This window comes from Nitrobacter sp. MLSD-S21 (genome assembly GCF_058809865.1).
The window spans coordinates 1-57,671 of sequence record NZ_JBXASZ010000012.1 but is presented as its reverse complement, the minus strand read 5'-3'; the positions used below and the strand labels follow the sequence as shown (position 1 = coordinate 57,671).

Here is a 57,671-nt window from a genome sequence, read left to right as displayed (position 1 = left end):
GGCGGTTGCGTCACGTGCGAAGCTAACAGCAGCCGCTTGCGAGTCGGGAGGTGGGGTCGCGGCGTGGACCACACACAACGTACAGCAGACGCCGTGTGTCTGCTGAGGGTCGGTCTCACGGTTTTGCGGAGAACTCGTATCCGAACCATGCGAACATATCGCACCCGCTAGCGGGGCGGCGGAGACTGTGCTGAATGCCAGGCACGCGGCAATGGGTGCAAATATCTGCACCAGCATCGCAAACATGACGATCGGAAGAAATCGCCCCAGCCGCCGACGCATAATCCCCAGCCTTTCGCTGCCAGGAACTATCATGCCTAGATTTAACTGTCGAGAAGCTTCCAGATTGCTTGCTGCCCGCGCCTGGCGCTAGTTCAGTGACTACTCTCGGGCAGGTCGAGCTGGTGGCGCGCCCTGCTTTCTCGCCCGAGATCGGTTCCTATTTGGCTACACATCGCATTATCAATCCCATCAAGCTGACAGCTCAGTCGACCTTAAATTGCAGAGCATGACAACGTGGTTGCGCCTTCTTTACCGCTGAAAAACCCCTGACTCCTGCTCGCGAATTAATCTACGACCAATCGTCCGGGGCGTCTTCCTACACTGACGTCCCGAAGACGACCTACAGCACGTTGCTGGGGATCAGGGCCATTAAAGAGACGCAGGCCAGCTGCACCAGCGCTATCGATTTCATCCCCAATGACATAACACAAAGCGTTGCAAACCTTCGGATGGGGTCCCGAAATGGATCAAGCTCGACAGCTTTTCAACGGGTTCGCCAGTTCCGGCATCCGGCGTTACTTCATTGGCCGTGCGACGCATCGACGATATTCTGGTGACGGATCGGCGCCGCTCAACGACGATTTTGCTAGTCAGCTTTTTGACGCCCTTAATCACGTCCGCGCGCTCCGATGGAGGCAGTTGGGCAAGGCCGACAAACCCAGACGGATCAGCTAAAATGTGCGCAGCCGGAATGGTAACGGACGCGCAGAATAGCATGCAGAACGAAGGCGGGAGGTCGCCATCGTGGTCGTGATCCGCTGGGCTGTGAACGTGGCCCTCGGCGACGTAACCATGATGGACGTGCACATGACCTGCGGTGGCCGTGGTAGTGCATGGACAGGATAACGGCCGGTTCAGGCAGCACGCGAGACAGCCGAAGCCTGAGAAACTGACATCAATATGGTCTGAAGCAAAAGCGCAGCCACCGCCAGGAACACCATCGTTCTGGCTATACCGAAGATGCGAGGATTTGGCCGACCAATGGAAATTTTCGGATACCGGCATCGATGGTCTGCGGTAAATAAAAAGCAACGTAGCGGCTACTGCCGCGCAACTGATGGTACTTGCTACGCGACGAGGCGTCCTTGATCTTTGCCCAATGCGGATTGCTCGCACCAGACCTATGATGGCTTGCTCCTATGTCTTGCTTCGGGCCTTCGTGGCGCGGGCATATCCCTTCCCCTTTTAGACCTGAAGTACAATCTCCTCGGCTCTCAGAGTCTCATCCTCGATCTGAATCGTCGTGTGATCGATCTGGTAGTCGTTCTTCATGATTCCGCGGACCGCTCTAAGCGCCTCCCGTCCGGTGGATAGGTCGGCGACAACGAGATGACAGCTCATGGCATCGAAGCCGGACGTGAGGGTCCAGACGTGCAGATCGTGAACGGCAACAGTCCCAGGTATCATCAGCAACTTCGCCTCGATCGAACTGACGTCGACGTTGAGAGGGGTGCCTTCCATCAAAATATGGGTAACCTGGCTGAGGAGGGACCACGTCCGAGGCACGATGAACAACCCTATGCCCGCCCCGATGATTGGATCGGCAAGCACCCACCCCTTCCACATCATGAGGAGCGCTGCGATGGTGACTCCGACCGAGCCAAGCATGTCGCTCAGCACTTCGAAATAGGCTCCCTTGACGTTGAGGCTTTCGGACGATCCGCTGGAGAGCAGCCGCATGCTGATAAGGTTGACAGCGAGTCCTATCGCCGCGACGAGGAGCATTGGTCCGCTCATTACTTCGGGCGGTGATAGGAAGCGCTGATAGGCTTCGTAGAGGATGTAGACCGTGAGCAGCAGCAGAACGACCGCGTTTGCAAGTGCCGACAAGACCTCAATCCGAAGGTAGCCAAACGTTCGTTGCGGCGTCGCTGCCCGGGCAGCAAAGCGAATTGCGAGGAGCGCCAGTGCTAGGCCGCCGACGTCAGTAAGCATGTGCGCGGCGTCTGCGAGCAGCGCCAGACTTCCCGTGACGAGCCCGCCGATCACCTCCGCTACCATGTAGGTTGCTGTCATCGCGAGCGCCCAGGAGAGCTTCTTTGCGTGCTTGGCACCGGCTGTACCGACTACCTCTACTTGCATGTGTCAGCCTCCTGTCCCGATCTTTGCCTGCGTCCTTCCCCCAGAGTCTCGAGCAACCTGCGAAGGTTTCGTTGGAGTTCGTCGAGCAAAGAAAAAAATGACGTCGTCCACGGAGTCATGTCCGTTTCCGTAAGGTCGATCGATGAGTCGGATAAGGCAGAGAAGGTAGGCGGCCATGTACGTAATGAAGCCAAACAGCAGCACGGAACTTGAACGCGCAGTAGAGGGCCGCAACCTTTGTCGCGCTGAGAACCAACACGGCCCCGCCGACGATGAAGAAAAGTCGGAACTTCTTCCGGAGATAGCTCCGCGCCACCGAAATGAAAGTGTGAGACAATCGAAGACGTCACTGCTCGATGTCCTTCCGAGGTAGATAAAGGGGCACGAATGCGCGTCCGTTCCAAACCAGTTTTGTGTGCCGGCCCCCAGTGATTTCTAGCCCGACGGTGTCACCAATGTTGATCAGCTTTACATCGCTGACGTAAGCACTGAAGACCCGACGAGATCGACCGTCCGATTCCAAATATATTTCGTGAAGACAGCCGTTGAACCTGCACACCGCTTCGCGCCGCCCACAAGCGAAATCTTCGAAGTGCAAGGACCTAAAGAGCAACTCACCAGCAGCGATGGTCGTAGAGAAATAGTGCGCCGCCGTGGCTTGTTTGCCGCATGACCGCTCCAGGCGTTTGAGGCTTCGCCGTATGTCGCTGGGAAGCCGATCGATATGTTCGGCAGCGTAAGGGGGCTCCTTCGCAATGCCGGAACGGCCTTTGGCTTCATTCTCCATAACCGCGAAGACCAACACGCTCCCCGATAACACCGACATCCAGCCTATCCGCCGCATCTTGGCCTCCGTCGTTCAGCCGGGCTCGTTCTGAACTCGACGCCCAATCGCTTTTCCCTGATCCAGACGACGCGACAATCGCGCTTCAATGCATCCGCCGGCACGACGAGCGTGAACGCGCGAGGAACGCCGAGCGGGCTTTCGACTTCGAGCAGCGCGCCCTCGCCGTTGATATTGCGGACCGAGCAGTCAATGGCTGAGCCCCAGAACTGTATCGATCCCCTCTTGAGGATCCGCCGCCTCTTATCTTCGCGTCGTTCCATCTCGAACTCTCCGGCTTCGCTGTAATGGCCGTCACTTCTTGTCTTGTTCGATGGACAACCGCTTCATCTTCCCTAGTCTCCAAGTCCATGACGGGCCGGGATCGAGAGCAGCCGCAGCGCGTTAAGGGTGACCAGGACGGTCGCGCCCGTATCTGCGAGGATCGCGGGCCAAAGTCCGGTGACTCCTGTGATAGTGGTAACCAAAAGCATTGCCTTCAGTCCCAGCGCGATAGAGATGTTCTGCCAGATCACACGCATGGTCCGCTTGGACAGATCGATCATCGCCGGGACATCCGCGACGCGACCATGCAGGACCGCAGCATCAGCGGTCTCGAGCGCCACATCGGCGCCGCCGCCCATCGCGATCCCAATGTCTGCGGCGGCAAGGGCCGGGGCATCGTTGATCCCATCGCCCACTTTCAGGACAACCTCGCCGTGACTCCTATATTCGTTAACGATGCGCTGCTTGTCCTGAGGCATCAATTGCGCATGGTGCTCGATACCGAGATCTCGCGCGAGCGCAGCAGCGGTCCGAGGATTGTCGCCAGTGAGCATGACGGTCCGGATCCCGCTGTCGGCGAGGTGCCGCAGTGCCACGACAGCATCGCTCCTTAATTCGTCCCGCATTGCGATGCAGCCAGCGACCTGCCCGTCAACGACTAGTACGGATACGGTTTTGCCTCGCTCGTTCAGCGCTTCGATGAGATTTTTCTGGTCAGCGGTGAGCGGGACGATCCGCTCCGCTGCGCGTGGCGACCCGAGGAACACCGTGCGTCCCGCAACAAAGGCACGGACGCCCTCGCCCGCCAAATTCACGAAGTCTTCGACCTGCTGCTTCTGGGCCCCGTTGTCCGCCGCAGCGTTTAGAACGGCCACGGCGAGCGGATGGTTCGAACCGCTTTCCAGCGAGGCGGCCAGGCTCAATATCTCGTTTTCTCCGAGACCAAATCCCACGACGTCCGTGACTTGCGGCTTTCCGGCGGTGAGCGTTCCCGTCTTGTCGAAGCAGGCGACTGTGGCGTCGCGCAATCGCTCCAGAACAGCTCCGCCTTTCAGGAGCAATCCGCGTCGGGCACCGGAGGCGAGGCTTGCAGCGATCGCCGCTGGCGTCGAGATCACCAACGCGCAAGGACAGCCAATCAGCAGGATTGCCAATCCCTTGTAGATCCAGTCGTACCATATCGCACCATTCCAGACGAGCGGTGGCAGAATTGCGACGATAGTGGCGATCACCACGACGCCCGGCGTGTAGTAACGCGAGAAGCGATCGATGAACCGCTCCATGGGCGCTTTGGATTCTTGGGCTTCCTCGACCAGCTTTGCGACGCGGGCAATGGTATTGTTCCGCGCCGCCGCTGTGACCTTGATCCGGAGCAGTCCTTCGCCGTTCACCGTTCCCGCAAACACGGCTTCACCGGCCTTTTTGCGCACCGGTGTGCTCTCCCCCGTGACTGGCGCCTCGTCGATGGCGCTGTCGCCGCCGACGATGACACCGTCGGCGGGAATTCGATCGCCCGGACGTACCTGAATCAGAGCGTCGACGCCCAGTGTCTCGGCATCTACATCACAGACTCGTCCGTCGGTTTGCTCGAGCCGCGCGGTCTTCGGAACAAGCTTGGTCAAATCCTTGATACCAGCCCGAGCCCGGCCGGCCGCGACGCCTTCGAGGAGTTCACCGATCAGGAAGAGAAGGACGACTGTCGCAGCTTCTTCCGTCGCGCCGATGACAGCTGCTCCCACCGCCGCGATGGTCATGAGCATTTCGATCGAAAACGGCGTGCCGGCCGACGCCGCCGTGATCGCACGCTTCGCGATTGGGACCAATCCGACCAGCATCGCGAGCAGGAAAGCCGAGGTCTCGATGCTCGGTATGGCCCTCCCCAATGCGAATGCAACTGCAAGCGCGGATGCGGAAGCGATCGTTAGGCGCCCCCTGCTCGTTTGCCACCAATACTTGTCAAGCGGACTGTGGTCGCGGGCATACTCTCCTTCAAAAGCCGCCGGATCCCGCTCGTCCTCGTGTACGCTTCGAACGTGAGTGTCGTCTAACTCCTTGGATTCCGTGATCGCATATCCGAGCGCCGCGATCTGACGGCACACGACGTCCCGCTGTGCGATGCCATCATGCTCAACCGCCACGCTCCCGCCAGCGACGGACACTTGGACAGCGGTCACTCCGGGCAGGCGCGAGACGGCATTTTCGATCTTCGTCGCGCAACTGGCGCAATCCATCCCGGCGACACGGAGACGCATCTTCTGGCTCGCGGCGGTCATGTAAAACTTCCCTCCCCTTCGTCCGCTTTGGCGACCAAGGCCGATCCGCTCCGGAACAGCATGTAGAGGGCCGGAAGGACCAACAGGGTCAGGACAGTCGAGGAGATGATTCCTCCGATAACGACGGTGGCGAGGGGCCTTTGCACCTCTGCGCCGGCGCCGGTTGCGACAGCCATCGGAACGAAGCCGAGCGAGGCGACGAGTGCGGTCATCAACACAGGCCGCAGGCGCGTCAGCGCTCCCTCGCGGACCGCCTCCAGCGTCGATTTCCCCTCGCGCCTTAGGCGCTCAATGAACTCCACAATAACCAGGCCGTTGAGGACGGCGACGCCCGACAAGGCGATGAAACCAACACCAGCGCTAATCGAGAGCGGGATGCCCCGGAGCAGTAAAGCCGCGATGCCCCCGGTCAGCGCCAAAGGCACCCCGCTGAACACCAGCAGCGCATCGCCGATGGATCCCAGGCTCATGAATAGCAGAAGGAACACCAGCAATAAGGCCACCGGGACTACGATGGTAAGGCGTTTAGTCGCCGAGACCAGCTGCTCAAACTGACCGCCCCAGCCGATCCAATAGCCCGAGGGCAGCTTCACCTTTTGGGCGACAGCCTCTTGGGCTTCCGCGACGAATGATCCAAGGTCGCGCTCGCGGACGTTTGCCGTTACGACGATTCTCCGCTTGCCGTTCTCTCGGCTGATCTGATTCGGCCCGGGCGCTGCATCAACGGCGGCCACGGACGAGAGCGGGATGTACCGCATCGACGCCGCCGGCGACTTCAGGGCTGTCCTGGTGACGCCAGTGGATGCCTGCTCGTTCGGAGGCGGCAGCGGAATCGGGATTGCTCGGATCGCTTCGAGATTGCCGCGCAGATACTCCGGGAGACGCACAACAATGTCGAACCGACGATCGCCTTCGAACAGCTTGCCGACGCCCTTTCCGCCGATCGCGATTTCAACAATGTTCTGGATGTCTCCGACGCTGAGGCCATACCGGGACAACGCCTGTCGATCGAGCTTTACGGTCAAGATAGGCAGACCGGCGACCTGCTCCGTTTTTACGTCGGTGGCTCCACGTATGTTCTGGATCGCCGCCTGGACCTGCTTGGCCAAGCCCTGCAGAATGTCGAGGTCGTCTCCAAAGATCTTGATGCCAACATCGCTGCGTACGCCAGAGATCAACTCGTTGACGCGAAGTTGAATTGGCTGCGAAATTTCGTAAGTGCTGCCGGGAATGTCATTCGCCGCCTTCTCAATCTCCTCGACGACCTCCGTCTTCGGCTTCTCGGGATCAGGCCACTCTGCGCGCGGCTTAAGCATGATGTAGCCGTCGGACATCGATGGCGCCATGGCGTCGGTGGCGACCTCTGCGGTCCCCGTCCGGGTAAAGAAGTCCTTCACTTCGGGCAACTGCTTGATGCGCTTCTCAAGAGCGGCCTGGAGATCGAGCGACTGTGTCAAGCTGGTCCCGGGAATCCGGACCGCGGCCAGAGCCACGTCGCCCTCGTCCAAACTCGGGATGAACTCGCCACCCATGCGCGTTGCCGCAAATCCCATCAGCAAAACAAATGCGACGGCAATAGTCGCGACCGATTTTCTGAGCGAGATGGCACGGGCCAGCAGCGGCGTGTAAATGCGCTTGGCTCCACGCATGAAAATGTTCTCCTTCTCCGATACCTTTCCGGTAACGAAGATGGCGACGGCCGCTGGAACGAAGGTTATTGAGAAGATTGCCGCCGCAGCGAGCGCCATAAGCACCGTCAGCGCCATCGGCGTGAACATCTTCCCTTCGACGCCGGTCAGGGTCAGAATCGGTAAATAGACCACGGCGATGATGATTGTGCCGAACAGGCTCGGCTTGATGACCCCGCTGGCGCCTGTCTGGATTGTACGCAGGCGCTCGCTGAGCGTGAGCAGCCGTCCCATTTCGTGCTGACGTTCCGCGAGCAAACGAAGGCAATTTTCGACGATGATGACCGCTCCGTCGATGATGATGCCGAAGTCAATGGCACCGAGACTCATGAGGTTGGCGCTGACCCTTGTTTCCACCATACCCGTCACGGTCATTGCCATAGAGAGCGGGATGACGCAGGCCGTGATGAGCGCCGCGCGGATGTTGCCAAGGATGAGGAACAGGACAACGATCACCAGGATCGCGCCTTCGATGAGGTTTTTCTCGACCGTCTTGACCGTAGCCTCGACGAGATTGCTTCTGTCGTAGACTGTGCGAGCGACCACGCCGTCAGGAAGTGACTTGGCGATATCTTTGAGCTTGGCTGAAACCCGCTGTGCAACCGCCCGGCTGTTCTCGCCGATCAGCAGCATGGCGGTGCCGAGCACCGTCTCCTTACCATTCAACGTGGCGGCGCCCGTGCGTAGGTCTTTCCCCTCAATGACTTGCGCCACATCCTTGACTCGCACCGGAACGCCGCTGCGCGAACCGATTACGATGTCCTGAATCTCGGCAATGTTAGCAACCTGACCCGGCGTGCGGACGAGATACTGCTCGCCGTTCCTCTCGATGTAGCCGGCACCGACGTTGGCATTGTTCGCCGCAACCGCGGTCATTAGATCCCGAAATCCGAGCCCGTACGCCATCAACTTGCCGGGATCCGGCAGCACGTGGAATTGCCGCTCGAAGCCGCCAATGGTGTTGACCTCGATTACACCCGGAACATTGCGAAGCTGCGGCTTGATGATCCAGTCCTGGATGGTTCGCAGATCGCTTGGCGAATAGCCGTTACCTTGCGCTCCGCTCGCACCATCCTTTGCTTCAACCGTATAGATGTAGATCTCGCCGAGACCCGTGGAGATCGGACCCATGGCGACCTCGACGCCGGCCGGAAGTTGGTCCTTGACCTGCTGGATTCGTTCGTTGACGAGCTGCCGCGCGAAGTAGATATCCGTCCCATCCAGGAAGACGACGGTGACTTGACTCAAGCCGTATCGCGAAAGCGACCGCGTATATTCGAGCTTAGGAAGTCCGCCCATCGCGGTCTCGACGGGGAACGTGATGCGCTGTTCGGTCTCGAGCGGCGAGTAGCCAGGTGCCTGCACGTTGATCTGCACCTGTACGTTGGTGATATCCGGCACAGCGTCGATCGGCAACCGCGTGAAATTCCAACCGCCGAAGGCTGTCAGGCCGAGCACGAAAAGCAGAACGAGCCAGCGCTGTTGGATCGAGAAGGCGAGAATCCGATCAATCATGCTCGGCCTCTCCTTTGCCCATCTCTGCCTTCACGACGAACGAGTTCTTGGCGACGTACTTCTCTCCGGCGGAGATGCCCGCGCGTATTTCAACAGAATTCTGGTCGGAGTCGCCGAGTTCAACCGGACGCGCCTCGAGCTTGTCGTCGTCCTCGCGAACGAACACGACAGTCTTGTTTTCCAGCGTCTGGATCGCACCGGTGTTCACGGCGACCGGCACTTTCCGCTGAGCGAGAACCAGACGCGCAGTCACAAACAGCCCGGGTCTTAGCCGACCGTTCGGGTTCGCGAGCACAACACGCGCCAGCGCGGTTTGCGTATCGCTCGCGCCGACCGGTGCGACGTAGGAGATCGTGCCCTTGATCTCGCCGGCGCCATCATCAGGATCAATCAGCACCTGGTCGCCAATTTTTACGCGGCTCAGATCTTGCCGGTAGATCGACAGGTCGACCCAGATCGTGGATAGGTCAGCGACGACGAAGCTGGGCTTTTGTTCAGATGCGTACTCGCCCAGCGAAATTTGCCGGTCGATGACCGTTCCCCCGATAGGCGCCTTCAGCTCGTAGACCGTGAGGCTCTGGTTACTCTCAATCGACGCAAGCTGATCGTCTTTGGCAATCGTATCGCCGATACGCTTGCGAATAGCGCGGACGATCCCGGGAAAGCGAGGCGTTACCTGGACAACGGCCTCCTGGTTGGCCCGCAGAACACCATTGAAGGACAGGGTCTCCGTCAACGTGGCCGGACCGGATTCGGCAAACTCCGCGCCAGCCGCCGCAAGCTTCACATCGCTGATCCGGATGCGATCGGCGCCGTGCTCGTCGTGTTCGACGTGCTCGTTGCCGGAATTCCCCTCCTTGGGGTCTCTTTCGCTCTGCTGCGTCGATCCTGGCGTCATGATTGGCGCCAGGATGTGGTAGCCGAGAGCGCCCAGCGCTAATGCAACAATGGCGATAAGGACCGTAACCGGGGGTTTCATCGCGCACGCTCCTGCGCTAGGGAGAACGGATTGCCGACAAGCCCCTCGATGGTGGCCACGGCGACGTGGAAGTTCTGCAGCGCCTCCTGCTCGCGTAGGCGCGCCTGCATTAGCATCGACTGCGCATCCAACACCTCAAGCAGTGTAAAGCGTCCCTGCCCGTAGCCGTCGGAGATGGCTTCGGCGGCTTGACGCGCCTTCGGGATCGAAGTCTCACGCAACACTGCGAGTTCGCGCAGCGACCCCTGTAGTGAGTCGTAGGCACGGCCTACCATGACGATCAGCGCATTGCGGTTGGCTTTTCGCTCCGCCTCGGTCTTTTCGAGGTTTTCTTGCGCGGACAGGATGTTGCCCTGGTTCTGGTCGAACACCGGGATCGGAATCGACATGGTGAGCTGCAATGCATCGTCGCCAGTGTTATTGTAGTGTCGCCATCCGGCAGACAGACTCACGTCAGGATAAGGTTTCAATCGTGCCATTAAGAGTTGGGCGTTGCGTTGCGCGAATACCCCGGTCCATCTGACAAGCTGAGGATTACCATCAATCGCTGCGACAACGCTCTGGAACGTCGGCGGTCGGCCCGTGACATCGAGCCGCCCGGTGACAGATTCGAATTTAGCTGATGTTTCGCCCATCAGAGCCGCGAGCTCCCGGCGCGCGGTCGCCAAAGATGCCTTCGTCCGCTCCCGATCTGCCTTCACAAGTGACGACGCAACGTCTGCACGGCCGGTCTCAGCGACTGACGACGCGCCGGCTTCGACACGGCGCTTTAGCAGGGGAGTCATCTTGTCGATGGCGGCGACCTGCTCATCGAGAATTTGGATTCGACGCTGCAAACCCAGCACGTTGAGGAACGCGACAGCCGTACCGGACAACACTTCAAGGCGGACCGCCTTGCGCTGGATCGCAGCGACCTCGATGCCCGCCTCGCCGGCAGCGATGCGCGCTTGCCGCTTGCCAAATAGCTGAAAGACCTGGCTGATCTGCAGTGTCGTTTCGGCGGACCTTGTCCCCTGATAAATGCCCGAACCAAAGGAATTGTCCTGTTGGTAGGACACTTGCGGATTGATGAAGACGCCAGCCTGTATGCGCTGGCCCGTCGCTATTCCGACGTCCCGCTCGGCAGCGGTGAGACGCGGATTGGCGGCAAGCGCGCGCTGCAGCGCAGTTCTCAAAATAAGCGGCTGCGAATGCGATACCGCCGTCAGCCATGGACTGACCAGCAGTGCCACCGCGCACGCAAGGCGCGCTGCGGTCTTTGAAAACATGACGAATTACCTGACGACGATGGCATGGGGAGGCGTAGCACCCCCGGGCGACAGCGTTCAGATCAGGATCTTCGGTGGCGGCAGATCAATGCCGGGCGAAAGTCCTCGACGCAGGACAACGTGAGCGACAATTACTTCACGCGCCGGCTCGATAGTGCGTGCTACCAGAACCGGAGCCGGCATAGACACCGAAAAGCAGCCATGACAGTGATGACTTATGATGCCGTGTTCAGACGTACCGCGGCTCGTGTCGGAAAGTGAGATGACCGTTCTTCCCGGAGAACTCGTGACGTCGAAATCGCAAACTCCGTGAAGCACCCCCGCCAGCAGATAGATTCCTAGAATCAAAAGAGCCAGCACCCTGCGAGGAACGCGCAGCAATGACAGATTAGAATGGCATGCAGACGAGTACAAAATGGGTTCTCGATTCGAGCGGAGGGCAATACGTAGCACGCGCTAGGCACGGCGTCGACCTGCAACAGTGTAACATCCAGGTGTTCCAGTGGCGCTCAAGGAGCGCGGCAACTCGCACCTGTGGCGCAAGTGTTTCTTAAATTCCAGCGAACTAGTGCGACTGAGGGCGATATATACTAATCAGTAGGTTCCGGGTATTCCGCTTTGTGATGTGAAAGGAACTTTCTAAGTATTGTCGGCGGCTTCTGTCATGGCGGCCGGGCAATCGAGCTTCTTGCGACGATCACAGAAACATTGTCTCGCGCCCCCGCGCTAAAGGTCTTGCTGGCGAGATCGCGCGCCGTCGAATCGAGGGCCACACTCAGCACATGCCCAATCTCCTCGTCGTCCACCATGTCGGTGAGTCCGTCGCTGCATAGCAGCAACACCTCGTTGGACTTGAGTGGCGTGTCGACTTTGATGCGCGGTTCGATGGTCATCGGAAACGAGGAGCCGCCGAGCGCCTGGGTGATGGCATGCGATCGGCGTTGGCCCGGTCGATTGATTCCGTCGTCGGCAACATCGTAGTGACCCAGCTGGATCAGCCGGCCGTCGCTGAACAGGTAACTGCGACTGTCGCCAACGTTGCAGGTGAGCAACGCTGTTGGGGTGAGGAACGCCCCGACCAATGTGGTCCCCATGCCGAGCGCCGCTTCCTGGCGTTCCATCAGCTTGTACAGATGCTGATGGCACCTTCGACCGCTTCCGCACACGTTTCCAGATCTGAAATCCGGTCAACGGTGCAACCAGATAGTCGAGCACCGCACGACTGGCCGTCGCGCCTTGCGCGGGGCCGCCCATGCCGTCCGCGACCATCAGGAGGCAGCCATCGCGAGATGCTGTCATGACGAGGGGCGAGTCATGTCACCGGTCAGGACGCGAGTGCCGATGGCAATGGCGTCCCCGTTCGCCGGACGCACGCGACCGCGGTGGGTGAAGGCGGCTATGGTCCAGCCGGTCATGTGCAGACCTCTCATGCTTTCGGAAGGAAGAGACCTCCGTACAGGAGTAGCGCAGGCGGTTGCGATACGGCGCCGTAAGCGCAGCGCTTGAAATATGTTGATGTAGCGCTGCCCAACAGCTTGGCCTTTAGGTCAGCGCATTCCACTTGAGAGATCGCGCCTCTGGCAAGTAGGCCATGAAGGCGCTCCAGCTTGTGAGCGACGGAAGTTTTTGGCAGCAGTGGAGGCTCGACGACCTGAACCCTTTTCACATCGTTGACGAAGAGATTGAGACCGGATTCGCCGCTACTGCTCTAGATCCGACCGGTGAGCCGCGCGCCCCGCCCAGACGAGCGCGCTTCCGAGTAGATGATTGTGCCGCCGAAAGCTGGATTGATGACGAGGATGATCCAGCGTCTCGGCGACTGCGGCGGAAAGCCACGATGGTCGGGATCGATGCTGAGCGAGATCAAAGGGCGAGATCGTCCGAAGGTTGAGAACCCGACTGCATGTCACATGACCCGCCCAATGATCGAGACGATGAATGATGCAATCCAGACAAACACGTAGGTCGGCGTCTGGCGCAGGCGTTGTGCGCGCATGAACAGATAGGCCGGCGCCAACAGAAGCGCGAAGAACGTCATCCATCCGGAGCTGTAGCCGGCGCGCTTGAGTTGCGCCGCGCCGGTCAAGCACAGCGCCGCATTCACCAGAAGCGGAACGAGCCAGGCGAGCGGCGACAGGAAAGCCAGATACGGCGGATCGTAGACGGGAGTGCCGTCCAGGAACTGAATGATACGAGTGAGTTGATAATGCAGGATGGCGACATCCATGAATAGATTTGCGATCGGCGCGAAGGCAAGTGGCCAGACGAAGCCATTGTTCAGATGGCTTGGGGCGACGGGCGGCGGGGTATCCTTGAGCTGCGTGCCGACCGACCTCTGTCGTGCGCAACAGCCGAGAAAGGCCCTTTGCGCTGCCCGCCTTGGGTATAGAACCAACCCTCACCGTCTGTCGTGCTGTCGTCGGTCAAAATATCTCCGTTATGATCCGGTCTACGTCGAGAGCGGTTGGCGGCCTTAATCCTCCGACCGGCCGACGACGCGGCACTCTTAGAACTCGAACCGTCAGGATGGTCGCGGTCGACACGGGGATCGCGTCGAGAGCGTCGAACCTCCTAGATTCAAATGAGGCCCCGAGAAATTGCGGGCTTTTGCGAAGAAATCTCAGACGTGACCTTATTGCCGCAGGTTCTGCTTCGCGGGCGGCCGAATTGCTCCGCCGGCTGAGGATGGATCACCGGCCGCGTAGACGGCGAGTTTCGGATCGGCGGTCTTGAGAGCCTTCAAGAAGACTTGCAACTGGTCTTTCTTCTGGTCGGCATCGAATCCGAAGACAATCAGGCGTGGATTGGGATCGATCGTGAGGACGGCGTTGCCGGCGGCAACTTCCTGCACCATTGGATCGAGCGGGAGCGGCACACGGGCACCTGCGTCCAGACGCACGTGACGGCGCATCGCATCTAACCGCATGATGGCGCGACACGCCGCTTGGTAGCGGGCGATCAGCGCCGGGGTGTGGTCGATCGGTAGCGGCGGAGCTGGTCGACCACAGCGGGTGATCCGCTGCGCGCCCTAAGTGCCGTATTGGTAAAATGCTTGGCCTCGGATCATGCAGACCTCGTCCGTTGAGCTTGTCTGGGATCCGGGGAGCAGTGCCGGTTGCTCCGCGCGAGTGTCGATCTCGATGAAGAGGATGCGCTGACGGTCGTCACCGTGGCCTGTCCGCGTGCCCCTAGCTGCGCCGGCATTTCAGTCGCGTCCGATGAACCCGCGAAAGGCGATGAAGGCCAATCCCTTCATGTTGCCCAAGGCGGTGTGTCGGGCGGCAGAGGCAGGTCGAAAACGTCGGCTGCGCTCCGCCGTGCTGACGGGTGAAGCGGCTCGCCTGTATCGATGCTTGTCGTTCGCCATGAATCAGTACGGCGTGATAATGAACGGTCATATGACCGTGGCCTGGGAGGTCCTCGGCATTCGCGATCATGTGCGGGCGGCGGTGCGTCCGATGCCGGCCCAGGTTGCGAAGTCATTGACCGACATCGTGCCCCGAGGCTTTTCGAGTTGTTGAGGCATCTGTCCCTCCATAGTAAATCCGCAAGTTCTCGACTTCCGGGCCGATATGGATTCGAGGCGGACGGGAGCGGACGGCTGCGCACAGTCTTGATGCGCGGAAGGGCGAGAGTTCCGAGTGGGAAAGTTTCAGGGCTTGGATGGTGGATTGCCAGCGCAGAACGCATTCCATGCCTCGGCAAGCTGCTGGCGCTTGTCGAACAGGTCGCCGCGGCGATAAGCGGCCTCAAACTTGTTGTTGATGGTGTGGGCAAGCGCCATTTCGACCACTTCGTTCGGGAAGTCCGTTCGTTCCGCCGCCCAGTCGCGGAAAGTCGAGCGAAAACCGTGAGCGGTGATGTCATTACGTACAAGACGCCGCAACAACATTAGGAAAGCCATCGAACTGAGCGGGCGTTCCTGCATGCCTCCCGCATGCCCATGGTTTCATTAGTGCGGGTAGCGTGAGGATGCAGAACTCGAACGCACGCGCAACGACCGTCTCTTCTCCCGCAGAAGCTGGATGAAGCCGGGCGTCTCGTCGGCAGAGCGGCATGATGGACGATGGTCGTAACTTTTGAACGCTTCGGCAGAGATGATCGAGGTGCCCCTTCCAACGCGCCCGATTATCGCCCGTGCGATATTTCATGACGCGAGCCCAGTCGAGGATGCGTTCGATCCGTCCGCGAACGCAAGATGCAGTCTCGGTCTTGTCCTTCCAGATCGGTCGCAGCACCTTCAGAACCAGCGCATCGTCAATTGTGGCAACCGGCTTGTCCTTGAAGACAGGCTAGACAGAGATCTGAAGCGTTGCCTTCCATTGGTCGGCGTGTTTGCCAGCTTCCAGCCGGCCTTGTGGCTGGTGATGTAGTCTCGGCGCACTTCTCGAAAGTAATGGCCTCAGCCGCACCGATGGTCTTGGCTTGCTGCTCCTTGAGGCGCTCCTCCAACGGATCAAAACTTTTGAGGCGCATGACCCGGTAGACCTCCGCCTTCTCGCGCGCTTCGGCTAGCGAGACGTGTGAAACCGACCAAGGCCCATGTCCCGCAGTCTGCCGCGAATGCGATACCGGAATATCCAACTCTTGGAATTGCCGGAGCGGACATTCAGGTAGAGGCCAAGCCCGTCGGCGTACATTCCCGGTTTGAGATTCTGTCTGATCTTGAGTGCCGTCAGCACTCGTATGCGAGCCATCGCAAACTTCCGCGTCGTGTCCGAGCCCATATAGAGGGAGGGTTCAGTCGGCGGGCGGCAATGTTGACGGGATTGGAAAGTCGCTAGGGGCGCTTCCCACCGCCAGTGGCACGCGGACGATTGTAGGCGGACCGCTCAGATCAAAAGCCCGCGAAGCAGGGGCACAAGGCGGCGCACTGAAGTTTCGCCTGTTAGTATAAGGAAGATGTGGATACACCTCGATATGGTCCGGATCGGCGTTTTCCCTAGAAAATACTTTGCTTAAAGACGGCTTGTAGAATCGCGATCTGTGTATATGTTCTCTATTTGTTCTATTCCGAACGACCTCTGTGGACCACGGTGGCATGGCCAAGCCTTACGACCTCGAAATGTCTCGGCTCGCTGACACATTCGCCTGGGCCGAGCAGTCTGACGTCGACCGCCTAGCCAAGGCGGTTGCCGCCGCCAGCACGCGTCCGCTGGTTGCCGTCGGCTCGGGCGGCTCACTGACGGCAGCCGTAGCGTTGGCCGCACTACATCAAAGCATCAGTCGCCACCTCGGCACGGTGGTCACCCCGTTGGAGGTTGCCAACGCTGTAATTGAGAGCGATTGCAGCTATTGGCTGCTGAGCGCCGGCGGCAGCAATGTGGACATAAACCGCGCCGCGAAGGTTCTGATCTCTCGCGAGCCGCGCCAGATCACGGTCTTGTGCGGCCGGGAAGACAGTCCGCTCGCAGAACTCTGCGGTGAGCATCCCTTTGTCGATCTGATTGTTTGCCCGCCACCCGCCGGTAAAGACGGGTTTCTGGCGACGAACTCCTTGCTGGGCTTTATCACGCTTTTGACGCGCAGCTATCTCGACAAGAAGACCTGGACCGGTGTGGCAAATGCTGTGCGCCCCACCTTGCCGATAGATTCAAAAATTGTTTCCCGGTGGCAGAAGGCAACCGCGCCGCTGTGGGAACGGCCGACCCTACTGGTTCTGCACGGGCTTTCAACGCGCACAGGCGCTACCGACATTGAATCCAAATTCGTCGAAGCCGCCCTCGGCAACGTGCAGCTCGCCGACTATCGTAATTTCGCGCATGGCCGCCACCATTGGCTTGCTAAGCGCGCCGCGGAAAGTGCCGTATTGGCGCTAGTGGGCGAGGACGATATGGCGTTAGCTGACCGCACGCTGTCGCTATTACCCAAGACCGTCCCGATAGCGCGATTGGATTTTGCCGGTGACGCCCCGAGCGCTCAGCTTCTGTCGTTGGTGGCAGCGCTGCGCTTGACGGAGTGGGTTGGCCGAGCCCGGAGCATTGATCCGGGGGGGCCAGGTGTGCCGACCTTTGGCCGCAAGCTCTATCACTTGCCATTGCCGCGTTCTAGGCCCGCCGAACTGGCGTTGACGCTTTCTCCGCGTCTGACCATGGCGATCAGGCGGAAATCCGGCCGGGACGTAGAGCGCATGCCCGAAGCTGAATTGCGCCAATGGGTCGCGGCGGCGAAAGATTTTCGCAGGCGTCTCACCACGTCGACCTTTCAGGCAATTGTGTTCGATTATGATGGCACGCTGGTCGATACCCGGGATCGCTTCCTTCCTGTAACCGACGGTATCGCAGAGGGTCTAAACGGGTTGCTCACGAGCGGCGTCACATTGGGCGTCGCGACCGGGCGCGGCAAGTCCGTGCGTATGGAACTTCGCAGGAGTTTAGCTAAAAAGCATTGGCCGAATGTGTTGGTCGGATATTACAACGGCGCGGAGATCGCTCCCCTCGACATGGATGATTGTCCCGACGGTCGCGACGGCTGCGCGGAGGTGCTGCATGCTCTTGCCGGACGACTGGCTGCCGATCCCGAGTTGCGTGTGTCGGCACGACAGACCAATCGGCAAATGCAGATCACGCTTGAACCAGAGTTTCCCTTGCCGGACAGCCGGCTCTGGGACTTGGCTCAGCAGGTACTTCTGCGCGGAAATTATCCGGGCGTGACCGTGACACGGTCCAGCCATTCCGTTGATATTCTTGCGCCTGGTGTTTCCAAGCTTACTGTTTTGGAGCGGCTGCGCGAGCGGCTTGGCAAGGACGTGGCGGTTCTGACGATCGGTGATCGCGGCAAGTGGCCTGGCAACGATTTCACGCTCTTGGCGACGCCGTTTGCTCTTAGTGTGGACGAGACCAGTGTCGATCTCGACAGCGGGTGGAATCTGGGCGCTCCCGGCCAGCGCGGTATCTCGGTCACCTGCGAATATCTCGCTAGTCTCAGGCTCGGTGTTAAGGGTGCACGCTTCGCCAAGGGGGCACTTCAATGAAGGAAGATCTGGCCCTCAAAGTGTTGAGTCAGATCATGAACTGGGACGATGAACGCGCACGTAAAGAATTTGCTTGGCTCCGACTAGTGGCGCGTCTGAAATATGACGGTTACCGTGATTTTCAGGCGGGTATGCGGTTTCTGGAAAGCCTTTCGGTCTGGTTGCAGCAGTTCAAGCCGGAAGAGCGAGAAACCGCTTTTGGCTTCGTGCGCCATACCTTGACCTATGTCGGACCGGCGGAGTTGCAGCGCTTGGTCGAGCAGTTTTACCCGCGAACGGTGCGCGACCGGCTGAATCGGATGATCGCTGCGGAGCGCCAGATCCCGTGGTACCGGTTATTGGTGGACGGAGACGGACGCAAGGCCTATGAGCGGTTGCGGCGCCAGACCCTGTTCATGGGGCTGAGCGATGGTGCCCGTATCGACGGGGTCCGCCACAGCAATGCGGGACTTTTGAGCAATGAACAGTTGGTCATCGCAGCCCAGGTCGATCCGGATAAATGGAAAGACCTCCTGGTCTCGCTCCGCGAGGACCTGAAAGACGATACGGCCCGGTTCAAATTGATCTATCTTATTGATGACTTTGCGGGCACCGGCACGTCCTTCTTCCGCTACAACGACAAAAGGAAGAAATGGACCGGAAAGCTGGTTCGATTCCGAGATTCGCTAGCGAACGCCTTAGGTGAGGTCTCGGACCTGATGGCTGACGACTGGCAGTTGTGTATCCACCACTACCTTGCGTCGACCGCGGCGAAGCAGGCCATTACGGACCGCTTAAAACAGGTGAAAGCGGAACTGGATGCTCCGTGGTGGGCAAAGTCGATAGATAGCACGTTTGGAGCCGTCTTCCCATCTGACTTTCCCCTTATGACGGGCCGCGACGATGGGTTCATCGCGCTAACGCAGCAGTATTACGATCCCATAATTCGTTCCAAGCATACTGACGTTGGCGGTGTGATGCATCTCGGCTTGGGCTATGGCGGTTGCGCTTTGCCCCTGGTCCTAGAACACAACACGCCGAACAATGCTGTGGCATTACTCTGGGCTGAAACTGCTGGCGGTCCGCGAGAGGGATCGGACGTGTCTGCACCGGCTATGCGGCCACTGTTCCGCCGCCGTCAGCGGCACTCATAGGTCAATCATGGCTAATCCATTTGAAAAGCGTGCCACCGAGTATCTCAGAGAAGACGAAGCATTCCTTGCTGTTGTCACACCAGAGCCGCTGGCGACCTTTTTTCAGAAGCCCGCAAAAGAGGACCGACTCTACGATCGGCTGGCGATGATAATCGGTACGCCGGGAAGCGGAAAGACCACGCTGGCTCGACTATTTCAGTATCCGACACTACGCACTCTCCTGCGCAATCGCGCCCTCAATACTTATAAGCCATTGGTCGATACGTTGACAACCTGTGGTGCTATTGCGAACGGCCATCCGGCGGTGATGGGAAGCCGCGTCTCTCTGGAAACCGAGTACAGGGAGTTCTGGGAGTTTCCCTATCCGGAGGACTTGCGGATCGGGCTCATGCTGGCTTTGCTGCAGGCTCGCACAATGTTGGTCTGGCTGCGCAGCTTGGAGAATGCCGGTGTTGCACTCCACGCAGTCAAGATCACTGCGCGGGCCGACGCAGAAGCGGCCCTGACTGCTATCGGTGGTGCAACCGGCACGGCTCTGCTGGAAAGGGCGCGCCAGGTGGAGAGTGCTATCTACGATATTTCCGCTGCCTTGGTCGCGCCGAGCGTCGAGGAAATAGACAGTGCCGCGGCGGCGGCGTATCGGCCCTTCGATGTCATCGAGACCTTTGAGATTCAGGATAGCGAAGATCTTTTGTCGTTGCGGCCGCTTGTTATTTTCGACGACGCCCACATCCTGCATCCTAGCCAGTTGAATGCACTTCAGCGCTGGCTGACCCGCAGGGAAATGCGTGTGGCTCGGTGGGTCCTCACGCGTCTGGATGCGCTAACAACCACCGATGTCCTCTCCGATCAGGAAGGGGATGAACCGGGTCTGAAGCGGACGCGCGAGATCACCGATATTTGGATGCAGAGCCATGACGACCGATGGGCCCAGCGGTTGGCGTTCCGGAAGATGGCGAGGGACATGGCCGACCGTTACTTATCGCAAATGGAAGTCTTCAACCGGCGGCGCCTGAAGTCGCTGGGTGACTTGCTGTCCACACAGGTTGAGCCGATTAGCCCTAGCAAGGGCGACGACCTTGCCGAGTATGTCGACAACCTGCAACGCAAATACAAGATAGCGGCCGAGCGACGAGCAGTGATGGAGAAGGAGGTTGAAGACTACCTGCCCAATGCCGAGGACGCGGGTGACGATCTGCGGTTGGCGATGCTGGCGATCTTCTTCGAGCGCTATTGGAATCGCATTCCCCAGCGCGGGCTTTTTGAAGAAGGCGAGGAGGACAGCGATCCCAACCGTCCAATCACGGCGGATGCCGGGATCGCGGATGGAGCCAGAATCCATCTCTTACATGACTACCAGCGCCCCTATTTTTACGGCATCGACATGCTATGTGACGCGAGCTCGGAGAATGCCGAGCAATTCCTGCAGTTGGCGTCGCGATTAGTTGCGCAGTCAGAAACTCAGTTGATCCGTACAAATCCTGCCACGCTCACCGCCACAGTGCAAAATAAGCTGCTGCGAGAGCGGGCCGGTGAGATTATAAAAGAGTGGGATTTCCCTCAGCATCAGTTGGTGCGCCGCCTTGCGGAAGGCATTGCCAGGGAATGCCTTACGAAAAGCATGGAGGGGAATGCCTCTCTCAAGGGTGGTGCGTCGGCCTTTGGCATCCCTCAAGAAGATTTCAATACGATCCCGAAGAAGTATCCGGACCTGGCGCGCGTGTTGCAGTTCGGCATCGCCTATAATGCCTTTACGCTGATCACCGGGCACCGCACGAAGAAGCGCGTCTGGTGTCTGATCGAACTCGGCGGCATCTTGTTGCTGCACCATGGCCTGACCCTCAAGCGGGGCGGCTTTCTGGAACGCCGCATCCCCGATCTTCAGCGGTTAGTGGGGGAGCGTTGATGGAACGAAAGTCGCGCTGGGATCCGTGTATTTCGCACACCGCAAATGAGGCGGAAGCGTTCATCGCCGGCTACTTCGCGCAAACAGACAGGAAGGTGGTGTTGATCGCGGGAGCAGGCTTTGATCCCCGCACTACGGTCGTGGCCCAGCTCTTGGCGCCAACCCTTGGCGCCAACCTTCGGGCTATCTTTCTCCGGGAAAACCGGCCAAACCCGAACCCGATTTTGCTTGGGCGCGCCGAAGCCAACATTTCCGAGCTCTCGAAACTCATTCCGGCACACGAGATACAAGAAATCGAGGTTTTCGGTAGCGATGGCGCCGTAATTGGCGGCCGCAATGTCGTCAACGGCTTGAACAAGTGTAAGCTGGCGGATGTCACCGATGTCGTAGTGGACGCCAGCGCGCTTTCGGTCGGAACTAGTTATCCCTTGGTGGGCTATCTGACCCAGTGCATCGAGCGAAAGAAACTAACAGCCAACCTGCACCTGTTTGTTGCACACGACGCAGCCCTAGATGGTCAGATCAAGTCCACACCCAGCGACACTCCAAGCTATGTGCATGGCTTCAAGGGCCGCTCCACTTTGGACGAAGCGGCCGGCGCCGCCAAGCTCTGGTTGCCGCAACTAGCCACCGGCCGTCGCGGGGTCTTGAATCGGCTGCATACCTTCGTGTCACCGAATGATACTTGTCCCATTTTGCCTTTTCCGGCCAGTCAGCCTCGCTTGGGAGATCGTTTGGCGGAGGAATTTCTGACGGAACTTGAGGAAAGTTGGTCTGTAGATAGTCGCGATATCGTTTTTGCAGCTGAAGAAGACCCGTTGGATCTTTATCGTACGATCTTGAGACTGGATGACCTGCGGAAGCCGGTTTTCGCAGGCGCCGGCGGATCGATGCTGGTCTTGTCGCCGTTGGGAAGTAAGGTGATGGCTCTCGGCGCCTTGATGGCGGCCCTCGAAAGAGAGCTTCCTGTGGCATATCTGGAATCATTAAATTACGAACTAGACGAGGAAGTGTCATGTCCCGGCCCTGACAGTAGGGCAAATCTTATACACATATGGCTAGAAGGGGATGTGTATCCTCAACCGAGGCCACCTCTGAGCGGGCAACCCACGAGCGTGTCATGACAACATCGAGCAAACCAAAGATATTTGGGACCGGTCTTATCGCATTGGATTTGGTAGTGGGCGCCGACGAGCAGAGTTCAGTTCGCGCCTGGGCGGGCGGAACCTGTGGCAACGTGTTGTCCATAATGGCGTATCTAGGTTGGGAGTCTTACCCCATTGCTCGGATGAATGGCGACCCGGCTTCGCAGCGCGTAAGGGCCGACATGCGCAAATGGGGCGTGCAACTTAAGTTCGCTGGCTGCAGTCCTACTTCTCACTCGCCAATCATTGTCCAGCAGATCAAACGCGGGCGCGATGGTGTGCCACGTCATCGTTTTTCATGGGCTTGTCCCCGCTGTGGGCAATGGCTGCCGGCTTATAAAGCCGTCACTCTGAACGCGGTCGAAAAAATCCTACCTGACCTGACGAATGCCTCGGTCTTCTTTATGGACAGACTCTCACCAAGCGCATTGGTTCTCGCAAAAGAGGCGGCAAAGAAGGGCGCCTTAGTGTTCTTCGAGCCTTCGGCCAAGTCCGATGAAAAGTTGCTTAGTGACGCGCTGAAGCTCGCCCATGTCATCAAATATGCCGACCAACGGCTCGACAGTTTTGGCAAGCTGATCGAAAACAGCCCCTCGGTGCGTCTGGAAGTCCAAACCTTAGGTCACAAGGGGTTGCGCTACCGGCACCGGCTCGCCAAGCAATTCTCGACTTGGCACCATTCGGACGTGGTGAAAGCACCAGTTTTGGCCGATACATGCGGCTCTGGCGATTGGTGCACAGCCGGCATACTGTCTATGGTCGCCGAAGATGGTCTTGCCGGCTTTCTCGCGGCTGGCGCGGCCGGCATTCGTGAAGCATTGCGCTACGGCCAGGCGCTGGCCGCCTGGAATTGTGGGTTTGAAGGTGCACGTGGCGGAATGTACGCGGTGGACCGCAGGGCATTTGACCGGCAGATCACGGCCTTGCTGGAAGGCGAAGAATACGCTCTGCCCAAGCTGCGCAAGAGGCGTGCTTTAACGGCCGTTGCTTGTCCGGCATGTCCGCCTCATTAGTCTGGACAGTCGCCGTTAGCCTTTCCAGCACTGCAGCGTTTCCTGGACGGAAAACTCTGTCGAACACTTGCGACCATACTCAAGCCCATATTGAATAAGGTTGCGAACGAATTGGAGCGAACGCTCGCGGGGTTTTACATTCGCTCTGGCACGTCGATGCCAAGCAATTCGAACTAGACAGGTCAGGCGGCACATCGCAAGTCGCGACCCATCAGCACTGGACATTCCGCGTAGAAACTCCGCGCAAGCGCGAAGCGTATTCCGCCAGTACGCTCGGCTCCAAGTGCCGCGCGGTCTCGGATAGCGGCATCGCGGTTAGCTACTTTACCGCCACGGCCAATTGCGCTGCCCTTTTTGCCAAAGTGGCGATGACCCGAGCAAGCGGTTCGGCCCTTGATGTAAGTATGTTTTGATGGCTGCGTGGTAGTCTCTCACAGGATTTCGCCAACAACGTAACCATTCCAACGGCCAGACACGTCGAATCGGTTGAAGCCCTCGCTACCGTTTGGGACGAAAAACCCAATAAAGCGTCCGGCACTATCGAACAGATTGTAGTTATCGCCAGCCGGAATGAGTGGACCGATATATTTTGCGCGCTGATCGAAGAGGAGAGCTACTTTGTCACTGGCACGAACTATGAAGCCTAGCACAGCACCACTCACGTCGTGAACGTAGGGCCCGTCCAATAGGGTATTTCGACGTGGGTCTATCAACGAATTTCGGCGAGGATCGATTAGGGAATTTCGGCGAGGATCGATCATCATGTTGCGGTTAGGATCGATCATCATGTTGCGGTTAGGATCGATCACCATGTTTCGGCGGGGATCAATCATCATGTTGCGGTTGGGATCGACCATCATATTGCGCTGCGGGTCAATCATCATATTGCGGCGAGGATCAATCATCGTGTTGCGGTTAGGATCGATCATCATGTTTTGGCGTGGGTCGCGCGATGGTAGAGGGCGCAGCGGCTCGCCGCTCTGCACGATCAAATCGACCAACAACGCATATTCGCCTTCACTATCAGAGCCGAAGCTCAGCAGTATCTGGAACTCTGAACCTTTTAGAAGGTACACATCCGCTTCACTTCCAAGTAGCGGCTCAATTTGAGCGATGAGTTGTTCACGCGTTGCGCTCTCGACGAGCTTCAAGGCAGCGCCGATTCCCGCAAGCACGTGCGGGCCGGTACGCGTGACCTTTTCGCTGAATGAGGGTGTTACGAGGTACCTCATTTTAGCGCGTCCTTTATCGTCTTCATCGCCTCTTTGAACTTTTGGGTATCGCCGCTGCTAATGGCCTGAATGGACGCTTGGACCTGCGCCGGTATCAATTGGCTCCGGGCATACGCCAAGCAGAATTCAGTATCCATAAAGGCGCTGACCTCCGTTTCGTAGGAGTGCAAGAAACGGTGGAACAGAAATGTGACCAGGCACACAACCAAGATGGCCCAAAAGGAAAATGTACCGTAGAACAAAGCCCAGTCGATCCCTTTGGGCGTCGTTATTTCTGTAACGAATGTATTCGTAAATATGCCGCCCAGCACCGAAGTGACGATGGAGATTGCCGTCTTAATCCCGGGTGATTGATATACTCGATCCCTTATCAATTTGCCCCAACCCATCGTCCCTCATCAACCCCGCCGTCTCCCGGGGAGGATTCAAAAAACTCTGGGTCAGACCCAGCGTATCAGCGAACTTTTTCAATCACTTTGATGCTTACGAAGGCGTGGGTCAAGGCGAAGACCCGGGCGAGCGGTGCCCGCGAAGACGAGACGACGTAGCGATAGCCGCTCGGACACGCGGCGCTCGGCGTCGCGACGGTCACGGACTTATTCCATTACGTGTTGTGGGGCATCAGACGCAGCGGCGTATGCGCGGGCGTGCTCCAATCGCGCTGGCTTGTAATGTTGTCATGCTCGCCGTTGCGACGCTCTTATCGCTTTGGTTGGGCAAAACATGGCGACTGGCGAGAGCTTACTGAGCTCTTTGCGAAACGGATCATCACATACGACTTCTGGGATGATCCGAAGATTTGCGGGTTGATTCCATACGACGCAGCAGGGCTGCGGCGCTTCTTCGATACCGGACAACCCGGCATCATGAAATTGCCCACAAAGCTCCCGGCTGGTTTCGATCCTGAAGAAACGGCCGAGGACTTTGAGAAACTAGACGTCTTCGAATTATGAGAGCAGCTTTCCCTATTGCCGAAGACCCACGAAGACGTCTGGCGCGAGTGGTTTCTGCCTACGGCGCTGGAAGTTCCGCGTCATAAAGCTTATCCCGATGCGAGATAGCAGGAAGAGCCGCCTTGGCTCATGAAAGGTCGGTCCATGAAACTGTTCGAAGACAAGGAGCGAGCGCGGCAAGAGCCGAAGAAGCAGGGCGAAACCGATTTTGCATTCTATGATTCTTGTGCTTGGTCGGAAATGGAGACTTACCGTCAATTGGTAAACGGTTGAATCGCTGAGTTTTCTGAGGCTGAGCAGACGGAAATGATCGCTCGCATGAAGGATAGCGATAGCGTCTACTATCAGGCCGCGCTTGCAGAAGTGACGATGCACGCTGCGCTGTTCAAGCAGGGATATAAGGTCGAAATTCACCCGGCTTCGCTCCATTCGACCCGCAAACCGGACTGTCTCATTAAAGGCCAGGACGACACGCCTGTGGCTTTTCTCGAAGTGACGACCTTCGGTCCGAGCCTCGAAGCAATCGGTATGAGCAACCGCGAAGCAGCCATCTACAACGCAATCGACAAGACGAAGCTGCCCGCCGGGTTTAGGTTGAGCTACGACGCGGTTGCCCGCGGGGTTTCAAGCCCGAACCTGAACAAGTTGTCCACCCAGATCGAGAAGTGGGCGACTGAGACCGCGCAAGACACGCGGAGGTCACGCCGAGCAAGATCTTCGCCGCTGATGACTGGCAAATCGAATTGACGCTGATCGACGGTTTCAAAAAGGACGTCGTTGTCGAACGCTCCATTGGAAGCGCGATGGGCGATATGTGTTAGCTCAAAGCGGATTCAGAAATCCGGGCGGCCCTGAAAAAGAAGGGCGGCCGTTACGGCGACTTCGCGCATCCGTACATTATTGCTGGCGTCGACTGTAAAGGCGAACTGGTCGGCGGGGACCGGAATATCGAGCATCTGCTCGAAGCCGTTCATGGGACGGTAGATCCAGTGGCGACTGTTTTCCCGGACGGGACTAACCAGATCGAAGAGAAATGCCGCAATAACGGCTATTGGGGCGCACCGGACAGCATTCGGCATCCAAATGTCAGCGCAGCGACTGCTTCCGCGACCCCATCTTTGGGATTTGCGGAATGATCGTGGTAACCTCTCATCGTGCGCCATCCGTGGACCACTCATCCGTTGCCGGATGACGTCTTCCCGCTGCCGAGTCACAAATTGAACGAAGAAGGCGAGTTCTCGTCCGTCGAAGGGACCGCCTTGCTGACATGCTTGGACTGCCCGACCCGTGGCCGCCCGAGGAAAAGTCAGAGTAGCAGCGGAACTAGTGGCGGGATTTTCAAATCCCGCCAAAATGCTTCCATAGCCTTGTTGATCACGCCCTCGGTATCAATGTCTATTTGATCTTCCAATATCATGGAGCGTCGCGGGATTGTAATTTGTGGCCTTTTCAAAAACCGACCTAAGATAACTATATACCTCGCTATCTTGCCCGAACATGATCACCATTTCTTCTGAATTCGTTGGCAGCCGATCTTTTTCTATTCTCACGAAAAGGGCAGAACAAGTCGAAACAAGCCGATCCGGATAAGTGATGTCCATGCAGGTGGCGAGCAGCGAGTTAATGATCTCCGACCTCGGCAAGGATGACAAGTAGCACGTATTCGGATCCTTCTCATTGTTGTATTCGACCATTATTTCTACTGCGTCATGGATAACGCGGACCGTCCCATAAGCCTCGTTATCGTCGAAATCTAATGGTGACTGCAACAGCTCAGCTTCTCGGCGAAATATTGAAAATGTCAAAGCCGATGACATTACGACTCGTATCGTTGTATTGGCGGCACGGATAAAACCCGACAAAGCAACCGAAGAACCGTTGTAACGGGTGAGGTAACTTTGCATCGTCCGGCCGTTCATGCGGCTTCAGCTTGTTACGAATTTCATCGTAGATTTTTTCCTTCTTGAACAATGCCACGAAATCTCGTGGTGGAAGGTCCATGTTTGCTCCTTCAAATCTAAACGACGAAAATCGCTCGCGATACTCATTTTTCCTTAACCGACCCCAACCTTTCATCGAACGTTTTCGCCCATACTCCGGCCCAGACTTGCGCGAAGCTTTATGCGAATAGGGATGACCGCACGCGACGTCCGATGTACGTAGCCGTTTATCGAAGTCCAGCGAACTGCTCCGAATGAGGGCGATACCTATAGATTTAGTCTCCCTCGCCGCCGGACGCCCTCACACAACCTGAGCGCCATAGAGGATGCCGTGATCGGTCAGCCCGCCGAGTACGCCCGGATCTCTCCTATTTCCGGCACCACTTCAGCCAGCGGGGTCGGCGTAAAACCAAAACATAGTCATCTCCGCGTGCCTCGCCTCATTGCGGTAAAAAAGTCAGGACAGCGCGTCGCCCGAAGTCTATTAATACCCAACAACAACAGTTTTACTGTCTTGCCTGTCTATATCGTGTGAATAGGTCTTATTCTTTCCGCCGCGAGCGCGACCGCATGAGTTCGGGTACGGGCCTCAGTACTGACTGAGGCTTGTATACCGCCGAATTCTGAAATCGCATGAACTAAGATTTAACCGCCGCGTGATCATTATTTGCGAGCGCGTCGTTTAGTGTTTCTGTCCATTTTCGGACCCCATCCATCGTAGGCTGGTCGGCTTCGCCGCCATGATTTCAGGTATCCCGATTTCGCGGGCGGCGCCCGAGAGGCTGGAGCCACCGTCGATGTCAAGCGGGTACCCGAACTCGTGCCCGAAGCCGTTGCGAGGGCAAAACACTTAGAGCTCGATCAGGCTGCGCCGCTGGCGAGGATCGATGACCTCATCAATTATGACGCGATTATCGTCGGCGCCGGCACGCGGTTCGGACGGATGTCATCGCAAATGGCAAGCCGGCGGCCTATGGGCCAAGGGCGCGTTGCACGGTAAGGTCGGCGGCGCATTCTCGTCAAGCGCGACCCAGCATGGCGGCCAGGAGACCACCCTGTTTTTTAACCTTCTGCACTTCGGCATGACGATCGTGGGTCTCAATTACGGCTTCGCAGGCCAGATGGGCGTCAAGGAGGTTACTGGTGGCACGCCCTACGGCGCAACCACCATCGCCGACACAGCCGCCAGCCGAGCACGAACGAACTCGCAGGCGCGCGCTATCAAGGCAGGATGATCGCCGAGACGGCTACGAAACTGCATGGCTGAGATCGCCGCAAGCCGAAGGGTTGCGGCTGCCGTGGCCAAGACCCTGCCGGTCGTGTATCAGACCCCGGAAACACAACCCACTCACGGAACACGCCTTGGACCAGAATTCGACCATCAAGCCATTTCTCGAAGTGCTTTCGGGCCGCCGTCAGGCCGTGCCGCCGATCTGGATGATGCGGCAGGCGGGCCGCTACCTGCCGGAATATCGCGAGCTGCGCGCCAAAGCCGGCGGCTTTCTCGATCTTTGCTTCACGCCGGAATTCGCGGCCGAAGTAACGTTGCAGCCAATCCGCCGTTTCGCATTCGACGCGGCGATCATCTTCTCCGACATTCTCGTCATTCCCTACGCGCTCGGGCGCTCGGTGCGCTTCGAGGTGGGCGAAGGCCCGCGGCTCGATCCGCTGGATACGCCGGACAAGGTCGCAACGCTTGCGCGCGAAGCCGACATGACGAAACTCGAGCCGGTGTTCGAGGCGCTGCGGCGCGTCAAGCGCGAGCTCGATTCAAAAACAGCGCTGATCGGTTTCTGTGGCGCACCGTGGACGGTCGCGACCTACATGGTCGCCGGACAGGGCACGTCCGATCAGGCGCCGGCGCGGATGATGGCCTATCGCCACCCCGACGTCTTCGCAAAAATCATCGACGCCATCGTCGATAACTCGATCCATTATCTGCTCGGCCAGCTCAAGGCCGGCGCGGATGCGCTGCAAATTTTCGACACCTGGGCGGGGGTGCTGCCGCCGCGCGAATTCGCGCGCTGGTCGATCGAACCCACCAAACGCATTGTCGCAGGGGTACGCAAGCGAGTTCCGGACGCAAAGATTATCGGCTTTCCCCGCGGCGCCGGCGCTCTATTGCCATCCTATATCGAGACGACCGGCGTCGACGCTGTCAGCATCGACTGGGCCGCAGAGCCATCATTGATCCGGGACAAGGTCCAGAGCCGCGTCGCCGTTCAGGGCAATCTCGATCCGTTGGCGCTGATCGCCGGTGGCGCGGCGCTCGATCGCGCGGTCGATGACGTGCTGACGAATTTTGCCGCTGGCCGGCTGATCTTCAACCTCGGCCACGGCATTCAACCGGAAACGCCGATCCCGCATGTCGAACAGATGATCCGCCGCGTACGCGGGAGCGACGGGCGCGAATAGACTTTGCCACTGTTTGTCGCGGGCCGAACCGTCTGACCCGTCGGCTGTGGGTTGGGCCGCCGAATGGCCGTCACTTCGTATAGGGGCACAAGGACCGCAGCGACAACGATCCGAAGCGGTCCTCCAGCAACGAGGACGCTCCCGCTTTTTTGATGAGGAAAACGATCCGTCTTTCCGCGCGTTCGGTGATTTCCACGGAATCGCCGGTCTCCCGGATCAGGTTCGGAATATCGATCACCGAGAGCGGGTCGGTGCAGTGCACCTCAAGCCGCTCGCCAGGCGTCAACGATTTCAACGCCTTACGGGTCTTGAGCGCCGGCATCGGGCACTTCAGCCCGGTGAGATCGAGTTTCGATATCAGCATGGGGCAAACATGGCGAATCCCGATGCGACCGTCAACCGGGGGACTGCACGTCCGTCTTACATTGGCTCCAATCCTGTTCCGTTTCGGGGGATGTTTTCCGGCTGATCACGTCCTATTGTCTTGCGCACCGGATGCCCCCATGACCAGTACCGACGCAGCCTCTCCTTCAGACTATCCACCAACTCCGGCCGTCATTCTCGCCGGCGGGCTTGCGCGGCGCATCGGGGGCGGCGACAAGCCGATGCGCGAAATCGGCGGACAGACCATCCTGAACCGCGTCATCGCGCGACTAGCACCCCAATGCTGTGGTCTCATCCTCAACGCCAATGGCAATCCCGCTCGGTTTGCGGCGTTCGGCCTGCCAGTGGTCGCCGATAGCGTGGCGGATTTTCCCGGGCCGCTCGCTGGAATCCTCGCCGCTCTCGACTGGGCAGCGGAGCAGCGATCGGGCATCCAATGGATCGTAAGCACCCCGGGCGATTGCCCATTCCTGCCACGCGATCTGGTGGCTCGGCTGCATGACGCGCGGGGGGAACATGATGCCGAACTTGCGGTCGCCGTTTCGGACGAGCGGGCGCATCCGGTGATCGGACTGTGGAATGTGAGGCTGCGCGACGAACTGCATCAGGCGCTGACATCCGAAGGCGTCAGAAAGGTCGATCGCTGGACCGCACGCTACCGGCTTGCCGCGGTTTCATGGCCGACCGCGCCGTTCGATCCGTTCTTCAATATCAATACCACCGACGATCTTGCCGAAGCCGAGCGGCTCGTGGAGCTGGACGCCACTGCCGCATGAGATCGCCGCAAACCGGAGGTTTTCACCCTCAGCGGTCTCCGCTGGCCCTAGCCTGACTGGTCTCCTGCCTGCGCGGCAGCTTCCAGTTCGGCCGGATGAAATGGCAGGTGTAGCCGTTCGGAAAACGCTCCAGATAATCCTGATGCTCGGCCTCGGCTTCCCAGAACGGTCCGGCCGGCTCAACCTCGGTGACAACATAGCCAGGCCAAAGACCGGACGCATCGACATCGGCGATGGTTTCTTCCGCGATCCGCTTCTGCTCGTCGCTCGTGTAGAAGATGGCCGAACGGTAGCTCGCGCCCTGATCGTAACCCTGACGATCCTCCGTGCTGGGATCATGAATCTGGAAAAAGAACTCCAGCAGTTGCCGGAAGCTGATCACTTTCGGATCGAAGTTTATTTCGATGGCCTCGGCATGATCGCCGTGGTTGCGATATGTGGCATTCGGCACGTCGCCGCCAGTGTAGCCGACCCGGGTCGAAATCACGCCTGTATATCGGCGCAACAAGGCCTGCATACCCCAGAAGCAGCCGCCGGCAAGAACCGCGCGTTCCGTGGAAACCGTCATATCCGTCTTTCTCCCTGCTGCTCCTGGTATCGTCCCGAAACTCTACCCGGGGTACGCATCCTTTCAAATCCGAAACTCGCCTCACGGCGCGCGCCTTCCTAGCAAACTTCGGATTCGGGACATTGGCCGGTACCATCAACCGCCAAGCACGTTTCACCTGATCTGGATATGGGGCAGCCGGCGATCAAGCCGCTCACTGCGGCGGCGACTTGGTGTCCGGAATTGCAGCTTCCGTCAGTTTACTTAAGGGCGGTCTTGCGCGTCACAATGGAGGCGGGAGGGCTGAGAGCCACCGCAACGCGCACCACAAAACGGCGGCGGACAGGCTATCCTGCCCATCGCACATTCAAGCTATCCTCGCAACCCGGATTCCCCAGTTGCATCACAGCACAGTACCAAGCTATTCGGAGGGTTCTCGAGACCTATTATTTTTCAAATTACAAGATGAGGACTGGGATGCCGATCAAGCTGGACGAAACGAAGTTTGCCTTGGACGATCACGCCCCTTTGGGAAAGCTGTGGGGCAGACTGTTAATCGAGGTCGTGAATACCGAAACCGACATCAGACAGACCGTGCACCTCGAGGTTCTTCTCGAAAACGGCGAAAGAATCAACTTTCTCCAGTATGAAAAACTTGCCCGCCAAGAAGCCAAGAAGCTGCTGAATCAGATCGCAGAGCAACTGTAGTGCCCAGCGTCCGTTGAACGGATAATCTCCGCTTCTAGGCCAGCGTTTCGTTCTGTATTTCCGGGCGAGGTCTTTCACAATCGGCCTCGACGGAATGCCTCGCTCGTGCATTGCCCAATGCTTGCCACGTTTGGGCAATGCCGCACCTACCCGAGTCTCGTGACGGAAGGCCGAGTCTTCGAGGAACGGTTTTTTCCGTTCCCTCCTTTGCGCGCTTGCCAGGATGCGTCCGGACGATCTGTACGGTTCGCTACAAGCGCGCTGCAACATGGCCCGCGGTCGGTTCACCAGTGATGGTGTTCGTCCGCACGGTATCCGACCGCAGAATCCCGTTCCGCTTTCAATCCGCATCGTCCTAGGATCGATTAGGTCCATGCCGGAAAATTGATTGGCATTGATGGCAACTGCGCGAGAAACTACAGGAACTATAATGTGTCGTTGGTGTTAAGGCCGCAAATGTGTGATGCGAATTTGAGGAGCCTTTCATGTGCGATTACAGCCTGCATCACGTCTCATCGCGGCCTGCTCAGGTAGCTGACAAACTGGTTACAATGGAGCTTGCGCGATCAAAGGCGCGTGGCTTTGCTGCCGTTGGCGAACTCGGAACCAAGCTTGTTGTTCACGACGACGCACCTCAGGTAGCGGTCTGCCTACTTCCGGGAACGGAACTCGCCTTTGACGCTGCCGTCGAACATGATCGCGCTTTCAGTCCTAAAGTTTTGGGCGTGAGAATTTTTGGCAAGGTCCGCGTGAACTATAAGGTCGCCAGCTTTCGACAGGTCGACCTAGATGATCCGTACGTTCAACATGACGCCCTGGAATTCCCCAACGGGCAGGTCGTAAAGATCGACCGACTGATAGCCGGTCAAACCGCGACGGTCCTACAACTGCCGGCCGTCTCGCCGCGCAGCGACAACGACCATGAACATGCTCACGCTGGATCTGTTGTCCCTTCGCATGTGACACGTCTGGTTTTGAACCGGGTGCCGCGGGAGTTTGGAGTGGCGTCGATCCTGGTGCCGAACCAGGGCGTGGCGACATTGTGGGACGCTTTCCGCAGCACGGCAACCAGCCTCCAGCTTGTGTTGGCGCAAGCACTCCGGCGTGCGACTGCTCGTAAGCCTGATCTTGAGGCGGAATTGCCTGACGCAGGCCTCCATAGCAGCATGCCCGTGGTGGCGTTACCGCAGAAGCTCGCAAATCCGATGTCGGATATGAAGACCAAAGTTAAGTCTGCGGCTTAGCTGTCTTCTGCTTAGTCCGCGTCAAGAAGCCGGACTGAGGCGCGGACGAAGTCTTCGTGGTGAGCCTGCGACCCGAAGATATTCATGCAGCAAGGAATTGCAGGGGACCGCAGCGAAGCGATCGTCGGTCGCGTGGCAACAACAACGCAAGAGCAAACCCGTCGCCCCGCTGGCCATAACGGGAATAGAGGTGCATCTCGCGGCGAAATGTGCCTCACTAGGAGTTTCGCATTAGCCGTAGCGAAGACGAGAAACACGCAAGCACGGAACAAAAACCACAAGCACGATCCAAGCCGTAAGCACAAACGATAACCATGGGGGAGCGATAAGAACGAGCCATAGGGAACGAAGGAGTATACACATGGACATCCGAGCTCAAGTTTCGATGGTCTTTCACCTGGACAAGTGCATCGGTTGCCACACCTGCAGCATCGCGTGCAAGAACATCTGGACCGATCGCAAGGGCACTGAGTACATGTACTGGAACAACGTGGAGACCAAGCCGGGTACGGGTTACCCGACACGTTGGGAAGACCAGACCAAGTATCGCGGCGGCTGGGTCGTCGACGGTCAGAGGCAGAAGAGCCTGCGGCTGCGGCTGCAGGGCAAGTGGGGAACGCTGAGCAACATCTTCTACAACCCCTACCTGCCGACGCTCGACGATTATTTCGAGCCCTGGACCTACGACTACCAGAACCTGATCAACGCGCCCTTGGCCGACGAGCAGCCGACCGCGCGCGCCATCTCGATGGTGACGGGCAAGTACATGGACACCATTGAGGCCGGTCCGAACTGGGACGACGACCTCGGCGGCTCGCAGGTCTATGCGAACAACGATCCGAACTTCGACGGCGCCTCCGATGAGGAAATGCGTCAGATCAACGAGATCAACAGCACGGTGTTCTTCTATCTGCCGCGCATCTGCAATCACTGCCTCAATCCGGGCTGCGTGGCGGCGTGCCCGCAGGGTGCGCTCTACAAGCGCGGCGAGGACGGCGTGGTGCTGGTGAGCCAGGAGCGCTGCCGTGCCTGGCGCATGTGCGTCTCGGGTTGCCCGTACAAGAAGACCTACTTCAACTGGTCGACCGGCAAGGCCGAGAAGTGCATCCTGTGCTATCCGCGCCTTGAGAGCGGCCAGCCGCCGGCGTGCTTCCACTCCTGCGTGGGACGCATCCGGTATATCGGCCTCGTGCTTTACGATGCGGACGCGATCGAGGAGACGGCCAAGTCGCCGCAGGATCAGCTGGTGATGGCGCAGCGCAACATCATCAAGGATCCGTTTGATCCGGAGATCATCGCGGCCGCGAGAGCGAACGGGATTCCGGATTCGAAGATCGAGGCGGCGCAGAAGTCTCCGGTCTTCCAGTTCGTCAAGAAGTGGGGCATCGCGCTCCCGCTGCATCCGGAGTTCCGCACGCTGCCGATGTTGTTCTATGTGCCGCCGCTGGGGCCGGTTCTGGCCAAGGTGGAGAACGGCGTGTACGACAACATTGCTAGTGAATCACGGCTGGGACCGTTGATGAGCTCGCTGGAACGCTCACGTATTCCGCTTCGCTACATGGCGAGCTTGCTGGCGGGCGGCAACGAGGACATCATCCGCGGCGTCTACAAGAAGCTGGTGGCGGTGCGCGTCTACATGCGTTCGCGGAAGGTCAAGGACATTCCGGACGAGGAGGTGCAGCGAGCACTGGCCGAAGGCAAGACCACCGCGGCTGAGGTCGAAGCGATCTGGCGGCTCACGTCGATGCCGACCTTCGAGGAGCGCTTCGTGGTTCCGCCGATGGAGCGTGAGACGGCGGTTGATGCTCTGTTCCCGCAGCTCGACCCGGTCTCTCACAACTATCCGATCCGCAAGGGCGCGGTCGGCGTCGGCTTCCACACCGATCCGGCAAGAGGACCATAGGCCCTCTTCCCGCACGGCAAGGCGCGAGACGGTTCCGGGTTATGCAGTCGGACCCGTCTCGCGGAAGTCGCCCAGGCACAGCACGTGCACTGTTTATGATCTTGCTTATGATTTCTGTTGAGCGTGTGTGAACGCACGTGATGGTTTGTTCGCGCAGTAGCGTCCATCGGCACACAGGTGGATATCATACACCATGAGTCAGTGAACTCTGAACGACGCATCACCCTCACCGCCTGCAACACCGACTCCGTAACTGGTTATGAGTGCTTTGCGCGCGTCTTCAATACGTCCAGCCTTGAACAAGACGTTCGCCAGCTTGCTGAAAATATCCGGTACGCCCGGTTGTAGCCGAATCACCTCACGATACGCATTGGCGGCGTCGAGGTACTGACCCATGGCTTCGCAGGATTGCCCAAGCAAAAGCCACGGCTTGTAGGTATCAGTTCTCATCCGGGTAAGAAGCTTGAACACACGTTTTGCTGCTACGTGATCACTCTTGCCTGCAAGAAGCTGACCGTAACGATGGAGCGTGTTTTCGTTTCGCGGATCGGTCTCCAGAATCTGACGATATGCACGTGTTGCTTGATCGATCTTGCCTTCTTGATGAAGATCTGTCGCTTTCTTCAACGCGTCCGGGAGAGTCCGCACATCAAGTCTCCCGCCCAGATTGGAGCCGCTTCGCGTCGCGACAACGTAGCAATGAAGCCGTTGCTCCTTGACGCCGAATGAATATTTGTAGCGTTCGTTTCCACGAAGAAAATCGTAACGCTTCATTCCACGGGAAATGGCATAGCGAATGCTATGGCCGTGCAGGATAAGTCCGGGCTGCGGACCCGCAAAACTTTCGTCTCGTCCCGTTATGTAAAACAAAAGCGATTTTTTCTGCTCGTCCATCAGGATCGCGAGAGCGGCAAGGGGACGATCGCCAAGCCAAAGCGTAGGCAGCAAGAGTAACCCGCGTTCAAAGCTGCGCGAAAGCATGCCACGATGCCCACGGACAAGACTATCCGTAAGCTTGCCTTTTCTGGGTCGCCATTTGCTTTCCCAAAAACGAAGAAGCGTATTCAGGTCGGTCGCCACCGTTTCCTTGGTCGCGTGAGTAATGCGATATTCGCTATTGGCATCGACCGCACGCAACAAGCGGCGCAACTTCTGCCGCGTGTTGGAGCTGATGGTTTCAAGATACGCGTCCCAATCTTCCGGCAAGTCCACATATGGACAAATCGAGTTGTCGACCTGATCGGTCTTGTTGACGCGATCCGTCTGACTGATTGTGAACTTTGATTGAGAGAAGCAGGAAACGAGTTTGCTGAACCGAACATCCGAACCGCAGAAATTATCGAGAACAAGATCGGCCCAGTTCATACGCTTGATTTGCTGCGCAAACGCAGTAATCGCATCGGCCTCGGACTCGGGAATCGAAATAAGCCCAGTGTAGTCTGCGGCGTGGCTACCAGCCATTCTAAGATCGTTGAACAGACGCCCTGTGCCGTCGATTCTCGTATCAAGCCGAAGCGGAAAAAAAGCTACATAGCGAGAGGCTGATCCAGATTCCTTGGCCGCAAGGACAACCCATGGCGTATTGAGATTTTCCAGCCATGGAAAAAGCCAGTTCCAGGACAGATAAAGGGTCGCATGAGGATCGGCATCATAGACCTCGCCCCAGTTTTCTCTCAACTGGCTGAAAGCATCCATGTCCTCAATGACGTCGATATACATCTCAACCCTCTTTACGTCCTCGTGCTGTTCTTCCAGCGCTACTTTGCTCCCCTACCGCTCGCGAAACGCCCGTGACATGCTGTCATCGATGGGCTTCATAATGTACTGGAAGAATGTTCGTTCGGTCGTCTTGACGAAAACTTCCGCCGGCATGCCTGGCGTCGGATGGAAACCGTGAATCGCAGCGACTTCGGCCATATTGAGCCGCACCCGAATCACATAGATATCGGTCGGCCCGGTCTGGAGTGATTTTTTCTCATCGGCGACGGTATCGGCGGAGAGATAGATAACCTGTCCCGAAACCATCGGCGTGACCCTCTGGCTGAGCGCTGTCAGCCGAACCATCGCATCCTGGCCATGCTTGACGGAGTCGATATCCTGCGGTCTCACTCTGGCTTCGATGATCAATGGCTCATTGAGCGGCAACAGCTCCATGATGGGCTTGCCGGGCTCTACCACACCGCCGCGCGTATGAAAGCGCAACTTGACCACGACGCCCTTGACCGGCGCGCGGATCGTGGTCCGGTCCAATACGCCCTTTGCGCTCTGCATCCGTTCGCGGACGTCGACCAGTTCACCGCGCACCTCGTGCATCTGCTCGACTGCAGTCTTAATAACAGTCTTCCTTACGCCGTTGATCTGCTCCACCGAGCGGGATATCCGCTCCTTGGCGTCTCCGATCTCACCCATGATGCGGCCGACCTCGCCTTCGAGATTGGCCTGATTGCGTTGCAAAAGAAGAACGTCAGGCTTGCGCACGAGCCCGGCAGCCAAAAGATGTTCCTTGGTCTTTATATCCTCTTCGACGAGGGCGATCTGCCGCCGCACGCCGTCGAGTTGAACCTTGGATCCCGCGATACGCTCGTTCAGAGCCTTGATGCTGTCCTCAATTCCGGCAACGTCGCTGTTCGTATTGTTGCGCTGAGCAGTGAAGGCGAGAATCTGGGAGCTGACGATGTTGCGTATTTGCGGATCCGTTGAATCAGCAGCCAACTCAGGCGGAAAGTGAACTTCCGGTTCCTCGCGGACCTGTGCCTGCAAGCGCGCATCAACAGCCGTGAGCCGCGCGTTGCGAAGAAAAAGTCGCTGCATCTCAGTTTTTGCCGAGGTCCGGTCCAGTTCAACAAGGATCTGGCCGGGTTCCACGATATCACCTTCACGGACCTTGATCTCGTCGATCATGCCGCCTTCAAGATGTTGAACGATCTTATTCTGGCCAGTAGCCACGAACACGCCGGACGCCACGACAGCACCCGCGATCGGCGCCGTATTGCCCCAGACACCGAATCCCATGACCGCCGCTGCAATGACCGCCATTCCTGCTATGGTGAGGCCACGCGTCGAACGCGGCAGATCGACGTGCCAAGAAGGCTGATCACCTACCGTTGTCATGCTCATGACCGCTTCTCCAGGCTCATGTCTGTGCGCCCCATGATCATGATGCGTCGAGCATTGGCGCAGCCGAAGCGCTCTTTTTGCGGCCCGTCACCATCGGAATCACTTCATCACGCGCTCCGAACGCCTGCACGGAGCCGTTCGCCAAAATCATAATTTTGTCGACGCTCTGTAGCAGTGCCGGCCGTTGCGTGATGGTCACCACCGTCATCCGCTTCTCCTTGGCGCGCATTAACGCTTTTGCCAACGCGCGTTCGCCGTTCGCATCCAGGTTTGCGTTTGGCTCGTCCAGTACAATCAACCGAGGATTGCCGTAGAAGGCGCGCGCAAGGCCGATCCGCTGCCGCTGCCCGCCCGACAACGGGCTGCCATCCATGCCGATCACGGTTTCGTAGCCTTGGGCCATCTCCGATATCATTTCATGAACGTCTGCCGTTTCAGCCGCATCGAAGATATCTTCATCGACCGCGTCGGCGCGCATTCGCGCGATATTCGCCTTGATCGACGCCGGAAACAATTGGACCTCCTGCGGCAGATAACCGACGCTCTCGCCAAACTGGCGCGGATCCCAATTGCGCAGGTCCATCATATCGAGGCGGACATTCCCCGCGGTCGGAATAATCGAGCCGACCAACATTCGCGCCAGCATGGTCTTTCCGGTTCCGGAAGGCCCTACGATCGCCAAAGACTCGCCTGGTTCGAGCTGAAAGCTGATGCCGTTGAGAATGACCTTCTTATTGGGCGGGGGGACGTAGAGGATACGCTCGACACTGAGACGGCCCTCCGGGCGTGGCAACCGCAAACGATCGAGGTTGAGTGGTGAACTCTGGAGCAAACTCTTGATGCGAGTGTAGGCCGAGCGAGCTTGTATAAATTGACGCCATCCTTCGATCGTACCTTCCAATGGCGCCAGAGCGCGGCTGGCGACGATCGATGCAGCGATAATCATACCTCCGGTCAGCTCGCTTTCGAGCGCGAGATAGGCGCCCCAGCCAAGTATGGCGATCTGAGTGCCCAGACGCAGGAACTTTGAAACGCCAGTCATGATGATGTTGAGATCATGGCCGGCAACCTGCGCCTTAAGCGATTCAACGGTTTCCTTTCCCCAAACCTCGACACCTTCCGGAATCATGCCCATTGCATTGATGACCTGGGCGTTGCGCGCCATCGCTTCGGCCTGTAGATTTGCACGGGTCCCAAACGCATTTGCGCGCATAAAAGGTACCGCCGTCACACGCTGGTTGATGAGCGCGACCCCGACCAGCGCAGCGCTCGAGGCGAGCACGATCAACCCAAGTTGCGGACTGATCAGAAAGACGACGGCGAGGTAAGCGGGCGTCACCGGCGCATCGAAGATCGTCAGCAGAACCGAACCGGTGATAAAATGGCGCAAATGCTGCAAGTCCGCGAGGGTTTGAAATTCCCGGCTTGAACCGCTTTGTGCCGCCTTCGCCGCGGCGCTCAGGACGGGGCCGCCCAACCGCGCTTCGGTTTCGACGGCAATCCTCATCAGGATAAAACGGCGTATCATGTCCATCACGACATGAGCACCGATCGCCAGAATAACGATCGATGACAGCATGATCAGCGTGTCGACGCTTCGGCTGGTCAGCACGCGGTCCGACATATTGAAAAGATAAATGGGAATCGAAAGAACAAGAAGGTTTACAACAAGCGAGAAGATTCCCACAGTGATAAGGTTGCGTCGTGCGGCGGCCAGCCCCTTACCGAGAACATCGCGGAATTCGTTGCTGCCTGAGCGCTTTTGCAGTTGTGGATTGCTGCCGCCGCCGCCGTTGACAATTCCCTTGCCGTTATCATTTCCCCCGCCGCTCGCCGGCGCCAAAGGCGGCTCGGCTACCTTGCCATCCGGCACGACAGACGTCGGCGCAGTCTCCGTTTGTACATCAAGCGCTTCTGGAGACTTAACGGGCGATTCGAGGTCTGACCGAATACCAGATTCGGTTTGCTCGTCTAAGCTGGCGAGCGGATTGGACGTGACTCGGTTGTCACCCAGACTCATTTTGCCGCTCTCCTCAACCGACAGTTACGATACTTTGTCTACGATTAGTGGAGGACGTTGGCCATAGGGTCGTCGTGCGGAATCGGCGCAGGCGCGTGTTGTTGTTGATCTGGGTTAATTGTCGTTTCGTCCGACCCGATGAAGGCGATCACCTCGGGCACAAGAGCCTGAGGATCCGCGTTAGTCACGTTATCCGAATTTTGCTCCACGAGATTCGCCTGGATCAAAATGGAATCGCCGTAGACTTGTCCGCCGACATGGATGTTGGTGTTTCCAACGTCGACAATCACGGCGTCGTTGCTGAGCACGTTGCCGCCCGTTGCAACATTTTGGGTAGCCATGCCGTCGCCGTAGTAACCGGCCGTGATGGGCGATGGCGATCCCTGAATTTGAATCGCCAGGTTCGCGTCCGAGACGATGTTTGTCTGCCAGATCGCGTTCACATCGTAGTAGTCGCCTGTAATATAAAGAACGTTGAACGTGCCGCCATTGCCGGCAATCAGTTGTCCGAACGAAGGGACGAGCTCTGTCACACCACCCGAAACATTTTGGATAAGATCATCCAGACCCGCATTCCACGCGAGAGTGTTGGTGCCGCCGTAGCTCGAGATCGTTGCGTTGTTGGTGAGTTCATTCCCGCCCGTGGAAACCGTCTGGTTCGTATCGACGCCGTCGCCAGTGATCTTCACCGTATCGTTGTTGTAGAGAACGTTATTCTGGTAGATCAAGTTCATGCCGTGATAGCTGCCGCCGACGATGATCAGGTCGTAATTGAACTCCCCATCGTTGAGCAGCACAAAGTTGCCGAGCTCATTCTGGCCCGCATGAATTTCATAGTGGGTGCTTGAGCTGTTCTGCATCGTGACGTCGTTGTCAGACAAATAATTGGTCTGGATCAACGCTCGAATGTTATAATAATCGCCCTGCACGACATCGACGGACCAGTTCGGGCCGGCATAGTATTCCGGCACCGATTCATAGACGCCGGGGCGCTCGATAAAGTCGGCGATATTGGTAGCCTGGTTGCCGCCGGTCTCGACGTTGGCTCCGGTGCCACTGACCGTCACATGGTCATTGTCCATGTACGAATTGGTCTGGATGATCACATTGGTCTTGAAGTAGTCGCCCGCCACCACCATCGTTCGCGCAGAATCGGTCAGATCGACGATATAGGCGCCGTTGCTAGCGGTATTTCCACCGTCGAGCGCCCACTGGCCCAAACCCTTGCCGAGGTCAGGCGCCGGAGCAGGATCGGAAGCGGGAACCTCCGGCGGCCTGTCCTGTAGTTCGCCGTTCACATAATAGCCGGGTCCGATTGAGTGCGCGTCAGGCGTGCCGCCGCGATCGGCCCAGGCCTGATCGTGCGCTGCGACGAAAGCCGGAAGGGCGGCCGTATTTTGTGGAGCATGCCATTCGGTCGGAACGGCCGCGTCCGCTCCGGCGATCATTTGGGAGATCGCATGATCGGCGGCCGCGCTCAACGAGAACAGAAGGTTCGCGTCGTGCGTTCCGATCAACGAATCATTGTCATGCATATAGTTGAGTTGATGCGTCTGGACGTCGCTCTGCGTACCGCCATCCTGATAGGTGGCTTTGATAATATTGACCCCGCCGCCGGCGCCGCCTGCACCCGCATGCATCGGCGTCAGAAAATTGGGCGAGTGCATTGGACCAAATTTTTCGGGACCAATGTCTGGCGTGGGATGAGTAGGCAAATGCGGCGCGTAACCCCCTCCTCCCCCGAGTGGCAGGGGATTCTGCATGGGAGTAGGCCGGGTAACCATCTCATCGTCGATCGGCGTGAACTCAAAATGAGGCCGATGCGTCGTATAATCCTCGGTATGGGGACGATAAGATCCGTCATCGGGCGGCTCGCGGAAGCGAGCGATGTCGTCGAAAATTTTTAGATAGCCTGCGAAATGCCAGATGATTTCGGTTATACCGCCGGGCACCATAGGAGCCTCCTGCTTTTAGGCACGCAAAACGTCCCCATTCCGCGAGCGCCCATTGCAGTCTCAGAATTTCGGAGCAGTATTGATTAGTTGGCAAAAAAAGCCTGCGCGGCGATTGCCGCGCAGGCTGAAGGTCTATTAGCTTATGGATGAATGATCATCCTGGAAGTCTTGACCAGCGGTGATCGTCTGGCTGTTGAACTGGATGTTGGCACCCATTGTGATGGTCTGATTGAAGGCCGACTGATCTACCACAGTATCAGCGCTGAGCCCGGTGCTGGCGTGATCGAGGTTGCCGAGCGCACCATCGATTGAAGCCGTAGCACCAGTGACATGCGCATCCATATCGAACCCGCCACCACTGAGCGGATCGCCGCAGTCATACCCACCTTCACCACCGTTAAAGGTCACGTTCGGATTGTTGAGGTGATCGTTATCCACCAGGTTATTGACCTGGTCGATATTGAACTGGTTTCCGCCGCCGTTCAACGTCTGGTTGACCACATCGGGCATGATCAACGACTGTTCGATGCCGCTGATCCCGCTCAGATCAATGATCGGATTGGCGAAGCTGCTGGCATCCAGGTCCAGGTCAACATTGACGGCAACATCGACCTTGGTCTCGACGTTGTTCTCGACGTTGTTCTCGATCTTGTTGTCGAGGCTGTTGTCGACGGAATTGTCGAGCTTGTTGTCGACGGAATTGTCGAGCTTGTTGTCAACGCCGTTGTCGAGCTTGTTGTCGAGGCTGTTCTCGTTCGAGTTGTCGTTCGAGTTGTCGTTCTTGTTATCGCTCTCGTTACCGTTGCCGTTCCAATTCAGGTTACCACTCTCGGAATAGAGACCCTGAACAGCGGTCTGGTTGGCGAGCTGGGACTGACCCTGCTCCTGACCCTGACCCTGACCCTGACCCTGACCCTGCAGATTGGCCTGGCCCTGAAGCTGACCCTGCAGATTGGCTTGCAGATTGCCCTGCGCCTGACCCTGGCTCTGCGTCGGATCGTTGTCGTCGTCGCCATAACCACCGTTGTTGTTACCGCCGTGGTTGTTGTTATTACCGCGACTTCCCATGATATACTCCTAATCGAAGGAGCATCGTCGCAACTAAAGCGCGCCAATCTTCTACGTCAGCGGCCTTGTCGAAAAGCGATGCTAATTGTTGCGCCGGTTCTGCCGGCGGCGAGATCAGCGCGGATGCCGATTTCGCACGACGAAGCTCGCTCAATGGCCTTCCAACGGCTAGTTAGCCTTACGGAGATTTCCAATCGCCTTGAGGAGAGGGTGTGATAAGTCAAAAGGAGTAGCCGCCTACGGCTTTCAGGTCATTTTGACCGCCGTGATTGACCTAAGATCGGCCGCCGCTTTGCAAATGGGCTTCGAGCCGCGGCATGAAATCCCAGATTTCCCGGTTTATTCGCGCCATTTCCCGCACCGCGTCCGACATCTCACGAATGCGGGCTTCATCCATCGGCTTGATTTCACCGAAACGAAGCGTGCTGCTGGTCTGGACCAGGCGCATGGATTGCGTATGCAGTATCGCGCCGGTGGTATTGTCCACCGTATACATGCAGTGATTGAGTTCGTTGCGGATGTGGGTGCCTTCGTTGAAGCGGTCGATCAGGCGATCGAGTTCCTTGCTAAGCGCTTTGTCCGTGATCCTGATTCGCGCCAGCCGCTGGATGAGATCGAGCCTTGCCCGGGTGGTATTCAGTGTCGCAAACACGATAGCAGCCGTAGCCTGATCAGCTTTCAGAAGCAGCATGAGAACATAGATAAACAGGCTTTCGTTGTTGGACCAGTTGAAGACCAGGCCTCCAATCAGAGACAGGATGGTGGTCCGGCGATCCGCGGATTCCGGCGCTGCCGCCTCAAGCGCGGCGAAATCGGGTTTCTGAGGAAGGTGGTTGGCGGTCATTTCGGCCATCGCACTTAAAGCAGGCTCTTCGCCCGCGACGTCAAATGGCGCCGAGGACGTTAATCAACGACGGCGGTAAAGCGATAAGCGCTCTGTCCTGCGGGGCCATCGTCTCGTAGGATGGGAAGGAAGACAAGCCTCCACCGCTCGGAAGGGTCGGGAGAATCGGGAGACCAGAATGCTGCGCTGGGCGGTTGCTATGGCGGCGGTCAGGAGAGGACGTCGGGCAGCAGTGACGACGATCGGTCCGCTGGTTGAACGAAGTCGCGCTGCTCTGAACGGGATTCCCGATATCGTGTGGCGCGATCCTTATCTCGTCGGATTCATGCTGACGCTCATTACCATCGTCGCCCGAATCGGATGTCGTGACTTGCAGGACGACGACCTGAGCCTCGTTCAATCGCAAGCCTGGGGAGCGATCACGGGCATGGACGCCGATATGATCGGAGAAGACGCGTTGACGCTGAGCAATACACATCCACGGGAATTCCAGCATGGAAGCTACAGCGCGATGATGGTGGCCACACGTCTATGCGGCCCAGCCGTCGCTTCGATCGGCTATGAACCGTGGCAGGTCACGGACATTCCGTTGGAGATGGATGCTTCTGATGGCCGCAACATCAGCACGTCATTGAGCCCTGCCACGGGCAACTGGGCCGACGCTTTCGACGCCTACATTGCCGGGCTTCCCTTGGCAAAATGACCCTGAAAGTGTCGTGAGGAACCAGACTTGTCACGGTCTCGTAATGAGAATGCTATGGTCCGACCGATAAAATTGAATTAGAGTTGGCGAGGTTCAGATAGGGACACTCTGAATTAGGGTTTGAAATTATTGCAATAAAAGGAGGCTGGAGGCGGAAAGGTTTCGACGGGTTTGGGGTGGACCGACCTGTCCGTTACAGCGTTCAAGACTGATTGGTAGGAGTACCTATGAGCGCAAATGAAAGTCGTTGTTTTGAAAGCATTTATTCTTCCAGTCATTTCGCTCCGAAGGATAAGATAGTTCACAAGTTATCCGACCCGGCTCGAACAGCTTATCCACGTCCTCGTTTCGATCTTCGACCGCAGTTGAATGTCGGCAGCGCCTCCTGCGGGGCCTCGCCTCCAATGGGCCGACACATGCAGGCGCACCTGCAAAACGCGATTACAGTTAAGATTACAGTTAATATGGATCGGCCTTGGCAGGCTCGTCCAAAAGCTCTCGCAGCCGGAGCCTCCCCGGTTCCTACAGCGCACGCTGCGGCCCGCGATCACGAGGGCAAGAGCGCACAAGTCGTCAACGGAACGAAAGATTCATTCGATACCAAGACGAAGCGTGCCCGGAACGCAATTATCATTATTGATGATAGAGCATTTGTTCGCGATTGCTTGTTGCATTGTTTGCAAGCCAAATTTGTCAGTCACGCGGTTTTTTCGTTCGCAACTTTGTCAGACTGGATGAAGGTAGAGGATGATCTTCCCGCCCCCTCTGTCATCCTCCTCTGCAATCAGAGCGGTCAAAAAAAGTCGTTAAATGATGCCGACGACGTCGAGAGCCTCGCGCGCGTCGCCATGGACGCGCCATTGATCATCGTGTCCGATGTCGAGGACGGCTCACGGATCAAGCGCGCGATCGAGAGCGGTGCGCGCGGCTATATTCCAACGAGCATGACCCTTGGTATCGCAGTGGAAGCGGTGCGGCTGGTGGAAGCGGGTGGCACATTCGTGCCGATCAGCGCGATGTCGTCTTTTCAGGGTCAGGATGAAAGCCAGCTTTTCACCGCGCGCCAGATCATGGTGATCGAGGCATTGCGCCGTGGCAGGGCGAACAAGCAGATCGCATACGAGCTTGGAATGTGCGAAAGCACCGTGAAGGTCCATATCCGGCATATCATGCGCAAGCTGAAGGCTCGGAACCGGACAGAGGTCGCGATGATGGTGAGCAACTTGTTTGACAAGTTGGAACACGATCGACCTGATTGATCGGATGATTCAAGCTCCTTGGTTTGATATCCGATAGATTACCTTGAAACTCTATCTATGTTTGCCGGCGTGCGGTATTCGCGGAACAGCCTCGAGTCCCGCAACGCGGCAGACTATTTGTTTTTGGATAAGTGACAAACCGTACAAATCTTCGAACAAACCGTTGCAAATTGACGGCGCGCTTTTCATAGCAATGCAGAGTGAAAGTAGGGGGAAATCCCGATCTTCATTGAAGTCGTGGACACGGGCGTCCCTAAGCGCTTCGCCCCCGGCTGCGGGGCATTGGCTCTATGCATAAAAACATATCTCAAAGACGCGATCTATGCGCGGCCATGGCGCTCATGATCGGTTACAACTGCGCACCGTTTCGCACCGACCTTGCTGTCGCATCAGGCGGCGGCTAATTCACGTTCCGATCAAAGCCTCGCTGGCCAACCGACAATCAAAAATGAGCAGAGACGGTGAAGGAAGCGACGATCCCCTTTGCAAGTTCAATCTCAATAGGGCTTGCGGGAAAAACACTTGCCTGGTCGATCGCTGTCAAATGCGAAGCCTCGCGCAATCCGCTCTGCGTTCGTTCCTTGCCCGGTCCCTGCCTTCGAGAGCTTACCGCGCTTCGTAATGCCAGTGAGATCGTTCTTTGGATGGGAGCAACGGATCACGCTCGAGGCGCCTTCGCTGATCGTGGGACACCCAGCATCGACCATGCCAAGTCGATTCTCGACGACGAGGAATCCGGTCACCTGACGCGTTTTATTCACGCCGAGGATCGGATGAGCTATCTCGCTGCGCATGCTGGCACACGGCTTCTGCTCAGTGCCATTGCGGAACGCGAAGCCGACAAGTTGCGATTCGGGCGATCTGAGCTTGGTAAACCAGTACTCGTGAATGCTCCCGCCCATCTTGATTTCAGTATGAGCCACGCGAGAGGCGCCGTAGCTGTTGCAGCGGCATATATGCCGGTCGGGGTAGACATTGAGCCACTGCGAGACATTCGAGATATGAACGAGATGAGTGAGATCGTCCTCGCGTCGGAAGAACGGCAGATATTGGCGAAAACTCCGGATGCACTTCAGTCTCGCCTTTTTCTACGCTACTGGACGATCAAAGAGTCAGTTCTCAAAGCTGCAGGGGTTGGCTTTACCATTTCGCCTAACACGTTAATCGTCGACGCGGGTTCATCTCCTACCGTGCTCTCCGCGCCGGCTGCACTTGGGCCCACTGAGGAGTGGCGCGTGATCGCTCCGCTTAACACGCCCCTCAATGAGACACCCTGACGCGTTCTCACCCGGCCGTCAGGTCCCCGCCCTTCCGGCTCGTTTCAAGAGCGAGCAACAGCATCGCCGGAAGAGATAATCGTGTTCCCTGTCGCAGAGGAAAGAATACGTGGTTCCTGCGCTGCCTTTGCTTGGCGCCTGATGAACAAGGAGCTTAAGCGGAAGCGACGAGCTCACGCTGGGAGACTGTGGAAAGCAACGACTCAGCGATCTCTTGCGAACGCGTGGCAAGAACCGAAAGCAAGGTATCGCTGAGGCCATGGGAAGCTTCAGCGTATCCCTGAAGATGAATTTGCGGCCGGAATGCGGGGCTGGTGACGAACTTGTAGTGACGATCCAGCACGTCGTCTCGAACGTAGCGGCGGATCGATCCGAGAAATGCGTGGGGCGTTTCCCTGTCGTATCCGGTTGCCAGGATGACTGCATCGTAGGTCGAGCGATGGCTTCCGCCTTCGAATTTGTCGACTAGACCGATTTCGATTCCCGAGGAATCTGCATCTATATTCACGATCTCGCTACGCGGATGCAAGGCGACCTTGATATCGCCGCTGACGCGCTGCTGGTAGAGCAACCGATATAGCTGATCGAGCAGATCGGAATCAACGACCGCATAGTTTGTGTTCCGGAAATTACGAACGATCGCCTCTCGTCTCTCGCAAGGCTGCCCGTAGATGAAATCGGTAAAACTCGGATTAAAGATTTCATTGACAAACGGACTGCTGTCGGAGGGCTTCAAGGCGTGACCACGGAAGATCAAATCGATGCGGGCGTGCGGAAATCGGCTATGAAGGTCGAGCGTAACCTCGGTCGCGCTCTGTCCTCCGCCAACAACGGCCACCCTCGTTGCTCGACCACTCAGGCCGACATGCTCGATCCGATCGAGGTAACGGCTGGAATGAATCAACCTGGGATCATCAGCGACCTTGGCAAACACCTCCGGGATATACGGCTTGCCTCCAACCGCGACCACGAGGTTCTTTGTGAGGCGGATCGTCTCTCCGCCGGCGAGCGTCCGTGAATAAACCCGCAGGGATGTCACCGTTTGACCGGCTGTCACGGGTTCGACTGCGACTATCGTTTCTCCATAAGCAGTCTGAGACTTGAACCTGGCGGCCACCCATCTGAGATATTCGTTAAACTCCAATCGGCTTGGATAGAACGTCCGGCAGTTGATGAAATCCAGCAGACGGCCCGTCTTGTGCAGATAGTTCACAAAGGTAAAGGGACTGGTCGGATCGCGTAACGAAACAAGATCCTTGAGAAACGAGATCTGCATGTCGCTGCCCGGCAACAACATTCCGCCATGCCAGGTGAAATGCGGTTGCCTTTCCACAAACATAGGCGTGAACTTCAGGCGTGACCGCCTCGCGCACTCGTCCAGAGCAATCGCAAGCGCAAGATTGGACGGTCCGAATCCGACGCCGATGACGTCATGTTCGATTGCAAATTGATGGGACATGAGCCGCACTCCCGCTCGTAGCTTAGGAACTGACTACCGGACTGTCGGACGCCGGAAGCCAGAGCCGGTCGCCAAAGAAGCGCTCGCGCAGCAACATAACCAATGTCGCGCGCTTATGGGGAAAATCGAAATTCTTGATCTTCGCAAATCCCGATCGTTCGAGATTTCGGATTTGCTGAGAATGCGCGGCTGCCGGCTCACCTACGATACGCTGCGTGCGGCAATCGTCGAGAAACATGTAGTGCAGCAGCGAGGGCAGCCACGCGCTGATATAGCGGCGTCCGCGAAAAGCATCATTGCCGACGACGACATGCCAGCCGCGGTCATAGTCGTCGGCGTCATAGAACGGCGCGATACGATTTTCCTTGGCCCAGTAAATTTCGAAATAGCCGAACGGCTCATCGCCGAAGCAGCCAATAACAGGTAGCATGTGTGGATCGGCCAGCTTGTCCGTCAGATAACAACGGTGCTTCTCTAGATCACCAGCCTCGTTCCAGAACGCATCAACCCGCGGATCATTCATCCAGCGGTGCAACAAGTGAAGATCGTTGTCGATGTCAGCGACCTGAAACGAGATAGCCTGCGAAAGCCATGGAATGAAACGGCTGTATACCTTTCCGGTTGGCTTTGGAGCGCGGTGCGGATGCCATTTTCCGTCCGTCATGACATGGAGCTGAGGCAGTGGCGGTCGCTCGGGGTCAACAAGCCAGTTGTCTCGCCTCTGCATCACCATCTCAGGAACCAGAACGAGTCGATCCTTCGCGATGATCGCAACACCATTGGTGATCAGGTCTCGCGCCATCGAATCCTGACCCGCAACATCCAACACTAGTCGATCAAGACTGGGTCGCCACGCAAAAAGCGCCTCGGCAGAGGCCGACATTGCTCGCGTCGTGAGCTTTTGATCGTCCGACGCATATAACACATGGAGATGATCGACTTCTCGTTCGAGCCGCAACTCCAGCACAGTCACGTCGTCAGAAATGACACGAAGACGATCATCTGCCTGCAAAACAGTTAGCGCAGAATTCTGGCCGACCAGGAACGTGCAAGGTCCGCCTCCGGATTGTGAAGCCTTGTTCATCCGGCCCCTCGCATCTTATCATTGCTACCGCGATGTAAATCACTCCCGTATCAGATGACAAGGAATGCTATCGTACCTCAATTAGATTCCCTACAAAGTCCGACACCTTGTTTCAAATCGGGATTGAGCGCCGCCAATCCGCCCAGAACACGCACACTTATTGACTTATGATTGTCTTGTGTACGTCGCAAATCTGAATGTTCTAAAGCGATGCGTTGGTTGGAACTGAGGGAGCCTTGATCGTGTCGTGAAGCTTCTCCTCGCTCGCGACGATTTTTCCCTCTCGCAACCGCACGAGATGATCCGCCATTCCAAAATAGCGATCATCATGTGAGATAACGATGATAGTCTTTCCAATACGCTTCAGGTCCGGCAGGAGCTCGGTGTAAAAGATATGCCGGAAGGTCGGATCCTGATCCGCGGCCCACTCATCAAATACCAGGACGGGCCGTTCTTCGAGCCACGCGTTCATCAGAGCCAGTCGCTTGCGTTGCCCGGTCGATAAATCAGTTGTCGTAAAGGCGCCATTCTCAACCGAAACTTTGTGCGCGACTTCCAGTCGTTCCAGGTATCGCTCCGCGATATCAGGAACCACGTTGTCGCCCTGTATGAGGTCCTCAAACAGGTAATAGTCAGAGAAAATGGTCGTAAAGAGTTGACGATAATCGTCTCGCGTCTCGGTCGACACGGTCACGCCGTCACGAAGCACCATGCCGCCGTGCGGGGCGTAGAGCCCAAGAAGCAGCTTTATGAGCGTCGTTTTTCCGCTTCCGTTTTCGCCCACGATGAAAACGATATCCCCCCGTCTGATATGCAGATCAACCGGGCCAAGAACAAAGGGAGTTCTGCCCGGCACACCACGAAAGGCATACGTTACTTTCCGAAGATCGATTGATTCAATCGCGTCCGTCCGTTGCCCGACGGGACGGGCAGTCAGCAGATCGTGTTCAGGCGTCGAGAACTGCTCCGAAAGCTCGGCGATACGGCGTATCGCAACCTGAGCCCGGCTGAGCGCCGGCAGAATACCGATGACCTGATCAATGGGGCCACGCATGTAGAGCAGCACCAAAACAAAGCCGCTGGACACCGCGGCAGGGCTATCGGGCCAGAGGAAGGGACGCAGCGTCAGCGCCACGCCGATCACGACAAAAAACAGCATCGTGCCCAGCGATCGCGCGGTCACGAAAAGATTTATCGATTTGATCTGCACCCTGCAGATCATGTCAACGGTACGCTGAATCTGATCGGCATAGACGCGCTGACGGCGGATGCGGTTCAACCGCAATTCCTTTGCCCCTTCAGCTATTGCGCGATAGTGCTTGTGAAGCTGATCTTCGGCGTCGCGGGCGACACCGAACCCATGAACACCTCGCGTCCTTGCGTACCCATGCGCCAGAGAGCCGAGGATAATGACAGCTCCCGTAATCAGAAAAAGAGGCCAGGATAATGCGGCCAGGTAAACCATGCAGCCCAGCGTAATCACGAGCGACACGAAGAAGGACGAAAAGAAGAAAGCAAAATCGCTGATCGTATCGACGTCGTGCGTCAGTACCGGGATCAGCCGGTGCGTCCGGTAAATCTCGATCTGGTCGATCGGAGCGGCTAAAATTTTTGCGGCAAGCGAGCTGCGAAGGCCAGCAATGATCCGCTGCCCAACGTAATTTGCGCTGATGTCTGCGCCGATAGAACCCACCAGGATCAAGAGACACAGAGCCGTAAACGCGATGACAAGCGTTGCAACATCGGCTTGTGTTGCATAGAGCCCCTGATTGACGACCGCGAGCAATCCCGCAACGCTTCCGCCACCCACAAGGCCGAGGACGACGCCCCCAAGTACAATCGGCCAGTAGGGACGCAGCAGGTACAGGATTTGTGCCGTCAGGCCGTTTCGTAGATGCTTCATGAGTTTCGCGCGCTGGAGTAAAGCTTTAGCGAACCGGTATGATGCGAATACATGATGGCACGACCATCCTTTCAGAGCTTACTTCGCAGCAGTTTCTACGGATTCTAAATTGTGAACGATGCTCGTCATTCGCGCAGCATTTCCACATCAGGCCGCTCATTCGCTGCAATACGAAAAGCAGAGGCCAGCGCCTGCCCGATCTCTGCTCGCGCCTGAAGAGCATCCGCCACGACGTTTCCCATGCGGAGAAATTCATGAATCATTCCCCGATATATCCGGAGATCGACGGGAACACCGGCGGCGCTGAGCTTTGCCGCGTAATGGCGTCCCTCGTCTACCAGGGGATCAAATTCGGCAAGCAAGAGAAACGCCGGAGCCAGCCCTGCGAAATCGGGTGCGGCAAGCGGCGCAAAACGCCAATCCTCGCGGTCACTATCGTTACACAGGTACTGTCGAAAAAACCAATCGACAGTGCTGCGTTCCAGCAGGTAGCCGGAACCATACCTCTCGTACGATTCAGACGTTTGCCGGGGACTTAACCCCGGATAGGCAAGAACCTGCAGCACCGGCCGCGGCAGGCTCCTATTTTTTTTTGCTTCAATGGCGAGCGCTGCGGCAAGCGTTCCGCCGGCGCTGTCGCCACCGACGGCCACGCGGCCCGGATCCAGTCCAGCCGCTGGACCCTCGCGACCGATCCAGGCCAGCGCATCAACGGCATCCTCGAAGGCGGTTGGAAACTTGTGCTCGGGGGCAAGTCGATAATCGATCGACAGCACTGTCGCGCCGCTGTCTTCTGCAAGACCGCGGCACAGCGGCTGATGCGAATCGAGGCTTCCGACGACGAAGCCGCCACCATGCATATAGAGAAGGACAGGAAGCGGACTGCGGCTGTTCGGCTCCTCCTGTGCATAGAGCCGCGCGCCGATCATCGCGCCGTCACGCATCGGCAGCGAAAGATGACGCTCGCAAGCCAGCGCCGGCGGATCGACATCGAGCAGCGGCGAGGATGCGTCGAAATCGGCCCGCGCCTGCACGGCCGTCAGTTGCGGAAATGGAGTGCGCGCGCCACTTTCGGTGCCTGCCTGTACCATCTCGAGCAGCGCCTCGATGTCCGGATGAAGATTCATGACAGCGCTCATTCGGCTGGTTCGGGGATTGGATCCGGTAACGCGGTTGATGCCGCCTGGGGCGCTAGCAGCATACAAAGTTCGTCCAGCAGGCGCTCATTCTTAAGGATAGCAAAATGGTCATCTCCGGCGACTCCACGATCGGCGGCGTTGGGCAGTTGTGTTTTCAGCCGATCGCGCTGTGTCAACCGGCTCGATGTCCACCAGCACAGTGGCGTAGCCGTGAGGCGGCGAGGAGGCAAAGCATTGTGCGTCAGAGTTTTCAGGCAGCGCCCAACAGAGAATGCGCTCGCGAGGTCGTCTTCACCGAGCAACAGCTCGCCGCCCGATAGTCCGCTGGACTCTGCCATAATCTGTGCGACCAGATCTCTGATGTTCTCGGAGGTTTCCGGCCGGCTCGCGTTTTTGGCTATTTCGATACGCTTGTTGATGTGAGAGACCGCTGTTCGCGGAAGCACGGCCGACAGTAGTCCTGCGAGTTCATCAGCCCAGTGAACAGCCGCTTCCCCGCTCAATTCAGCTTGCTGACGCACCACGAAACTATCGACCAAAGCAAGATAATCGACCTGCTCACCGGAGCGTTCCAGCTCAGCGGCAACGAGGGCGGCGACAAGGCCACCGAGCGACCATCCGATCAGACTGTACGGACCATGCGGCTGTACCTGCCTGATCTCCGTCGCATAGTCTGCGGCCATAGCGTCAAGCGAACGCTCGCGCCACGCCCTGTCGACCAGCATTCTGGACTGCAGTCCGATCACCTGTCGGCGCCCCTCCAGACGGCGCGCCAGCGCCCCATAATCGAAGACGGTGCCGAACCCGCCATGCACGCAGAACACGGGCTGAACACCGCGAACCGCGGCGTTCAACGGCAGCAGCGCCGATGGCGCCGACACGGATGCCGAAACCGCGGAGCTGCTATCGGCAAGCAGCGCGCGGATCGTCGGCTTCTGCAGCAGATCACGTAGTTTGACCTCGATGCCGAACGTCTTGTCTTGACGGAGTCGAGCCACGATCTTGAGGCAAAGGATCGAATTTCCGCCGAGTTCGAAGAAGTTATCGGTCACGCCGACATGCGGCACCTTGAGGACGTCGGCCCACAGGCGCGCCATCGCGGTTTCGACAGGCCCATGCGGAGCGACGAAGCTTCGCGCTGTCGTATCGGGCGCCGGCAGCGCGCGCCGGTCGACCTTGCCGCTCGACAACACGGGTAGCCGCTCAAGCACAATGATCCGCGCGGGCACCATGTAGGTCGGCAAGACCTGCTTCAGGAACTCGGTCAATCTTCCGGCCAGCGCATCGGCGGCATCTCCGGATGCATCCCTTACCGTCCTCGGCGCAACATAGGCGACGAGCTGATTGCCTTTCACGCGCGGCAGCGCCACCACTGCCGCCTGCTTCACCTCCTTATGGCGAAGCAGCGTGGTCTGGATTTCTCCAAGCTCGATCCGGAAGCCGTTGATCTTGACCTGGTCGTCGCTGCGGCCGAGATATTCGATGGTGCCGTCTTCGCGCCATCGCGCGAGATCTCCCGTGCGGTACAACCGGGCACCGGGCAACGCGGAAAATGGATCGGGTACAAATCGCTCGGCGGTCATGCCGGTCTTGCCGTGATAACCGCGCGCCAGTCCAAAGCCGCCCAGATAAAGCTCTCCGGCGACCCCTGCGGGGATGATGTTGAGCGAGCTGTCGAGAATGTAGGCGTGGCGATCACCCACCGGCACACCGATCGGCGCATAAGGCGTTTCGCATTCGCCAGCGCCATCGACTTTCCAGACCAGCGGCGTGACGACAGTCTCCGTCGGCCCGTAACCGTTGATCAGTATCTTCGGCTTCAAAATGCGCCTGACTTTATCGAAGCCCTCCTTCGGCATTGCCTCGCCGCCGAAGGAGTAGAGCTTGACCGGCGGCGGGTTGCCTGTTTGCTCGACCGCTTCTGCGACCTGCTGCAAATAGGCCGGCGGCAATCCGAGATGGCTGACGTGATGCGCATGCAGGTTTTCGACCGTCTGTTCCGGCGTCCACAGTTCAGCGTCGCGCATCACCAGCCGCGCGCCATGGGACAGCACCGTCAGCCAGCGTTCATGGGCGCCGTCGAAGGCCAGAGACAGGAAATGCAACTCGCACGAGTTCTCATCGATCTCATACAGATTGCCAGTGACGTGGCAATGCATGGCGAGTGGTCCATGGGCGACGGCGACGCCCTTCGGTACCCCCGTCGATCCTGAGGTGTAGATCAGGTAAGCGAGATTCTCGGCATGCAACTCCGGTTGCGGCTCATGATCCGGTCCCGAATCGAAATCAAACAGGGGAAGGGAAATTCTTTCCATCTCATCCGGACCGCCTTCAACATCGAGTTGTCCCGTCAGCAGGAACGAGACCCCGGCATCGCACATGACGAATGAGCGCCGCTCAGGTGGAAGCTCCGGATCGAGCGGAACATAGGCTCCGCCTGCTTTCAGGACAGCGAGCAGCGCGATCATTGTGGTCTCGGTCCTTTCGACCACGACCCCGACGCGCTGCTCGGGCCTTAGCCCGCGGGCGATCAGGTGGTGCGCAAGGCGATTAGCCTTTGCGTCGAGCACGCCGAATAAGAGCACTGCGCCGCCGATAATCAGCGCCGTTCGCTCCGGATGTTGCTTCGCATAACGATGAATCGCCTCATGCACGGGTGGCAGCATAGAGCCAGCCGTCGCGTGGAAATTGCAACTTTCGGCAAGGGCTGCATCGATAGCGGTAACCGGATTGATGCTGGCAAGCATTTTCGACGCATCCAGCGTCAACGCGCCAAGTAGATGCTCGAACTGCACTCTGATCTGATCCGCCTGCATCGCCGTAAAGTGGCTCGGCATATAGGTGTATTCAATCTGAAGTGTGTCCTCGACGAGCACCGACAGGTCCATCGGATAGTTCGTCACGTCGACGTTATTCAGACCACTGAACTTCAGCGAGCCGTCCCCTTGACGCATACTGCGCTCGATTGGATAATTCTCGAATACGATAATGCTATCGAACATCGTCTGACCGGAGCGTCCGGCCCAGCCCTGGATGTCGTAAAGCGGCGTATGCTCGTAGTTGCGGATATCCGAATTACGATCCTGGATCGCGCGCAGCCATTCTCCAATCTTGCTGGCGAACGAAGGCGTTTCGATCACGGGCAGCGTATTGATAAAGAGCCCGAGCATCTGCTGCGATCCATCAAGGCTGGCTGGCCGGCCGGAAACGGTAACGCCGAACGTTACGGTCCGCTGGCCGGTGTAACGTTGCAGCAGCAGCGCCCATACGGCCTGAACGATGGTGTTGAGCGTGATCCGCTCACGGCGAGCGAATGCCTTGAGCTTCGCGGTCGCGGCCTCTTCGAGCCGCGTATAGCAGCGCGCATGCCCGGATGCCGGATGGCGGCGCGTGCCGAAGGCATCGGCGAGTTGCGTCGGCTCATCGAACGCCTTGAGCTGTTCGCGCCAGAATCTTTCCGCTGCGCTGGCATCTTGCGCTAGCAGCCAGGCGATATAGTCGCGGTAGCGCGCCGGCTTCGCTGCGGACGCCGCGCCGTAATAGCATTGCAGTACGTCGCTAATGAACCGGGCCGAACTCCAGCCATCCATCAGAATGTGATGATAGGTCCAGATCAGCCGATAGCGATGGTCATCAAGGCGCAACAGCCGCACGCGCTGCAGTGGCGGCGCGGAAAGGTCAAACTCGGCGGTGCGTTCATCGGCAAGCGCCGCTGCGATCTGCTCCTCGCTGATCGCCTGACCGCGCCAGTCTTCCTGTTCAAATGGGGCAATGGCGTCGTGATAGACGACCTGAAGGGGCGAGCCTGACAGCTCGCGCCACAGGAAACCGGTTCGAAGTATCTGATGGCGTGCGGTCACCTCATGCCATGCATGGCCCAAACGGCCGGCGTCGAGGCCGCTAACCTCGACGCTGATCTGATTGACGTAGACGCCGCTGCCGGCATCGCGCAGACTGTGAAACAACATGCCCTGCTGCATCGGGGACAGCGGGTAGACGTCTTCGATGCGGCTCAGGTCCAGACCGAGCCGTTCGAGCTGTTCGTCCGATAGCTCCACGAGCACATCGTGTTTCGGTTCGAATCGATCGTCGGCTGCATCGGCATCGCGAGACAATGCCACCAGCGCCTCGATCGTCTGATGACGGAAGACATCGCGCGGCTCGATCAGCAGACCTGCCTGGCGGGCGCGGCCGACCATTTGCAGCGAGATGATGGAGTCTCCGCCAAGCTCGAAGAAGTTGTCGGTGACGCCGATGGTGGGCTGTTGCAGCAGGTCGGCCCAGATCGCCGCGAGGGCTGCTTCCGCCGGCGTGCGCGGCGCGATGTGCCCGGCCGAGGCCGCAAGCTGGTCCGGCGCCGGCAGCGCCTTGCGGTC

50 protein-coding genes and 1 pseudogene (1 of these 51 running past the window's edge) are annotated in these 57,671 nt (G+C 58.0%); 18 read left to right on the top strand and 33 right to left on the bottom strand.

The features are described 5' to 3' along the window. From AC1RT6_RS20655 to AC1RT6_RS20600, 12 genes are all read right to left on the bottom strand, one after another. Positions 1-282 carry the 5' portion of a DUF2946 family protein gene (locus tag AC1RT6_RS20655; RefSeq protein WP_472791474.1) on the bottom strand. 87 nt of this gene lie to the left of the window's left edge, so the window shows 282 of its 369 coding nt (coding positions 1-282); the start codon lies at positions 280-282; its stop codon lies off the left edge, out of view. Between the two features lie 1,185 nt (positions 283-1,467). Further along, positions 1,468-2,364, bottom strand: coding sequence for a cation diffusion facilitator family transporter (locus AC1RT6_RS20650; protein ID WP_472791473.1), 897 nt, complete (start codon positions 2,362-2,364; stop codon positions 1,468-1,470). A 346-nt stretch (positions 2,365-2,710) separates the two neighbouring features. After that, positions 2,711-3,190 (bottom strand): hypothetical protein, encoded by a 480-nt coding sequence (locus tag AC1RT6_RS20645; protein ID WP_472791472.1) that lies wholly within the window; start codon positions 3,188-3,190, stop codon positions 2,711-2,713. Positions 3,191-3,195: 5 nt separating this feature from the next. Further along, positions 3,196-3,471, bottom strand: coding sequence for a PilZ domain-containing protein (locus AC1RT6_RS20640; protein WP_472791471.1), 276 nt, complete (start codon positions 3,469-3,471; stop codon positions 3,196-3,198). A gap of 72 nt (positions 3,472-3,543) precedes the next feature. Beyond that, complete coding sequence (locus tag AC1RT6_RS20635; protein ID WP_472791470.1) at positions 3,544-5,745, bottom strand: heavy metal translocating P-type ATPase; 2,202 nt, start codon at positions 5,743-5,745, stop codon at positions 3,544-3,546. After that, complete coding sequence (locus tag AC1RT6_RS20630; RefSeq protein ID WP_472791469.1) at positions 5,742-8,948, bottom strand: efflux RND transporter permease subunit; 3,207 nt, start codon at positions 8,946-8,948, stop codon at positions 5,742-5,744. Before AC1RT6_RS20630 ends, AC1RT6_RS20635 begins: the two co-directional genes overlap by 4 nt. Beyond that, the gene (ihpB, locus tag AC1RT6_RS20625; RefSeq protein ID WP_472791468.1) at positions 8,941-9,927 is read right to left on the bottom strand and encodes a divalent metal ion exporter adaptor subunit IhpB; all 987 of its coding nucleotides are present in this window, start codon (positions 9,925-9,927) and stop codon (positions 8,941-8,943) included. The genes AC1RT6_RS20630 and ihpB overlap by 8 nt, the downstream gene beginning before the upstream one ends. Continuing rightward, positions 9,924-11,195, bottom strand: coding sequence for a divalent metal ion exporter subunit IhpA (gene ihpA, locus AC1RT6_RS20620; RefSeq protein WP_472791467.1), 1,272 nt, complete (start codon positions 11,193-11,195; stop codon positions 9,924-9,926). Before ihpA ends, ihpB begins: the two co-directional genes overlap by 4 nt. Before the next feature lie 662 nt (positions 11,196-11,857). After that, positions 11,858-12,316, bottom strand: coding sequence for a protein phosphatase 2C domain-containing protein (locus AC1RT6_RS20615; RefSeq protein WP_472791466.1), 459 nt, complete (start codon positions 12,314-12,316; stop codon positions 11,858-11,860). A 587-nt stretch (positions 12,317-12,903) separates the two neighbouring features. Further along, complete coding sequence (locus AC1RT6_RS20610) at positions 12,904-13,062, bottom strand: hypothetical protein (protein WP_493029639.1); 159 nt, start codon at positions 13,060-13,062, stop codon at positions 12,904-12,906. Between the two features lie 39 nt (positions 13,063-13,101). Beyond that, entirely contained in the window at positions 13,102-13,422 is a 321-nt protein-coding gene (locus AC1RT6_RS20605; RefSeq protein WP_472791465.1) for a hypothetical protein, read from the bottom strand. Between the two features lie 405 nt (positions 13,423-13,827). Beyond that, positions 13,828-14,106, bottom strand: a complete 279-nt coding sequence (locus tag AC1RT6_RS20600; protein WP_493029638.1) for a hypothetical protein — start codon at positions 14,104-14,106, stop codon at positions 13,828-13,830. A gap of 325 nt (positions 14,107-14,431) precedes the next feature. On the opposite strand from AC1RT6_RS20600, the gene AC1RT6_RS20595 reads away from it, so the two are divergent. Further along, positions 14,432-14,716, top strand: a complete 285-nt coding sequence (locus AC1RT6_RS20595) for a hypothetical protein (RefSeq protein WP_472791463.1) — start codon at positions 14,432-14,434, stop codon at positions 14,714-14,716. Positions 14,717-14,847: 131 nt separating this feature from the next. On the opposite strand, the gene AC1RT6_RS20590 is transcribed toward AC1RT6_RS20595, so the two are convergent. The 3 genes from AC1RT6_RS20590 to AC1RT6_RS20580 form a co-directional block, all read right to left on the bottom strand. Next, the gene (locus AC1RT6_RS20590) at positions 14,848-15,123 is read right to left on the bottom strand and encodes a tyrosine-type recombinase/integrase (RefSeq protein WP_472791573.1); all 276 of its coding nucleotides are present in this window, start codon (positions 15,121-15,123) and stop codon (positions 14,848-14,850) included. Then, complete coding sequence (locus tag AC1RT6_RS20585; RefSeq protein WP_472791462.1) at positions 15,062-15,433, bottom strand: phage integrase central domain-containing protein; 372 nt, start codon at positions 15,431-15,433, stop codon at positions 15,062-15,064. Before AC1RT6_RS20585 ends, AC1RT6_RS20590 begins: the two co-directional genes overlap by 62 nt. 273 nt (positions 15,434-15,706) lie before the next feature. Next, positions 15,707-15,892: an Arm DNA-binding domain-containing protein gene (locus AC1RT6_RS20580; protein ID WP_472791461.1), complete on the bottom strand. Its 186-nt coding sequence runs from the start codon at positions 15,890-15,892 to the stop codon at positions 15,707-15,709. Between the two features lie 344 nt (positions 15,893-16,236). On the opposite strand from AC1RT6_RS20580, the gene AC1RT6_RS20575 reads away from it, so the two are divergent. From AC1RT6_RS20575 to AC1RT6_RS20555, 5 genes are read left to right on the top strand one after another with little or no spacing between them, the layout of a single operon-like run. Continuing rightward, entirely contained in the window at positions 16,237-18,168 is a 1,932-nt protein-coding gene (locus tag AC1RT6_RS20575) for a sucrose-6-phosphate hydrolase (protein ID WP_472791460.1), read from the top strand. Then, positions 18,165-19,301 carry a phosphoribosyltransferase-like protein gene (locus AC1RT6_RS20570; protein WP_472791459.1) on the top strand — a complete coding sequence of 379 codons (1,137 nt, stop codon included), beginning with the start codon at positions 18,165-18,167 and terminating at the stop codon, positions 19,299-19,301. Before AC1RT6_RS20575 ends, AC1RT6_RS20570 begins: the two co-directional genes overlap by 4 nt. Before the next feature lie 7 nt (positions 19,302-19,308). Continuing rightward, positions 19,309-21,207, top strand: coding sequence for an ORC-CDC6 family AAA ATPase (locus AC1RT6_RS20565; protein ID WP_493029637.1), 1,899 nt, complete (start codon positions 19,309-19,311; stop codon positions 21,205-21,207). Then, positions 21,207-22,331, top strand: coding sequence for a hypothetical protein (locus AC1RT6_RS20560; protein ID WP_472791457.1), 1,125 nt, complete (start codon positions 21,207-21,209; stop codon positions 22,329-22,331). Before AC1RT6_RS20565 ends, AC1RT6_RS20560 begins: the two co-directional genes overlap by 1 nt. Next, positions 22,328-23,365 (top strand): PfkB family carbohydrate kinase, encoded by a 1,038-nt coding sequence (locus AC1RT6_RS20555; RefSeq protein ID WP_472791456.1) that lies wholly within the window; start codon positions 22,328-22,330, stop codon positions 23,363-23,365. Before AC1RT6_RS20560 ends, AC1RT6_RS20555 begins: the two co-directional genes overlap by 4 nt. Positions 23,366-23,796: 431 nt before the next feature. Here AC1RT6_RS20555 and AC1RT6_RS20550 read toward each other — a convergent pair whose 3' ends face one another. The 3 genes from AC1RT6_RS20550 to AC1RT6_RS20540 all read right to left on the bottom strand — a co-directional run bounded on the left by AC1RT6_RS20550 (position 23,797) and on the right by AC1RT6_RS20540 (position 25,189). Further along, entirely contained in the window at positions 23,797-24,516 is a 720-nt protein-coding gene (locus AC1RT6_RS20550) for a hypothetical protein (protein ID WP_472791455.1), read from the bottom strand. Positions 24,517-24,593: 77 nt separating this feature from the next. Then, positions 24,594-24,986: a hypothetical protein gene (locus AC1RT6_RS20545; protein WP_472791454.1), complete on the bottom strand. Its 393-nt coding sequence runs from the start codon at positions 24,984-24,986 to the stop codon at positions 24,594-24,596. A gap of 65 nt (positions 24,987-25,051) precedes the next feature. Beyond that, positions 25,052-25,189, bottom strand: coding sequence for a hypothetical protein (locus AC1RT6_RS20540; protein ID WP_472791453.1), 138 nt, complete (start codon positions 25,187-25,189; stop codon positions 25,052-25,054). Between the two features lie 16 nt (positions 25,190-25,205). On the opposite strand from AC1RT6_RS20540, the gene AC1RT6_RS20535 reads away from it, so the two are divergent. The 3 genes from AC1RT6_RS20535 to AC1RT6_RS20525 all read left to right on the top strand — a co-directional run bounded on the left by AC1RT6_RS20535 (position 25,206) and on the right by AC1RT6_RS20525 (position 26,297). Then, on the top strand, positions 25,206-25,550 hold the full coding sequence (locus AC1RT6_RS20535; RefSeq protein WP_472791452.1) for a hypothetical protein: 345 nt from the start codon (positions 25,206-25,208) through the stop codon (positions 25,548-25,550). A gap of 144 nt (positions 25,551-25,694) precedes the next feature. Then, positions 25,695-25,823: a hypothetical protein gene (locus AC1RT6_RS20530; RefSeq protein ID WP_472791451.1), complete on the top strand. Its 129-nt coding sequence runs from the start codon at positions 25,695-25,697 to the stop codon at positions 25,821-25,823. A 33-nt stretch (positions 25,824-25,856) separates the two neighbouring features. Further along, positions 25,857-26,297: a hypothetical protein gene (locus AC1RT6_RS20525; protein WP_472791450.1), complete on the top strand. Its 441-nt coding sequence runs from the start codon at positions 25,857-25,859 to the stop codon at positions 26,295-26,297. Between the two features lie 86 nt (positions 26,298-26,383). Here AC1RT6_RS20525 and AC1RT6_RS20520 read toward each other — a convergent pair whose 3' ends face one another. Together AC1RT6_RS20520 and AC1RT6_RS20515 are read right to left on the bottom strand one after the other, a co-directional pair. After that, positions 26,384-26,524, bottom strand: coding sequence for a hypothetical protein (locus AC1RT6_RS20520; RefSeq protein ID WP_472791449.1), 141 nt, complete (start codon positions 26,522-26,524; stop codon positions 26,384-26,386). A 414-nt stretch (positions 26,525-26,938) separates the two neighbouring features. Next, entirely contained in the window at positions 26,939-27,469 is a 531-nt protein-coding gene (locus tag AC1RT6_RS20515; RefSeq protein ID WP_472791448.1) for a hypothetical protein, read from the bottom strand. Between the two features lie 784 nt (positions 27,470-28,253). Here AC1RT6_RS20515 and wrbA point away from each other — a divergent pair. Then, positions 28,254-28,757: pseudogene (gene wrbA, locus AC1RT6_RS20510) on the top strand (NAD(P)H:quinone oxidoreductase); the annotation flags it as partial. A 170-nt stretch (positions 28,758-28,927) separates the two neighbouring features. Next, complete coding sequence (gene hemE / locus AC1RT6_RS20505) at positions 28,928-29,905, top strand: uroporphyrinogen decarboxylase (protein ID WP_472791513.1); 978 nt, start codon at positions 28,928-28,930, stop codon at positions 29,903-29,905. Positions 29,906-29,975: 70 nt separating this feature from the next. Here the strand turns inward: hemE and AC1RT6_RS20500 are convergent, their stop codons facing one another. After that, on the bottom strand, positions 29,976-30,269 hold the full coding sequence (locus AC1RT6_RS20500; RefSeq protein WP_472791447.1) for a sulfurtransferase TusA family protein: 294 nt from the start codon (positions 30,267-30,269) through the stop codon (positions 29,976-29,978). Positions 30,270-30,408: 139 nt separating this feature from the next. Here AC1RT6_RS20500 and mobA point away from each other — a divergent pair, with 139 nt between their 5' ends. Continuing rightward, positions 30,409-31,065, top strand: a complete 657-nt coding sequence (gene mobA, locus AC1RT6_RS20495; protein WP_472791446.1) for a molybdenum cofactor guanylyltransferase MobA — start codon at positions 30,409-30,411, stop codon at positions 31,063-31,065. Between the two features lie 28 nt (positions 31,066-31,093). On the opposite strand, the gene msrA is transcribed toward mobA, so the two are convergent. Then, positions 31,094-31,633 (bottom strand): peptide-methionine (S)-S-oxide reductase MsrA, encoded by a 540-nt coding sequence (msrA, locus tag AC1RT6_RS20490; protein WP_472791445.1) that lies wholly within the window; start codon positions 31,631-31,633, stop codon positions 31,094-31,096. 456 nt (positions 31,634-32,089) lie between these two features. Here msrA and AC1RT6_RS20485 point away from each other — a divergent pair, with 456 nt between their 5' ends. The 3 genes from AC1RT6_RS20485 to narH all read left to right on the top strand — a co-directional run bounded on the left by AC1RT6_RS20485 (position 32,090) and on the right by narH (position 35,467). Further along, positions 32,090-32,320 carry a hypothetical protein gene (locus AC1RT6_RS20485; protein WP_472791444.1) on the top strand — a complete coding sequence of 77 codons (231 nt, stop codon included), beginning with the start codon at positions 32,090-32,092 and terminating at the stop codon, positions 32,318-32,320. Positions 32,321-32,805: 485 nt separating this feature from the next. After that, positions 32,806-33,564, top strand: a complete 759-nt coding sequence (locus AC1RT6_RS20480) for a hypothetical protein (protein WP_472791443.1) — start codon at positions 32,806-32,808, stop codon at positions 33,562-33,564. A 361-nt stretch (positions 33,565-33,925) separates the two neighbouring features. Beyond that, the gene (gene narH / locus AC1RT6_RS20475; protein WP_472791442.1) at positions 33,926-35,467 is read left to right on the top strand and encodes a nitrate reductase subunit beta; all 1,542 of its coding nucleotides are present in this window, start codon (positions 33,926-33,928) and stop codon (positions 35,465-35,467) included. 198 nt (positions 35,468-35,665) lie between these two features. Here narH and AC1RT6_RS20470 read toward each other — a convergent pair whose 3' ends face one another. The 6 genes from AC1RT6_RS20470 to AC1RT6_RS20445 form a co-directional block, all read right to left on the bottom strand. Next, entirely contained in the window at positions 35,666-37,186 is a 1,521-nt protein-coding gene (locus tag AC1RT6_RS20470; protein ID WP_472791441.1) for a GNAT family N-acetyltransferase, read from the bottom strand. A 51-nt stretch (positions 37,187-37,237) separates the two neighbouring features. Continuing rightward, a complete protein-coding gene (locus tag AC1RT6_RS20465; protein WP_493029635.1) occupies positions 37,238-38,584 on the bottom strand; it encodes an HlyD family type I secretion periplasmic adaptor subunit in 1,347 nt (448 codons plus the stop codon). Positions 38,585-38,621: 37 nt separating this feature from the next. After that, complete coding sequence (locus AC1RT6_RS20460) at positions 38,622-40,604, bottom strand: type I secretion system permease/ATPase (RefSeq protein ID WP_493029634.1); 1,983 nt, start codon at positions 40,602-40,604, stop codon at positions 38,622-38,624. A gap of 44 nt (positions 40,605-40,648) precedes the next feature. Beyond that, positions 40,649-42,559: a hypothetical protein gene (locus AC1RT6_RS20455; protein ID WP_493029633.1), complete on the bottom strand. Its 1,911-nt coding sequence runs from the start codon at positions 42,557-42,559 to the stop codon at positions 40,649-40,651. A 135-nt stretch (positions 42,560-42,694) separates the two neighbouring features. Further along, on the bottom strand, positions 42,695-43,627 hold the full coding sequence (locus AC1RT6_RS20450; RefSeq protein ID WP_472791437.1) for a hypothetical protein: 933 nt from the start codon (positions 43,625-43,627) through the stop codon (positions 42,695-42,697). A gap of 274 nt (positions 43,628-43,901) precedes the next feature. Further along, positions 43,902-44,471, bottom strand: coding sequence for a hypothetical protein (locus AC1RT6_RS20445; RefSeq protein WP_472791436.1), 570 nt, complete (start codon positions 44,469-44,471; stop codon positions 43,902-43,904). Positions 44,472-44,649: 178 nt separating this feature from the next. On the opposite strand from AC1RT6_RS20445, the gene AC1RT6_RS20440 reads away from it, so the two are divergent. The 3 genes from AC1RT6_RS20440 (at position 44,650) to AC1RT6_RS20430 (ending at position 47,710) form a co-directional block, all read left to right on the top strand. Then, positions 44,650-45,174 carry a hypothetical protein gene (locus tag AC1RT6_RS20440; protein WP_079447419.1) on the top strand — a complete coding sequence of 175 codons (525 nt, stop codon included), beginning with the start codon at positions 44,650-44,652 and terminating at the stop codon, positions 45,172-45,174. 734 nt (positions 45,175-45,908) lie between these two features. Continuing rightward, positions 45,909-46,433, top strand: coding sequence for a response regulator transcription factor (locus tag AC1RT6_RS20435; protein ID WP_472791435.1), 525 nt, complete (start codon positions 45,909-45,911; stop codon positions 46,431-46,433). A 644-nt stretch (positions 46,434-47,077) separates the two neighbouring features. After that, on the top strand, positions 47,078-47,710 hold the full coding sequence (locus tag AC1RT6_RS20430) for a 4'-phosphopantetheinyl transferase family protein (RefSeq protein ID WP_079447417.1): 633 nt from the start codon (positions 47,078-47,080) through the stop codon (positions 47,708-47,710). 154 nt (positions 47,711-47,864) lie between these two features. Here the strand turns inward: AC1RT6_RS20430 and AC1RT6_RS20425 are convergent, their stop codons facing one another. The 5 genes from AC1RT6_RS20425 to AC1RT6_RS20405 all read right to left on the bottom strand — a co-directional run. Then, positions 47,865-49,169, bottom strand: a complete 1,305-nt coding sequence (locus AC1RT6_RS20425; protein WP_493029632.1) for a lysine N(6)-hydroxylase/L-ornithine N(5)-oxygenase family protein — start codon at positions 49,167-49,169, stop codon at positions 47,865-47,867. Positions 49,170-49,191: 22 nt separating this feature from the next. Next, positions 49,192-50,253, bottom strand: coding sequence for a GNAT family N-acetyltransferase (locus tag AC1RT6_RS20420; RefSeq protein ID WP_079447415.1), 1,062 nt, complete (start codon positions 50,251-50,253; stop codon positions 49,192-49,194). A gap of 202 nt (positions 50,254-50,455) precedes the next feature. After that, the gene (locus AC1RT6_RS20415; RefSeq protein WP_079447414.1) at positions 50,456-52,156 is read right to left on the bottom strand and encodes a cyclic peptide export ABC transporter; all 1,701 of its coding nucleotides are present in this window, start codon (positions 52,154-52,156) and stop codon (positions 50,456-50,458) included. Positions 52,157-52,281: 125 nt separating this feature from the next. Continuing rightward, the gene (locus AC1RT6_RS20410) at positions 52,282-53,283 is read right to left on the bottom strand and encodes an alpha/beta hydrolase (protein WP_079447426.1); all 1,002 of its coding nucleotides are present in this window, start codon (positions 53,281-53,283) and stop codon (positions 52,282-52,284) included. Positions 53,284-53,291: 8 nt separating this feature from the next. Then, the coding region (locus AC1RT6_RS20405) for an amino acid adenylation domain-containing protein (protein ID WP_493029631.1) at positions 53,292-57,671 on the bottom strand (4,380 nt) is incomplete at its 5' end.

What these genes read in the sequence shown, in the direction of transcription:
- AC1RT6_RS20565 (WP_493029637.1), top strand. Translation starts at nt 19,309, where the DNA reads ATGGCTAATCCATTTGAAAAGCGTGCCACCGAGTATCTCAGAGAAGAC.
- AC1RT6_RS20460 (WP_493029634.1), bottom strand. Translation starts at nt 40,604, where the DNA reads ATGAGTCTGGGTGACAACCGAGTCACGTCCAATCCGCTCGCCAGCTTA.
- msrA (WP_472791445.1), bottom strand. Translation starts at nt 31,633, where the DNA reads ATGACGGTTTCCACGGAACGCGCGGTTCTTGCCGGCGGCTGCTTCTGG.
- AC1RT6_RS20445 (WP_472791436.1), bottom strand. Translation starts at nt 44,471, where the DNA reads ATGACCGCCAACCACCTTCCTCAGAAACCCGATTTCGCCGCGCTTGAG.
- AC1RT6_RS20470 (WP_472791441.1), bottom strand. Translation starts at nt 37,186, where the DNA reads ATGTATATCGACGTCATTGAGGACATGGATGCTTTCAGCCAGTTGAGA.
- AC1RT6_RS20415 (WP_079447414.1), bottom strand. Translation starts at nt 52,156, where the DNA reads ATGAAGCATCTACGAAACGGCCTGACGGCACAAATCCTGTACCTGCTG.
- AC1RT6_RS20575 (WP_472791460.1), top strand. Translation starts at nt 16,237, where the DNA reads ATGGCCAAGCCTTACGACCTCGAAATGTCTCGGCTCGCTGACACATTC.
- AC1RT6_RS20645 (WP_472791472.1), bottom strand. Translation starts at nt 3,190, where the DNA reads ATGTCGGTGTTATCGGGGAGCGTGTTGGTCTTCGCGGTTATGGAGAAT.
- AC1RT6_RS20595 (WP_472791463.1), top strand. Translation starts at nt 14,432, where the DNA reads ATGAAGGCCAATCCCTTCATGTTGCCCAAGGCGGTGTGTCGGGCGGCA.
- AC1RT6_RS20525 (WP_472791450.1), top strand. Translation starts at nt 25,857, where the DNA reads ATGATCGCTCGCATGAAGGATAGCGATAGCGTCTACTATCAGGCCGCG.
- AC1RT6_RS20545 (WP_472791454.1), bottom strand. Translation starts at nt 24,986, where the DNA reads ATGGGTTGGGGCAAATTGATAAGGGATCGAGTATATCAATCACCCGGG.
- AC1RT6_RS20615 (WP_472791466.1), bottom strand. Translation starts at nt 12,316, where the DNA reads ATGGAACGCCAGGAAGCGGCGCTCGGCATGGGGACCACATTGGTCGGG.
- AC1RT6_RS20605 (WP_472791465.1), bottom strand. Translation starts at nt 13,422, where the DNA reads ATGGATGTCGCCATCCTGCATTATCAACTCACTCGTATCATTCAGTTC.
- AC1RT6_RS20580 (WP_472791461.1), bottom strand. Translation starts at nt 15,892, where the DNA reads ATGGCTCGCATACGAGTGCTGACGGCACTCAAGATCAGACAGAATCTC.
- narH (WP_472791442.1), top strand. Translation starts at nt 33,926, where the DNA reads ATGGACATCCGAGCTCAAGTTTCGATGGTCTTTCACCTGGACAAGTGC.
- AC1RT6_RS20485 (WP_472791444.1), top strand. Translation starts at nt 32,090, where the DNA reads ATGCCGATCAAGCTGGACGAAACGAAGTTTGCCTTGGACGATCACGCC.
- AC1RT6_RS20440 (WP_079447419.1), top strand. Translation starts at nt 44,650, where the DNA reads ATGCTGCGCTGGGCGGTTGCTATGGCGGCGGTCAGGAGAGGACGTCGG.
- ihpA (WP_472791467.1), bottom strand. Translation starts at nt 11,195, where the DNA reads ATGTTTTCAAAGACCGCAGCGCGCCTTGCGTGCGCGGTGGCACTGCTG.
- hemE (WP_472791513.1), top strand. Translation starts at nt 28,928, where the DNA reads ATGATGCGGCAGGCGGGCCGCTACCTGCCGGAATATCGCGAGCTGCGC.
- AC1RT6_RS20555 (WP_472791456.1), top strand. Translation starts at nt 22,328, where the DNA reads ATGACAACATCGAGCAAACCAAAGATATTTGGGACCGGTCTTATCGCA.
- AC1RT6_RS20465 (WP_493029635.1), bottom strand. Translation starts at nt 38,584, where the DNA reads ATGAGCATGACAACGGTAGGTGATCAGCCTTCTTGGCACGTCGATCTG.
- AC1RT6_RS20635 (WP_472791470.1), bottom strand. Translation starts at nt 5,745, where the DNA reads ATGACCGCCGCGAGCCAGAAGATGCGTCTCCGTGTCGCCGGGATGGAT.
- AC1RT6_RS20530 (WP_472791451.1), top strand. Translation starts at nt 25,695, where the DNA reads ATGAAACTGTTCGAAGACAAGGAGCGAGCGCGGCAAGAGCCGAAGAAG.
- AC1RT6_RS20420 (WP_079447415.1), bottom strand. Translation starts at nt 50,253, where the DNA reads ATGAACAAGGCTTCACAATCCGGAGGCGGACCTTGCACGTTCCTGGTC.
- AC1RT6_RS20520 (WP_472791449.1), bottom strand. Translation starts at nt 26,524, where the DNA reads ATGAACGGCTTCGAGCAGATGCTCGATATTCCGGTCCCCGCCGACCAG.
- AC1RT6_RS20455 (WP_493029633.1), bottom strand. Translation starts at nt 42,559, where the DNA reads ATGGTGCCCGGCGGTATAACCGAAATCATCTGGCATTTCGCAGGCTAT.
- AC1RT6_RS20600 (WP_493029638.1), bottom strand. Translation starts at nt 14,106, where the DNA reads ATGCGCCGTCACGTGCGTCTGGACGCAGGTGCCCGTGTGCCGCTCCCG.
- AC1RT6_RS20570 (WP_472791459.1), top strand. Translation starts at nt 18,165, where the DNA reads ATGAAGGAAGATCTGGCCCTCAAAGTGTTGAGTCAGATCATGAACTGG.
- AC1RT6_RS20640 (WP_472791471.1), bottom strand. Translation starts at nt 3,471, where the DNA reads ATGGAACGACGCGAAGATAAGAGGCGGCGGATCCTCAAGAGGGGATCG.
- AC1RT6_RS20450 (WP_472791437.1), bottom strand. Translation starts at nt 43,627, where the DNA reads ATGGGAAGTCGCGGTAATAACAACAACCACGGCGGTAACAACAACGGT.
- AC1RT6_RS20425 (WP_493029632.1), bottom strand. Translation starts at nt 49,169, where the DNA reads ATGTCCCATCAATTTGCAATCGAACATGACGTCATCGGCGTCGGATTC.
- AC1RT6_RS20435 (WP_472791435.1), top strand. Translation starts at nt 45,909, where the DNA reads ATGAAGGTAGAGGATGATCTTCCCGCCCCCTCTGTCATCCTCCTCTGC.
- mobA (WP_472791446.1), top strand. Translation starts at nt 30,409, where the DNA reads ATGACCAGTACCGACGCAGCCTCTCCTTCAGACTATCCACCAACTCCG.
- AC1RT6_RS20480 (WP_472791443.1), top strand. Translation starts at nt 32,806, where the DNA reads ATGTGCGATTACAGCCTGCATCACGTCTCATCGCGGCCTGCTCAGGTA.
- AC1RT6_RS20515 (WP_472791448.1), bottom strand. Translation starts at nt 27,469, where the DNA reads ATGAACGGCCGGACGATGCAAAGTTACCTCACCCGTTACAACGGTTCT.
- AC1RT6_RS20560 (WP_472791457.1), top strand. Translation starts at nt 21,207, where the DNA reads ATGGAACGAAAGTCGCGCTGGGATCCGTGTATTTCGCACACCGCAAAT.
- AC1RT6_RS20410 (WP_079447426.1), bottom strand. Translation starts at nt 53,283, where the DNA reads ATGAATCTTCATCCGGACATCGAGGCGCTGCTCGAGATGGTACAGGCA.
- ihpB (WP_472791468.1), bottom strand. Translation starts at nt 9,927, where the DNA reads ATGAAACCCCCGGTTACGGTCCTTATCGCCATTGTTGCATTAGCGCTG.
- AC1RT6_RS20500 (WP_472791447.1), bottom strand. Translation starts at nt 30,269, where the DNA reads ATGCTGATATCGAAACTCGATCTCACCGGGCTGAAGTGCCCGATGCCG.
- AC1RT6_RS20630 (WP_472791469.1), bottom strand. Translation starts at nt 8,948, where the DNA reads ATGATTGATCGGATTCTCGCCTTCTCGATCCAACAGCGCTGGCTCGTT.
- AC1RT6_RS20430 (WP_079447417.1), top strand. Translation starts at nt 47,078, where the DNA reads ATGGGAGCAACGGATCACGCTCGAGGCGCCTTCGCTGATCGTGGGACA.
- AC1RT6_RS20590 (WP_472791573.1), bottom strand. Translation starts at nt 15,123, where the DNA reads ATGCAGGAACGCCCGCTCAGTTCGATGGCTTTCCTAATGTTGTTGCGG.
- AC1RT6_RS20650 (WP_472791473.1), bottom strand. Translation starts at nt 2,364, where the DNA reads ATGCAAGTAGAGGTAGTCGGTACAGCCGGTGCCAAGCACGCAAAGAAG.